The organism is Streptomyces sp. NPDC003300, assembly GCF_040610915.1.
Taxonomy (GTDB): Bacteria; Actinomycetota; Actinomycetes; order Streptomycetales; family Streptomycetaceae; genus Actinacidiphila.
This window is the reverse complement of sequence record NZ_JBEXNE010000030.1, coordinates 1-56,753: the sequence shown is the minus strand read 5'-3', so window position 1 is coordinate 56,753 and position 56,753 is coordinate 1. Positions and strand designations below refer to the sequence as shown.

The following is a 56,753-nucleotide window of genomic DNA, read 5'->3' as shown; positions in this document are numbered from 1 at the left end:
GACGGTGGCCGCGTCACCGTCGTGGACACCGTGGACCAGGCCGTGCGTCCGCCGAGGGGCGGCCCGGCACGGGAAGCGGTCGGCGGCGGAGCGGGGAATCATCCGACTCGCCGCCGGTGAAACGGAGTTCTCGCACAGAAATCGAGCCATCGGGCTCAAAGACACGGGTCGGCGTTCGGTTCGTCGGCCGGAAAGGGAAAGAGACCATGGGTTACATCACCGTCGGCACGGAGAACAGCACGCCGGTCGAGCTCTACTACGAGGACCAGGGTTCCGGGCAGCCGGTCGTCCTGGTCCACGGCTACCCGCTGGACGGGCACAGTTGGGAACGTCAGACGCGCGAACTGCTGGCCCAGGGTTATCGGGTCATCACCTACGACCGCCGAGGCTTCGGCCAGTCCTCGAAGGTGAACTCCGGTTACGACTACGACACCTTCGCCGCCGATCTGAACACGGTCCTCGAGACCCTCGACCTGCGGGACGTCGTCCTTGTCGGTTTCTCGATGGGCACGGGGGAACTCGCCCGCTACGTGAGCCGGCACGGTCATGAGCGTGTCGCGAAGCTCGCCTTCCTCGCCTCGCTGGAGCCGTTCCTCGTCGCCCGCGACGACAACCCCGACGGCGTGCCGCAGGAAGTGTTCGACGGCATCGCGGCGACCGCGAAGGCGGACCGGTACGCCTGGTTCAAGCAGTTCTACGCGGACTTCTACAACCTCGACGAGAACCTCGGCACCCGTATCAGCGAGGAGGCGGTGACCGGTAGCTGGAACGTCGCGGTCCTCAGCGCTCCGGTGGCCGCGTACGCCGCGGTCCCGGCATGGATCGAGGACTTCCGCGCCGATGTCGAGGCGGTCCGTGCGAGCGGCAAGCCCGCGCTGATCCTGCACGGAACGAAGGACAACATCCTCCCGATCGACGCCACTGGCCGCCGATTCCACAAGGCGCTCCCCGAGGCCGACTACGTCGAGGTCGAAGGAGCACCGCACGGCCTGCTCTGGACCCACGCCGACGAGGTCAACACCGCGCTGCGCGACTTCCTCTCGAAGTGACGGTGGCCTGACGGACGCGGCGCGGGAGCCGAGGCGCTGGAAGGCATTGCCAGGAGCCGCGTCTCCCAGACGATGTTGCGTCAACCAGCGCCGCATGGGCCGTCGTCTTTGGTGTCGCGCAGGGAATGGATCATGCTCTGCAGGATTCGGAACGCGCCTGACTGCTCGGTGTCGGTCAGGCCGGCCAGCATTCTCACCTCGACGGAACGGACGGCCACGGTCGCCTTCTCCAGGCTCTGTCGGCCGCGCGGTGTGAGCCGCGTGGGGAGGACCTTCCCGACGGGCGCCGCCGCGGGCCTGGTCACGTAGCCGTCCCGTTCCAGGGTCTGGAGCAGCACGTTCATCGACTGCCGTGTGACGAACGCGCCGCGCGCGACCTCGGCGCCTCGCAGGCGTTCTACGAGCAGTACCTCGGCCTCGTCCGCTCGCAGGCCGGACCTCCGCACGCCGTCGTCTCCGAGACGAAGCCGATCGCGTTCGCACTGCGCGACATCGTTCCCGGCACCGATCTCGCGTCCGTCGCCCAGCCCGGCATCGGTGCCGCGATCTGGCTGCACGCCACCGACGTCCAGGCCGTCCATGACGCTCTCGTCGCCGACGGTCACACCATCGTCTCCGCGCCGGTCGACGGCCCCTTCGGCCGGACGTTCACCTTCGCCGACCCCGACGGCTACCAGATCACGCTCCACGACCGCGCCTGATCGGCCGCTCAACGGCGCACGCCTCAACGGCGGTACGCACAAGGCGATGCCGCCCAGCGTGTCCCACCGCGGGCCGTCGGCCGTCGCCAGGCGGTACGGGTCAGACCGGCGGCAGGACGGCGAGGCGGCGCGGGCTCGGGGCCGGTTCCGGCAGCCGGAGCGGCGCGTCGCCCGGAGTGATCCGGCCCAGTACCCGCGGGGTCGAGGAGCCGGTCGCGCCGGGGACCACACCGGGAATCCCGTGCCAGGTGAGGAAGCCCAGCAGCGCCATCAGATACGCTTCTTTGTCGCCCGCGGGCAGCCCGCGCTCGTCACTGGTGACGAGGACCGCGGGGCTCAGCCGCTCGCGCAGCGCCGCCATCAGCGCCGGATTGCGCACCCCGCCCCCGGAGGCGACGACCTCGGTGAGCCCGTACCGGCGGCAGGCGTCCGCGACGGTCACGGCCGTCAGCTCCGTCAGCGTCGCCATCAGATCCTCGTCCGACACCGGCGGCAGCCCCGCGCACCGCGGCTCGACGTAGTCGGCCCTGAACAGCTCGCGGCCGGTGGACTTCGGCGCCTCCCGCCGGTAGTACGGCTCGTCCAGCAGCCGGGCCAGCAGGTCCGGGCGTACGGTCCCGGCCAGCGCGAGGCGGCCGTCGAGGTCGCTCCCGGCCCGGCCCCCGGTGACGCGGTGGGCGGCGGCGTCGAGCAGGCAGTTGGCCGGACCGGTGTCGAAGGCGACGACCGGCTCGTCCCGGCCGCCGACCACCGTCACATTGGCGATGCCGCCGAGGTTCAGCGCGGCCCGGCGGGTCGGTACGGTCCCGGCACCGGCCGACGTGTCGTCCGCGAGCCACAGCGTGTCCAGCGTGCTGGCGAGCGGCGCGCCCTGGCCGCCCGCCGCGATGTCGCGGGCCCGTACGTCCGAGACGACAGGGAGTCCGGTCGCCTCGGTGATCCACGCGGGCTGGCCGAGTTGCAGGGTGCCGAGGGCGCGGCCGTCGGTGATCCAGTGGAACACCGTCTGGCCGTGCGAGGCCACGAGGTCGGCCCGGCCGCCCGAGAACCGCTCGATCGCCCTGACGACCGCCGCCGCGGACGCCTGCCCCACCAGCGTGTCCACCTCGCACACCTCGGCGAGCCCGACAGCGGACGGCGGCAGCAACCCGAGCAGCCGCTCCCGCGTCTCGGGCGGCCACGGGTACTCCTCGGCCCCGAGCGGCCGCAGCGTCAGCACCTCCCCGTCGAACCCGAACTCACCGACGGCGACATCCAGGCCGTCCATCGAGGTGCCCGACATGAGACCGACGACGATCACGTGACTTCTCCAGGAGTGCGGGGTCTGCGGTCGCCCCAGTATGAGCGGACGTGTCCTCCCCGCTCACCCGGGGCTCCGCGCCGTCACGCGGCCGACGCACGCGGCGGCGTCGCCGTATCGCGGCCTGAACGGTGCGTCTGCTGACCGGACGGGCGTCAACTCCCTTACGCGCTGAGCCCGTCAGCGATTCGGAACCGGCCGCACGGCCTCGACCGGGTCCACGTCGGTGCCGCCCGTCGCCTCCGCGGCGACCTCGGCGCCGAGCTTCGCGCCCTCGACGTCGATGTCCGGGAACGCCCGGTCCTGTCGGCGCGGCAGGTACCAGGCCCTGTCGCCCAGCAGGGACAGGACGGCGGGCACGATCGCCATGCGGACGACGAAGGCGTCGAACAGCGGCCGCGCTGCGGCTTCTCGACGACACCCAGGACCAGGCGAAGGAGGCACTGGCCGAACTGCGGCACGTCGTTCGAGGGCATCCACCCGCCGATCCTCACCGACCGGCCGGTGGCACGGCGCTGGAGCCCGAGGTGGTGACCGAACTCCTCACCCGGCGAAGGGACTCGCCGCTGGACGCGCTGACCCGGCGCGAACGCGAAGTCCTCGCACTGATGGCGGAGGGCCACGACAACACCACCATCGCCAAAGCCCTCATGGTCACCGAGCGTTCGGTCAGCAAGCACATCGGCAATGTCTTCCTGAAGCTCGGAGTGCCGCGGAGCGACAGCGGCCACCGCCGGGTGCTCGCCGTACTGGCCTATCTCGAAGGGCGGGCGGAGGGCTCTTCGGCCCGGCCGCCGCGGTGGGCAGCGGACGTCGAGGATGCTGACGGGCCCTGCGGTCAGGCCGCCCGGCCGACGTCGGCCTCGTCAAACCGCTGACTCCGGTCGTAGCGAGGCGGCCCTGTGCGGGAACTAGCCGGTGAGGGCCTGGGTGATCTGGCGGGTGGTCTGTGCGGCGACTCGCGGATCGTCGGCGGCGTAGGACACGTAGGCGTTCAGGCCGGTGGCCAGTGCCCAGCCGCGACCGCGTGTCCAGGTGGCGTCGTCCACGCCGAGCGTGGCGCGGAAGGCGGCCCGGCTCCCGGCCGACATCAAGGTGAAGGCGACCATCAGATCGCAGGCCGGGTCACCGAGGGCGAGGCCGCCGAAGTCGATGACCGCGCTGAGGCGGCCGTCGACGGTCAGCAGATTGCCGGTGTGGAAGTCGCCGTGCACCCAGACCGGCGGCCGGCCCCACGCGGGGGCGCGCAGCGCCGCGTCCCACAGGCCGGCCATCGCCGCCGCGTCGAAGGTGTCGCCGACCCTCGCGACGGCGGCCCGGGTCGCGCGGTCCCGCGCGGCCAACGGGCTCGCCGCAAGGCCCGTTGGCCCGTCCGCGACCGAGTCCGGCGGTGCGAATCGCTGAAGGGCCAGCAGGAACTCCGCCAACTCGACCGCCGCGCCCACCGATTCGCCGAGCCGCTCGACGGTGGCCACCTCGCCGTCCAGCCACCGGGTGACCGCCCACGGCCACGGATAGCCGAGGTCGGGCCGTCCGACAGCTACGGGTACGGGGACGGCCAGCGGCAGGTGCGCGGCGAGCCGGGGCAGCCACCGCGCCTCCTTCGCGGCCTGGCCGATGGCGCCGCGGTGGCGGGGGAGGCGGACGGACAACTCCCGGCCCAGCCGGTGGATCACATGATCGGAACCGGCCGCGCCGAGCGGTTCCAGGGGAAGTCCGGCCCACCGCGGGAACTGTCTGTCGACCAGCCGTCGTACCAGCGCGGTGTCGATCGCGGGGCGGAAGTCCGCGGTGTCCGGGGTGTGCTGCGTGGTCAGGACGGCTCCTTGAGGCGGTGCGATCGATGTGGCTGGCGATCTCGGACGACCGCGACTGTTCGAGCGGGCGACGCGCGGTCCGCCGACCGGATTTTCCGCGCGGGCCCGGTGACGACCCGCCCGGCCCCGCCGAGGCGGCGGTTCACCTCAGGGCGCGAGCCGTGCGACGGCTCCCACCTCCAGGGCCGCCCAGACAGCGCCGTCCGGACCCACGGTGATGCCGTGCGGCTCCGATGTAGCGGTCGGCAGGTCGTACGCGGTGATCTCGCCGCTCGCCGCGCGGTGACCGATGCGGTTGGCTCCCCATTCGGTGAACCAGCAGTCCCCGACGCCGGCCGCGACGACGGCGTGCGGCTTGGCCGTACGGTCGGGGAGCGGGAACTCCTCGATCCGCCCGTCCGTCGTGATCCTGCCGATCTGCCCCGCCGCGATCTCGACGAACCACAAGGCGGCGCCGTCACTGGCGATGCCGACCGGCGCGGCACCCGGAGTCGGCAGGGGGTACAGGTCGACCGCGCCCTCGACGGTGACGCGGCCGATCGCGTTCGCCTGGTTGAGGGTGAACCACAGCGCCCCGTCCGGGCCTTCGGTGATCGCCGAGGGACAGCCGCCCTGTACGGGAAGGGCGTACTCGGTGATCTCTCCCTCGACGGTGATCCGGCCGATCCGGTCGGTGTTCATCTGCGTGAACCACAGCGCGCCGTCGGGGCCGGTGGTGATGCCGAAGGGGCCGTTGTCGGGCGTCGGCAGCCGGTAGGAGCGCAGTGCGCCGTCGGTGCCGACGCGGCCGATCGCGCTCGCCAGATGGAGGGTGAACCACAGCGCGCCGTCCGGGCCCGCAGTGATGACCGTGGGGCGGCTCTCGGGCGAGTCCAGCGGGAATTCGCTGAATTCGCCGTCGAGGGTGAGGCGCGCCACGCTGCCGTTCTGCGCGAGGGTGAGCCACAGGGCGCCGTCAGGTCCTGCCGCGATGCCGTAGGGGCCGGCGTCCTTGCCCGCCACGGGGATCTCCGTGACGGCCGGGCTTTCAGAACGCTGCACGGCGAATCCTCCTGCGGAAGCGAATGCGGGTAGCGCATACGGTTGGCGGATACGGAGGGGACGCCGATACGGTCGCGGCTCGACCGACGTCCGTGGCCGGTGCGGTCCCCGTTCCGATCACCCCCGCACCCTGCTGACACGAGGCCACCGGGCGCAACTGATTTCCCGTACGGGCCCGGCGCGGGAACGGCCGGGCAGCGCGCTCAGCGGCCGGTGACCACCGCGTGCCGCCGCGCCCACGCGGTGATCGCGTCCGCGATGGCCAGCGGCTGGTCCTCCGGGGCGTGGTGCCCGGCGGGACCGCAGTGCCGGGTCTCCAGGGCCGCGATGTTCGCCGCGCACCAGTTCGCCGTCTCCGGGCCGATCAGCAAGGTGGGCGAGGAGTCGAAGGTGAGCAGCAGTTTGGGGACCTGATCGCTGCTCGCGAGCCACTTGTCGTACTGCTCGACGCGCTCGGTGACATCGGCCGGCTCGCCGTCCAGCGGCAGTGAGCGGGCCCACGCGAGGATCGGGCGGCGGCTCTCGGGCGTCGGGTACGGCGCCCGGTAGGCCCGCAGGTCGTCCTCGCCCACCGGGTGCAGCACCCCGCCGGTGAAGGCCGACTCCAGGAAGACGTTCCGGTCGAGCACCAGGGCTTCGCCCTGCGGCCCGCGCATGGTCTCGGCGCGCGAGCGCGGTCCCTCGCCCAGTTCGCTCCAGGACATCGGCCGCACGATGGTCTCGAAGAAGGCCACACCCAGGACCCGGTCGGGGTGGCGGGCCGCCCAGTCGAAGGCGAGGGCCCCGCCCCAGTCGTGGCCGACGAGCACCACCTTGTCCAGGTCCAGCCGGTCGAACCACGTGTCCACGTAGCGCGCGTGGTCGGCGAACCGGTACGGCACGTCGGGCTTGCCCGAGCGGCCCATGCCGATCAGGTCGGGCGCGAGCAGGCGGGCGGGCAGGTCGATCGCGGGCAGCACCTTGCGCCACAGGTGGGACGAGCCGGGATTGCCGTGCAGGAAGACGACGGGAGTGCCGCTGCCCGTCTCCTCGTAAAACATCGTCGAATCGAGCACCTTCGTCACGGGCATGACTCTTCTCCGCATCGCTAGTCACACTAACGGTTATCTCGTGTCGAAGATAATCCGTTAGTGGCACTAACGCAAAGGGTATGATCACGGCATGAGCAACGGCGCACGTGACACGGCACCCCCGACCGCACCGCAGGCCACCGTCGCGGCCACTCCGGCGCGGCTGCGGAATCTGCGGACCCGGCTCCTGTCGCTCGCCGCGATCCGTTCGGACCGCCTGGTGAACGAGGAGCTGACGCGGGAGGGCGCCCGCAAATGGCACTACGCGGTGCTCGCCACCCTGGAGGAGTTCGGGCCCGCCAGCCAGGCCGAACTGAGCGGCCGTACGGGCATCTACCGCAGCGACATGGTCGCGGTCGTCAACGAACTGGCCGAGAGCGGGCTGCTCGAACGCTCGCCCAACCCCGCCGACCGTCGGCAGAACATCATCGCGCTCACCGGGCCGGGCCGCCGCCGGCTCCTGAAGCTCGACGGACTGCTGACCGAGGTGGAGGACCAGGTGCTCGCCCCGCTGTCCCAACCGGAACGCGCCGAGCTGGCCCGGCTCCTCACCGCCGTCGTGGACCACCACGGGCAGCACATGTGAAACCGGCCCGTGCCCGCGCCCTCAAGCGGCCCCTGGCTACGGCTTCCAGTCCTCGGCCAGGAGCCCGAGCAGGACCTCGTCAAGGAACTCGCCCATCACCCACGCCGACGAGCGCAGCACGCCCTCGCGGACGAAGCCGTTCCGCTCGGCGGAGCGCAGCATCGCGTCATTGTCCGCCAGCGTCTCGATCTGCAACCGGTGCAGGCCGCGCACGACGAAGCCGTACTGGCACAGGGCCGCGACCACGTCCGTCCCGTAGCCCTTCCCGCGAGCGGACGGCAACAGGCCCAATCCGATGTGCGCCGACCGGTTGTGGGTGTCGATACCCCAGAGCGTCGCGGTGCCGACCAGGGCGCCGCCGTCCAACTCCACGACGGAGAAGGCGACGTGCCCCTCCTCCTTGTCGTCCACGAACAGCCGCGGATCCTTCGACTCGGGCGAGACCGGCCGCCACGGGCCGCCCTCCGCTCGCGCGGCGTTGACCACGTCGTTGTAGAGCTCGGTCCGCAGGACCGGGATGTCATCCGCGTGCCGAGCCCTCAGCCCGACCTTGTTCCCCTTGAGCATGCACGTTTCCTATCCGAGCCCGTCGGCCGACGGCAAACCGAATACCGGCGTCATCGACCGAAGGCGACGCGTCGCGCGCGAGGCCGACTCCGGTTGCCCGGTTGCCCGGTTGTACGGGGGTACGCGGGCGAGCCGCGGCCTGGACCGCGAGGCGGTTCACCGCACCGATAAGCTGCCTGATCATGATGCGTGCGTGGTTCCTGCCGATGCTGCTGGTCCTCTGCGGCGTGGCCGCCGCGACCGGGCTGATCCTCGGCGGGAGCCCCGGCCGGGCCGCGACCTTCCTGCTGGCCTTCGTGCTGCTCGCGGGGCTGAACTCGCCTCTGGTCTTCCCCCGGTCGATCGGCGCGTCCGAGGCGCAGCGCCTCAGCGCCGCCGACGGCCGGCCGATCGTCTACTGGCGGCCGGGCTGCAAATTCTGCCTGCGCCTGCGCTTCCGACTCGGCCGCAGGGCCCGCCGGTTGCACTGGGTCAACATCTGGCGTGACCCGGCCGCGGCGGAGGCGGTGAGGGCGGTCAACGAGGGCAATGAGACCGTCCCGACCGTCGTCGTCGCGGGCCGGCCGTACACCAACCCCGATCCCGCGTGGGTGCGCGAACAGCTCTCCCCGTCCGCTACGGCGTGAGGGCGCGGCGGTACGTCAGGCCGGGGCGGCCGGAGAACTGGTGCTCGCCGACGACGGTGAAGCCCGTACGGGCCAGTACGGCTCGGGAGGCCGCGTTGTCGAGGGTGGTTCCGGCGCGCAGGACGGTCAGCCCGTACTCGGTGGCGGCCGTGCGGCACAGTTCCCGTACCGCCCAGGTGGCCAGGCCCCGGCCCGCGGCGCGTTCGGCGATCCGGTAACCGAGGTCGGCTCCGCCGTCGGCGACGTCGACGAGATTGATCCGGCCGAGGACGTCGCCCTCGGTACCGGTTACGACGTGGAAGTAGCAGGCGCCGGTCTCCTGCTCGGCCAGCCGGTCACGGAGGTGGTCGTCGAAGCGGGCGAAGAAGTCGTCGCCCCGGTCGGGGATCGTCGCGGCGAAGTAGGCCCGGTTCTCCCGCTCGAAGGCGAGCAGCGCGGGGGAGTGGTCCGGGTGGAGCAGTTCGATCTGGGGCATGGCCAGGAATATAGGCAGTTGGGCCGCCGCGCGGCCTGTGGTTTTCCGCCGGCCGAGGCGCGCGGGGCCATCGGGGTCGGTCACGGCTCACGCCGCGGGCCCCGCAGACAGGTCGCCACGAGGCGGCGGCAGGTGCCGTCCCAGCCCGGCTCGGACGGCCGGAGCATGTGCGCTCCGGCTGGGCGAGACGAGTTCTTCGCCCTCGTCGGTGGGCCGGTCGCGACCAGGACGCAGCCGCCGCAGCCGCTCGACGCGGCGGCCGAGGCCGCTCTCCTCGCCCCGACCCTGATCGGCGCCGGCCATCTGCTGTTCGCCGACCGCGACGGACCGCCGCCGACACCCGCCGCGATCCGCAAGGTCGTCGCGGCCGTCCTCCCCGGCGCCTGAGGGGACGGCTCACCGCGGGCTCCGGCCGGTCGCGGTGCGGGCTCGCTCGCCTCGCGGGCGCGGTTCAGGCCGCGGCCACCATGTGCTGCCGCGCCCACTCCTCGAAGCCGGTGAGCGGGATGCCGAGGTCCCGCGCGTACTGCGGGCGGCCCGGCTGGTCGACCGCGTTGAGCCATTCATGCGAGGCGCCCATGGCCGGCATTCCGGCGGCGAGCGCCTCCTGCTCTGTCATGTCCGGCGCGGGCAGGTGCGTGCCCAGGGCCCGCGAGAGGACGTCGGCGATCTGAGTCATCGACAGATAGTCGCCCGCCAGCTCCAGTTCGACCCGGTCGAACCGCTCCGGATCGGCGAAGGCCGCCGCGGCGGCGCGGCCGATGTCGTCCACCGCGATCAGCGACAGATGGGTGTCCGGCCTGAGGACGCTCACCAGGCCGCCCTCGATGCCGCGCGGGAACAGGAACGCCATGGACGGAAGGAAGTTCTCCATGAAGAAGCCGGGCTTGAGCAGCGTCCAGTGGGGGAAACCCGCCGCGCGGACCGCGTCCTGGATCGCGCTCTTGGCGCCCAGGACGGGTTCCATGTAATGCCAGCGGCCCTCGGCCCAGCCGGGCGCCTCGGTGTGCTGACCGGCGCCGGTCACGGAGGTGTGCACGAACTGCGGCACTCCTGCGGCCTTCGCGCCCTCGACGAGGTTGACGCCTTGCGTCACCTCTCCCTCGAAGTCGAAGCTCTCCGCCGTCATCTCGGGCATCTGTACGGAGAAGACGGCGCGGACTCCCTCGGCGGCCCGGACCACGGAGCCGCGGTCGCGCAGGTCGCCGGTGACCAGTTCGGCGCCGAGCGCCTCGACAGCCTTGGCCCGGTCGGCGGCCGGATCGCGGACCAGGGCGCGGACGGGGACGCCGGACGCGAGCAGGGCGCGGGCGGTGGCGCCGCCCTGCCGGCCGGTGGCGCCGGTGACCAGGACCGGTGCGGGGCGTGCGGACATGATGCTCCTCGGGTGCTCGTGCGGGGAGACGCTAAACGGCGGGGCCCGCCGTTTCTCTTCCGGGTACGATATGGCGGACCCCGCCACTTGGCAACCATGGAGGTAGGCCATGCCGGATGGCCAGCGCGCAGACGCCCGGCGCAACTACACGCGCATCCTCGCCGTGGCCCAGCAGGAAGTCGCCGCCCACGGCGCCGACGCCTCGCTGGAACAGATCGCCCGCACGGCGGGAGTCGGCTCCGCGACCGTGCGGCGGCACTTCCCCACCCGCCAAGCGCTGCTGGAGGCGGTCTCCCGGGAGCGAATCGAGGCCCTGCGCGTCCGGGCGCAAGAACTGACCGGCGAAGGCGAGAGCCGCGGCGCGCTGCTGGAGTGGCTCGGCGACGTCCTCACCTACTGCGTCTCCGCCCGCGGCCTGGCCACCGCGCTGTCCTACAACGCCGCCGGAGTCGACCCGGTGCACAACAACAGTTGCTCGGCCACGCTCGAAGAAGCAGCGGGCCCGCTGCTCCGCCGCGCCGCGCGGGACGGCGCGGTGGCCAAGGACGTCACCGCCCTCGACCTGATCACCCTGCTGGTCGGCATCGCCTTGGCCACGGAGCATGCCCCCGACCCGGCCGCCCGCGCCCGCCAACTCTTCGACCTGTCGGTGGCGGGCCTGAGCCCCCAGCGCTGAGCAACGGCGCCTGTCGCCGTCGTCCGGACAGGCCCTAGTCGGGAGATGGCCCGTCGGCGAGCCGGTTGTTGCGGTCGATCTCCGGCATGTGGGTCTCGGCCCAGTCGCGCAGGGCGGCGAGGGGGTGTTCGAGGGACAGGCCGAGGTCGGTGAGGCGGTAGTGGACGGCGGGCGGCACCGTCGGTTCCACGCGGCGCGTGACCAGGCCGTCGCGGACCAGGCTCTGCAAGGTGGCGGACAGCATCTTCTGCGAGATGCCGGGGATGCGGCGCCGCAGTTCGGCGAAGCGGACCTCGCCCGGAGCCTGCTCGGCCAGCGTCTTGACCGCCATCGACGTCCACTTGGTGCCGATGCGGTCGAGCAGCTGGCGGGTCGGGCAGCGCGGATCCAGCAGGTTGCCGCGGTCGCCGGGCCGCGGCCCGTACGTGCCCGGTGCGTCGGGCCCGGACGTGGTCACCTGTGGCTCACCACCTGAGGGGAAAGTGCCGTCTTGGGCGGACCAGGTTAGTTCCCTAGCGTGATCTTGTCACCATTGGTTACCACTCCTGGAGTCCCGTCATGCCCGAACTGCGCCGCGTGCCCGTCAACGGTGTCGAACTGAACGTCGCCCTCGCCGGATCGGGTCCCGCCGTCCTGCTGCTGCACGGCTTCCCGCACACCTGGGAGGTGTGGACGGACGTCATGACCGATCTGACCGGCCGCTACCGCGTCATCGCGCCCGACCTGCGCGGCTTCGGCGCGAGTGGTCGTGCCCCGTCCGGGTACGACGCGGGCACCCTGGCCGAGGACGCCGCCGCGCTCCTCGCCGCGCTCGGCGTGTCGTCCGCCGCGGTGGTGGGCATCGACGCGGGCGCCCCCGCGGCCTTCCTCCTCGCCCTGCGCCACCCCGGCCTCGTCCGCCGCCTGGTCGTCATGGAATCCCTGCTGGGCGCGCTGCCCGGCGCCGAGGACTTCCTCGCCGCCGGACCGCCGTGGTGGTTCGGCTTCCACCGTGCGGCGCCCGGCCTCGCCGAGACCGTGCTGGAGGGTCACGAAGCCGAGTACGTCGACTGGTTCCTGCGCTCCGGCACGCTCGGCGAGGGAGTGCGCCCCGCACTTCGGGACGCGTTCGTGCGCGCGTACACCGGCCGCGAGGCGTTGAGCCGCGCGTTCTCGTACTACCGCGCCCTGCCCGAGAGCGCGGCGCGGATCGGTGAGGCGGTCGCCGCCCACCGCCTGACGGTGCCGACGATGGCCCTGGGCGCCCAGCCGGTCGGCGACGTGCTCGCACGCCAACTGCGCCCGCTGGCCGACGATCTCACCGCACACCTCATCGAGGACTGCGGCCACATCATCCCGCTGCACCGGCCGCGCGCCCTGCTCGCGCTCCTGCGCCCGTTCCTGGCCCGCGACGACGCGGGCAGGGCGTGACCGGGGCAGGGCGTGAGCGGGGCGGGCGTGAGCGGGGGCAGGGATGACCGCGGACGAGGCGTGACCTGGGCGGCGCACCACGGATCCCACGCCTCCCGCTCGCCCCACTCGAATCGTTCACTGTGTGAATCCGGTGCATGTGCTTGACGGCTCGCCATGGCCACTTGACACTGCCTTACGGATTCGGGATTACCGCCATCCGCAGATTGAGAGCGTTTTCAAGAGACTGAATCAAAGGGCCAAGGCGGGACCTTGGCTCTGAATGTGCAGTGCCGAGCGCGATCCACCCCCACATCTCCGCGCTGACCCTGGTGTTCACTTCGCGAACCCAGGCGAAAGGACCCCCACACATGCGCAGATCCATCCTCCCGGCCCGTACCGAGGGCACGCCGCGTCGGCAGCGACGCGTGGTCGCCCTGCTCGGGGCCCTCGTCCTCGTTCTGGCCGGGATCATCGGCCTCACCCAGACCGTCGGAACCGCCTCGGCGGACGCGTCCGACTACACGCAGAGCGTCGCCCAACTGAACTCCACGCAGGCGCAGATCACGTTCAAGCCCACCACGGCCGCCGCCTACGTCGACGTCCACTACCTGGTCAACGGCGCGAATCAGCAGAACGTCCGGATGACCAACAACGCGGGCGTCTGGACCCAGACCGTCAGCTCGCTGACCACCGGCACCGTGCTCGACTACTGGTTCACGTACGAGAAGAGCGGCCCGCAGTACGACACGCCGCACTTCTCGTACACCCAGGGCAGCGGGAGTACGACCGGGGGCGGCACCGGCGGCACCGGAACGACCGTCGCCACGCCGACCTTCAGCCCGGCGGGCGGCACCTTCAGCTCGGCGCAGAGCGTGACGATATCCGACGCCACTTCGGGCGCGAGCATCCGCTACACGCTGGACGGCTCCACGCCGACCGCCTCCTCCACGCTCTACAGCGCGCCGCTGAACATCTCGGCGAGCACCACGGTCAAGGCGATCGGCATCAAGTCCGGGTCCACCAACTCGGCCGTGGCCACCGCCAGTTACACCATCGGCTCGACCTCGGCGAGCTGCCCGACGCAGTCGGACACTCCCAACTTCGGGTCGAACGTCCACATTTACGACCCGTCGATGTCCAGCGCCACCATCCAGGCGCAGCTCGACGCGCAGTTCGCGCAGCAGAAGGACACCCAGACCGCGCAGTTCAGCAACAACCGGGTCGCGCAGCTCTTCAAGCCGGGCACGTACAACGTGTCCGACAACGTCGGCTTCTACACCTCGGTTGCCGGTCTCGGCCAGAACCCCGACGACGTCACGATCAACGGTGACGTCACCGTGGACGCCTTCAACGCCTCCGACGCGGGCAACGCGACCCAGAACTTCTGGCGGTCCGCGGAGAATCTGGCGATCAACCCCTCCAGCGGCACCGACCGTTGGGCCGTCGCGCAGGCCGCGCCCTTCCGCCGGATCGACGTGCACGGCGGGCTCGCGCTCTACCCGGCCAGCTACGGCTACGCCAGCGGCGGCTACATCGCCGACACCAAGGTCAGCGGCCAGGCCGCGTCCGTCTCGCAGCAGCAGTGGTACACCCGCGACAGCAACCTCGGGAGCTGGGCGGGCGGCGTGTGGAACATGGTCTTCTCCGGCGTCAACGGCGCCCCGGCCAACACCTTCCCGAACCCGCCGGAGACCACGCTGGCCACCACCCCGGTCTCCCGTGACGTGCCGTACCTGTACGTCGACAGCGCGGGCAAGTACCGGGTCTTCCTGCCGTCGCTGCGCACCAACGCGTCCGGACCGAGCTGGGCCAACGGCAGCACCCCCGGCACCTCGCTGCCGATGAGCCAGTTCTACGTGGTCAAGGCCGGGGACACGGCCGCGACCATCAATACCGCCCTGTCCCAGGGCTGCAACCTCTTCGTCACCCCCGGCGTCTACCACCTCAACCAGACGCTCAACGTGACCAAGGCCAACACCACCATCCTCGGCATCGGCTACCCGACGTTCGTGCCCGACAACGGCGTCAACGCCATGCAGGTCGCCGACGTGGACGGCGTACGCCTCAAGGGTCTGCTCTTCGACGCGGGCACCACCAACTCCGCCGCGCTGCTGACCGTCGGCCCCTCCGGCTCCACCGCGAGCCACGCCGCCAACCCGACCACCATCCAGGACGTCTTCTTCCGGATCGGCGGCCAGGTCGCGGGCAAGGCCACCACCAGCCTCATCGTGAACAGCGCCAACACGATCATCGACCACATCTGGGCCTGGCGCGCCGACCACGGCAGCGGCGTCGGCTGGACGTCCAACACCGCCGACACCGGTCTGATCGTCAACGGCGCCAATGTGCTCGCGACCGGCCTGTTCGTCGAGCACTACCAGAAGTACGAGGTCGTCTGGAACGGCCAGGGCGGCAAGACGATCTTCTTCCAGAACGAGATGCCGTACGACCCGCCGAACCAGGCCGCCTGGGTCAACCCCAACGGGCAGAACGGATACGCCGCCTACAAGGTCGGCGCGAACGTCACCACCCATGAGGCGTGGGGGCTCGGCAGCTACTGCTACTTCAACGTCAACCCGGCGGTGAACAGCTACCACGCGTTCGAGGTGCCCAACACCTCCGGCGTGAAATTCCACAGCGCGCTGACCGTCTCGCTCGGCGGCGTGGGCACCATCACCCACGTCATCAACGACACCGGAGCGGTCACCGCGTCCAACACCACCCCCAGCAATGTCGTGTCCTATCCGTGACCCGCTGATCCCCTCACCGTGAACCCACGGTGACGGCGGCCCGGTGCTCCCGCGCAGGCGGGAGCACCGGGCCGCCCCCGCGAACGGGTGAAGCAAGGCCCGTGACCCCCACCCGCGTGTGCGTCGGTGCCGCGCGCCGCCTACGCTGCGCCAGGGGAGTTACGTCACGGGAGGCCGACCCTGCTGGTGCTGTGTGTGTTCTTCGCGTTGCTCGGTGCGGCCAGCAACGCGGTGGGAACCGTCCTCCAGCGCAAGGCCGCGCTCGCCGTGCCGCCCAACGACGCGATGCGCCCGCGTCAGATGCTCGCGATGATCCGGCAGCCGGTGTGGCTGCTCGGCATCTGCGGAGTGGCGGGCGCCGCGGCCTTCCAGGCCCTCGCCCTGGTGGCGGGACCCCTGGCCCTCGCGCAGCCCGTCTTCATCCTGGAACTGCCGCTCGCCCTGCTCTTCAGCGTGCCGCTGCTCGGGCGCGCCCTGCCGCGCGCGGGCTGGAGCGGCGTCGCCTGCATGGTCGCGGGTCTGGCGCTCGCCCTGGGCGCCGCGGCGCCGGGCGGCGGCGGCGCCCAGGCGTCCATGGCGCACTGGGTGCCCGCCGTCCTGCTCTGCGTGGGCGCCATCGGCTGGGCGGTCGTCATCGCCCGCCACCGGCCCTCCGGCGCGCCGAGGGCCGCCCTGCTGGGCGCCGCGTCCGCGGTGGCCAACGCGCTCACCGCGGCGCTGATGAAGTCCGCCGCCGACACCTTCTCCGCGCACGGCGGCGTCGCCTTCCTGACCGCGTGGCAGACCTACGGCTTCGCGCTGTGCGGCGTCACCGCGATCTTCCTGCTGGAGAGCGCCCTCCAGTCCGGGCCGATCATCGCCTCGCAGCCCGCCCTCACCCTCGGCGACGCCACCGTCAGCCTGGCGCTGGGCATCACCGTCTACGGCGAGCACATCCGTACCGGCTGGTGGGTCGTGCCGCAGTTGGCGGCCGTCGGCCTGATCGCGTACGGCACCGTCCGGCTCTCCCGCGCGGTCCCGCTGATCAGGGAATTGGCGGGCTGACGCACGAGCCGCCCGGTCTCGGCCCGGCACCGACCTGACATCCGCCCGGCACCGGCTCGACAACGGCGCGGCACCGGCCCGGCCCTGGCGCGGACCGCGAAGGGGAGCTTAAGGGAACCGGTAGCCGCTTCGGCTTCATCCCCGGAGCGGTTCGCCCAAGCATGGGGCCGTGACCGAACGATTCCTGCACCTCAACGTCAACGCCAACGGGCTGGCGAAACCGCCGAACAGCTGGCGGCACAGCTCTCCGCCCACCTGGTTCCTCGACGTCGCCTCCTGGGAGAAGCTCGGGCGGATCGCCGAGCGCGGCCTGCTGGACGCGGTCTTCCTCGCCGACCACCTCGGCGCCACCGACTTCAGCAAGCCGTGGCACGCCTTCGACCCGTTCATGCTCCAGACGGCGGTGGCCCGCGCCACCCGCCACATCGGTCTGGTGACGACCCTGTCCGCGACCTTCTACCAGCCGTGGGACATCGCGCGCCGCGCCGCGACGCTCGACATCGCCTCCGGCGGCCGGGCGGCGGTCAACATCGTCACCTCCGGCGAGGACGCGGCCGCGGCCCTGTACGGGCGGGGACCGCTTCCCGCACGCGAGGTCAGGTACGGGCGCGCCGAAGAGGTGCTGAACGCCGTCAAGCGGCTGTGGGACTCCTGGGACCCGGACGCCCTGGTCGCCGACCCCACGACGGGCGAACTGGTGGACGACGGCCGGGTCCCGACGGTGGACTTCGACGGCGAACACGTGGGCTTCAGGGGGCGGTTCCAGTTCCCGCGCTCCGTGCAGGGGCGGCCGGTCATCGTCCAGGCCGGAGCGTCGCCCTTGGGCATCGAACTGGCCGCGCAGCACGCGGACGCCGTGTTCTGCGCCTCCAACACCCTGTCGACCGGGCAGGAGTTCTACCGCGGGCTGAAGGCCCGCGCCGCCGCCCACGGGCGTGACCCGGACGAACTCCTGGTCCTTCCCGGCCTCAACATCACCCTCGGCGGCACCGAGGCCGAGGCGATCCGGCGCCGCGCCGAACTGGTCGGCCCCGTGGAGGCGGACGACGCCGCAGTGCGCGCGCTGGCCGTCCAACTCGGCGTCCCCGTCGACCTGCTGAGCCTGGACAAGGCCCTGCCCTGGGACTACATCAACTCGCCGCGGTGGAGCCCGCGCAGCGTTGGCGCCGCCAACGGCGTGCTGTCCGTGGCACGCCAGGGCGACCTCACCGTGCGCGAGGTCCTCGAACGCCGCGCGAACGCGCAGAACGCGATCGTCGGCACGCCCGAGCAGGTCGCCGACGAGATCGAGAGCTGGTTCACCCAACGCGCCGCCGACGGCTTCAACATCAACTTCGACATCTTCCCGTCCGGCCTGGAGCAGGTCGTCGACCACCTGGTGCCGGAGCTCCAGCGGCGCGGGATCTTCCGCAGGGAGTACGAGTCCACCACGCTGCGCGGCCACTACGGGCTTCCGCCCCTGGTGACCGACGCGAGCCGCGCCACCGCGCGCACGGCCTGATCAGGAGACCGCCACCAGTGAGCACACGCCGACTGCACTTGAACGTCAACGCCAACGCGCTGGGCCGAGCACCGGGGGGCTGGCGCCTGCGCGACGACCCGCTCGGCTTCCTCGACATCGACGAATGGGAGAACCTCGGCCGGACCGCGGAACGCGGCCTGCTGGACGCGGTGTTCCTCGCCGAGACCCTCGGATTCTCCCAGCAGGACTTCACCAGGCCGTGGAACGCGATCGACCCGTTCGTCGTGCTGACCGCGATCGCCCGCGCCACCACGCACGTCGGCCTGGTGGCGACCGTGTCGTCCACCTACCGCCACCCGTACCACATCGCCCGGCTGGGCTCCTCGCTCGACCTGGTCTCGGGCGGCCGGGCCGCCGTCAACGTCGTCACCACGCAGTCGCCGCGCGCCGGGGCCCAGTTCGGCCTCGACGCGCACCCCGACCGGGACGCCCGCTACGGCCGCGCGGACGAGGCGATCGCGGTGATCAGGGCGCTGTGGGAGTCATGGGACCCCGACGCGCTCGTCGGTGACAAGGCGTCAGGTGAGCTGACCGACCTGACGAAGGTGCGGGAGGTCGACCACGTCGGCGAGCACCTGCGGGTCAAGACCTGGTACCAGGTGCCGCGTTCGCCGCAGGGCCACCCCGTCGTCCTGCAAGCGGGCGCGTCGGAGCAGGGCATCGACCTGGCCGCGAAGTACGCCGACGCGGTCTTCTGCGCCGCGCACAACCTCCAGCAGGGCAAGGACTTCGCCGCCAAGGTGAAGGCCCGGGCCCGCGACGTTCACGGCCGCGACCCCGACGACGTCCTGATCCTGCCCGGACTGTGGCCGGTCATCGGCAGCACCGAGGCCGAGGCGCGCGAGCGCCGCGACCTGCTGGCCGGTTTGAGCACCGACACCACCGACGCCCTGACGTCGCTGGCGGCGCAGCTCGGCCTGCCGGTGGACAGCCTGGAGCTCGACCGGCAGCCGCCCTGGGACCTGATCAACTCGCCGGAGTGGAAGCCGAGCAGCTATGGCTTCGCCAACTCCGTGCTCCAGTCCGCCCGCAACGAGAACCTGACGGTGCGCGACCTGCTCGACCGGCACATCGCCGGCGGCGGTCACCGCATGGTGGTGGGCACCCCGGAGCAGATCGCCGACGAGATGGAGGCGTACTTCACCGAGGGCGCCGCGGACGGGTTCAACCTGAACCACGACCTCTACCCCGACGGCCTCGACCTCATCGTCGACCACCTGGTGCCGGAGCTCCAGCGCCGCGGGATCTTCCGCAAGGAGTACGAGGCGAGCACGCTGCGCGGCAACCTCGGCCTGCCCGTCCCGGCGGCCACCCCGGTCTGAGGCCGCACGGCCGCACGGCGCGACGGAGCCGCCCGGCGTACCGACCCCCATCCCACGGGGCCGGTACGCCGGGCGGCTCTTCGGGCTGCCGCCGGATCAGGAACCGGCGGCGTCCGGCAGGCGCGCCTCGGCCCCGATGGCGCCGGGCCGCAGCGCCCTGTCGCCCTCGACCCGCTCGGCGATGCCGGCCAGCCGCGCGGCCTGCTCCGGTGTGAGCGTGACGTCGAACGCGCCGACGTTCTCCCGCAGATACGCGGCGTGCCGGGTGCCGGGGATCGGCACGACGTCCTCACCCCGCGAGAGCACCCAGGCGAGGGCCACCTGACCGGGCTCGGCGCCGAGTTCGGCCGCGACGGCGACGACCTCGTCGGCCAGCTTCACATTCGTGTCGAAGACCTCCTCGGCGAACCGCGGGTGCTCCAGCCGACGGCCCGTCAGATCCGCACGGCTGCGCAGCCGACCGGTCAGCCACCCGCGGCCCAGCGGCGAGAACGGCACGATGCCGATGCCCAACTCCCGCGCGATGGACAGCGTTTCGGCCTCGATGTCGCGGGTGAAGAGCGACCACTCGTTCTGGATCGCGGTGACCGGATGTGTGGCATGGGCGCGGCGCAGAGTCCGCGGACCCGGCTCCGACAGACCGATCCAGCGGACCTTGCCCGCCTCGACCAGCTCCTTCAGCGCGCCGACCGTCTCCTCGATCGGCACCGTCGGATCGACCCGGTGCTGGTAGTAGAGGTCGATGTGGTCGACGCCCAGGCGCCGCAACGAGCCCTCCACCGCCGACCGTACGTACTCCGGACGGCCGTCGATGGGGCGGGCGTCGGGGTTGGTGGCCCGGTCGAGCGGGTTGCCGAATTTGGTGGCGATGACCAGGCCGTCACCGCGGCCCTTGACCGCCTGCCCGAGCAGCGTCTCACTGATGGCCGGGCCGTAGATGTCGGCGGTGTCGAAGAAGTCGATGCCGAGGTCGATCGCCTCGCCCACCAACGCCGACGCGCTGTGCCGCTCGTCGGCGTCGGTGGACCGCGCGAAGCTCATGAAGCCCAGGCCGAGGGCCGAGACCTCCAGCCCCTCGGTGCCGAGCCTGCGTCGAGTGATGTCGGTCAATGGTTACTCCTCAGCCGGTGGTTCGGGAGCGGCGCCGTGTCAGCCGGTCGTCACGTCGTCCAGCGCCGTGGTGTAGTTGAACCCGAGCTTGGACGTGACATTGGTCTTCAGCCCGCCGTACTTGTACGCGGCCTCGACGGTCGCCTGCTGGATCCGCAGGAACTCCGGGTCACCGATCTTGTAGAAGGTCGAGTGCCGGGCGTTCTCCCAGTTGACCTTGGCCACGTCGGGCGTCTGGCTGAGGACCTGCTGCTCGACCTTCTCGTACGCGGTCTCGTGACCGGGGATCCACTGCTCGTAGAAGGTCCGCAGCCGGCCGTAGAAGTCCTTGAGTGCCGCCAGCTTGGCCGGGTCGTCGAGCACCTCGGTCCTGGCGATCCAGCCGCTGCCGCCGAGGATGCCGAGCGTCGCGTTGTCGGCGATCTTGATCGCCTTTCCGGCGTCGACGGGCTTCTTCACGTTGCTGTAGCTGGTCACCACCGCGTCCAGGCGCCCGGCGTTGAAGGCGTTGGCCGCGGCCTGGTTGCTCGGGAACTGCACACCGTGGACGTCCTTGGGGCCGAAGCCGCCCTTCTCCAGCGCGACGACGTAGGCGGCGTAGATGTTGCCGCCGTAGTTGTAGCCGATCTTCTTGCCCTTCAGCTCGGCGAGCGTCGTGATGCCGGAGCTCTTCGTCACGTACACGGCGGCCGGGTAGGGCGCGTCGGGCGTCCAGGTCACCGCGAAGCCCTGGATCGGGGCGCCGGTCTTCGTCCAGTCGGCCGAGGCGTTGGCGGCCTCGAAGGCGGCGGTGTTCTCACCGACCTGGCCGACGTCGATCTGCTTGCCGTACAGCGCCGCCAGTTGGTTCGCCGGGCCCGCGATGATCGGGACCTTGTACTTGTACGGAGTGTCCTCGAACAGGCCCGACTCCTTCAGCAGCGCGGGGAAGTCGGCGGTCTGGTAACTGATCGTGAGATTGACGCCGGACAGGTCGACCGCGGCGGCGGAGGAGGAACCGCCCGTCGAGCCGCCGTTCGACCCGGAACCCGCGTTCTTCGCGGAGGTCGAGGCGCCGCCGGAACCGCCGCAGGCGGTGGCGACCATGGCGAGGGCGACGGCCGCGAAGGCGGTGAACGTGCGCTGGACGAAGGGGGAGTGCTTGCCGGTGCTGTACATGTGCGATGACTTCCTCGGGATGTGTCGGGTGAAGACGGTTCGTGGTGCGCTGATCTGACGGGTCGTCAATGGTCGGCGGCCACCTCCTCGTCGCCGCCGCCGACGGTGCGGGCCACGCCGAGCTGGTCGAGCAGCGCCGCCCGCAGTTCGAGGAACCGCGGATCGTCGCGGTGGCGGGGCTTGTCGATCTCGACCCGCTGGTCCAGGGCGATCGAACCGCGCGAGAGGACCAGGACACGGTCGGCGAGCAGGATCGCCTCGTCCACGTCATGGGTGACCAGGACGACGGCGGGCTCGTGCTTGGCGCACAGCGCCGCCAGCAGGTCGTGCATCTTGATCCGGGTCAGCGCGTCCAGGGCCGCGAAGGGCTCGTCGAGCAGCAGCAGATCGGGCTCGGTGACCAGCGCGCGGGCGAGTGCGACACGCTGCGCCTCACCGCCGGACAGCGTCCGGGGCCAGGCTTTGGCGTGGCTCTCGATACCGACCTCGGCCAGCGCGTCGAGCGCTCTGCCGTACGCGGCTCGCGGACGCCGCGCGCCGAGCACGACATTGCGCCACACCTTCTGCGCGGGAACCAGCCGCGGCTCCTGGAAGACGGTCGACCGCACGCGGGGCACGACGACATTCCCCTCGTCGGCGGTGTCGAGTCCGCCGACGATACGGAGCAACGTCGTCTTACCGGTGCCGGACGCTCCGAGCAGCGCGACGAACTCCCCCTTCCGCAGCCGGAGATCGACCCCGTCGAGCACCGCACGGCCGTCGAAGACCCGTCGGACCCCCAGCGCGGTGACGGCGTATCCCGCGCTGTCCGCGGCGAGGTCGCCCGGCGATTCAGTTGATACCGACACGGGCCCTCCAAGGCAGGACGAGACGCTCGACGCCGCGCATGACGAAGTCGATGAGGATGCCCAGCACGGCGTAGATCCAGATGCCGGCGATGACGATGTCCGGGCGCTGGTTGTTCTGGGCGTTGATGATCAGATAGCCGATCCCGGCGGTGGAGTTGACCTGCTCGGCCAGCACCAGCGACAGCAGCGAGAAGGAGCAGGCGAAGCGCAGACCGGTGAGGATGCCGGGCAGCGCCGTCGGGAAGATGATCCGGCGGGCGATCCGGAAGCCGCTGAGCCCGAAGGTCCTGCCCGCCTCGATGAGCTTTTGGTCGACGCCCTTCACGGCGTGGAACGTGTTCAGGTAGAGCGGGAACAGCGCCGCGGCGGTGATGAGGGCGAGCTTGGACGGCTCGTCGATGCCGAACCAGGTGACGAACAGCGGGACCAGCGCGATGAACGGCACCGTCCGCAGCATCTGGAGGGTGGCGTCGAAGATCTCCTCGCCGATCTTCCACAGACCGGCGAAGATCCCGAGCACCAGCCCCGCGCTGCCGCCGAGCAGCAGCCCCTCACCGGCCCGCCGCAGCGACACCGGTACGGCGGCCTGGAGCGAGCCGTTGTTCCACAGGTACTGGTACGCCTCGACGATGGTCTTCGGCGAGGGCAGCACGTCCTCGGTGGTCCAGCCCCAGGTCAACGCGAGCTGCCAGAGGGCGATCAGTGCGACGGGCACGCCGACGCGCAGGGTCCAGCCGCTCCAGAAGCGGACCCGCTTGCGCACGCTCTCGCGCCCGCGGTTGCGCGGGCTGAGGTCGATGAGCCCCGCCGCGCCCCGCGGAGTCCTCGTGGCGGTCGGCGCACCCGGCGCGGGCGCGGTGTCGGTGACGGAAGCGGCGCCGGTCAACGCGTCACCTCGGCGGCGGTGTCGACCGGCCGGGTGGTGAGGGGCCTGGCGATGGCGGTCATGAGCGTGTCCTCACAGGGGGTCAGTGCCTCAGGCGAACTTCTTGAACGGAACGGTGTCGTCCTGCGCCAACTCGGCGACCAGGCCGAGCTCCCAGGACAGATAGCGGCGGAATCCGGCCTTGCGGTCCTCGGGGTCGCTCTCGCGCCAGCCGGAGGCGACGACGTCCTCCGGGGCGTGCAGCCACTCGGCCCGGTCGGTCTCCACGGGCAGACCGGCCGCGCGCCACGCCGCCGTGCCGCCGTCGAGCACCCGCACCGGACGGTCGGTGGCCGCCGCGAGGTCGGCGGCGGCGTAGCGCGCGAGCACCCCGTCGGAGGAGGTCAGCACGACCGGCCCGGTGCCGGGCAGCTCGGCGGCCGACGCGGCGAGCCGGGCGCGGATGGCGAACCGGGCGCCGGGGACGTGGCCGGTGCGGTACTCCGGGCTGGGCGCCACGTCGAGCACGAGCCGGGTGTCGGCCGGGGCGCCGTCCAGTTCCTGCGCGGTGACCGTCTCGAAGCCGCCGGACGGCGGGTCGAGGAGGGGCCGCGGCACCGGGCCGGTCTCCAGGTCGACGCCTTCCAGGGCCCGGTCGAGGACGAACACCTGCGCCCAGCCGATCTGGGCGATCCAGGAGGCGGCGACCGCGGCCCGTACGCCGTCGTTGTCGACGAGGACCACACGGGAATGGTGCGTGCCGACGTGCCGGAACACCCACGGCGCGACATCCCAGCTCGGCGCCGACAGGGAGCCGGGCAGGTGACCGGCCTCGAACTCCTCGGGCGTGCGCACGTCCAGGACGTACAGCGAACGCGTGTCGTCCTTGCCGAACGCCGCGAGCGCCGCCGCGTCGATGTGCTCGATCCCGAAGCGCTCGCCGAAGCGGACCGCGCTCTCCCGCGCCGCCTCCAGCGCCGCGCCGGTCGGCGGCGCCACCGAGGACGTCTCGCCGTGGTCGAGTTCGTGCCCCTCCAGCACCCAGGACTGGGTGCCGCCCTCCAGCGACACCACCCGGTTCGGCAGGCCCGCGTTGATGAGCACCTGGGCGCCGAGGATGCTCCGCGTGCGCCCGGCGCAGTTGACCACGACGAGGGTGTCGGGCGAGGACACCGCCTCGGCCGCGCGGTAGACGAGTTCGGCGCCCGGTATCGACGTCCCGCCGGGCAGGCTGTGGTCGCGGAACTCGCCGATGGGGCGGCTGTCCAGCAGCACGATGTCCTCACCGGCCGCGCGGCGGCTCAGGAAGTCCGGCACGCTGATGTGCGGCGTCTGGTAGACCTCCTCGATCCACTCGCCGAAGGCCTGCCCGATGACGTGATCGCCGCCGCTGTGGACCTTGTGCCCGGCTGCGGCCCACGCGGCGAGGCCGCCGTCGAGCACCCGGACGTCGGTGTAGCCGAGCGCGCGCAGCCGGGCCGCGCCGCGCCCCGCCAGCTCCGCGTCGCCGCCGTCGTAGACGACGACCGGCGTGTCACGGCGGGGGACCAGCGCCCCCACCTTCAGCTCCAGGACGCTGAGCGGGATCGAGACGGCGAGCAGGATCGACCCCTGCGCCGCCGTGACGCCGGACTCACGGACGTCGACGAGCGCGTACTCCTGGCCGCCGTCGAGCAGCGCGCGCAACTCGTCGACGGCGATGGCGGGGGCCACGGATTCGGTCATCAGAACTCTCCTGGACTCTGGTCGGATCAGTAGTGGATGGCGCCGGGCACGCCGCCGCCGGCGTAGACGCCGTCGCCGACGACGGCCACGCTGCGCGGCGAGGCGAGGAAGGCGACCACCCACGCCACCTCGTGCGGCTCGATCACCCGGCCGATGACGTTGCCCGGCGCGGCGGGCGCCGCGCCGTCGGCCGCGCCGCCGCTCTGAAGCTCGACGTACCGCTCGGTGCGGGTGGGACCGGGGTGGACGACGGTGACGTTGACGCCGTGCGGGCCGAGTTCGTCGGCGACGTTCTTGGTCAGCGCGATCACCGAGGCGTTGCGGACCGAGCCGATCACCGAGACGGTCGAACGGGCCCCGGTGCCGCTGATGTTGATGACACGGCCCCAGCCGTTCTCGATCAGCAGCGGCGCGACGGCCTTGATGGTGCGCAGATAGCCGATCACCTTGACGTTGAGCTGCCGTTGGAACCAGGCGTCGTCGGCGTCCTGGAAGCTCGGCCCCTTCTGCGCGGGCTGCTCGGCGGCGTTGTTGACGAGGATGTCGAGACCGCCGAAGGCCGTTCTCACGGTGTCGACCAGCTCGCGCACCGAGTCGTCGTCACCGGTGTCGGCCCGCACGGCGAGCACGTCGGCGCCGGTCGACTCCCTGATCCGTACGACCGCGTCGTCCAGGACGTCCCCCCGCCGTCCGGTGATCGCCACCCGCACGCCCTCGCGCGCCAGTTCCTCGGCGATGGCGTAACCGATGCCCGTGCCGCCCCCGGTGACGACGGCGCGTTTTCCTTCGAGTTCGAGACCCATGGACTTCCCCGATCGAGTGCCCGACGGCGACGCCGAGCTGCGAATAGGGCCTCAGCCTGCGGGGACGGGAAGGGGCGAACAAGAAGATCTGGCTACAGCAATAGCCGGGACCTGGCTTAACAGTGGGGTGGGCGGGGGAGGCCGGGGCGGCACTGTGCGAATCGACACGATCTAGGACGTGGTGGGAATCGGGGTGGGTGTGCGATCCTCGGTGCGTGACCGGGACGGACCTCTTCGCGCGACGCCATGTCGATCTCATGCGCGTCTGCGTCGCCGCCTGTCGTCGTTGATCCGCACCACGCCGTTGGTGCCGAAGCGCGGCCTGCCCTCCTAGGAGCGCCGCCGCTCGTCAGAATCGAACCCAGACCGCCGCCGCCGGTACCGGCCGCGCCGCGCCTGGGTGTCGTGGGGGTCAACTCGACAACATCTGAGGTCAACCATGAGCATGCTCGACCTGCGTCGCATGATGCTGCTACGCGATCTCGCCGATCTCGGCACGGTCACCGCCGTCGCCGAACGGCGCAACATCACCAACTCCGCCGTCTCACAGCAACTCCGGGTCCTGGAGGTCGAGACCGGCTCGATCCTGTTCCGCAGGGACGGGCGCACCCTGGGCCTCACCCGCAGTGGCCGGATCCTCGTGGACCACGTACGCGTCGTGCTCGGCGCCGTCGACGACGCGATGAGCGCGCTCGCGGCCACCCGCGACCAGGTCTCGGGACAGATCGCGATGGTCTCCTACAACCTGGGCATACCCGTCCTGGCGGCGCCGCTGATCCACCTGCTGAGCGCCGAGGAGCCGCACTTGCAGATCCACCTCCAGCAGGCCGAGGCCGATGACGCGCTGCGCCTGCTGCGCCAGGGCGAGGTCGACGTGGCCGTCACCTACCGGTGCGACTTCGAGGCGCAGGACCTGCTCAACGGGCTGAGCCGGGAGGTGCTGCTGGTCGAGCCGTTCGTGCTCCTTGCGCCGACCGGGCTGCACGCCCGGGTCCGCAGCCTGGGGCTCGCCGCGCTCGCCGAACAGGTGTGGGTCACCGGTCTGGCCAACTCCACCCTGGACACCGCGCTGCTGCGGGCCGCCGAGCGGGCCGGGTTCACCCCGCGGATCACGCACCGGCTGGTGACCGCCCAGATCGTCTGCGACCTGGCCGCCACCGAGGTCGTCTCGGCGATCGTGCCCCGGCTGTCCGTACCGGCGCACCTGGAACACCTCATCGTCGAGGGCGTGCCGATCGGCTACCGCACGATCAGTTCGGTCACGCGCACCACCCGCAGGAACGACCCGAACATCGCGCTCGTCCTGCGCACGCTGCGCTCGATCGGTGAACAGGCGCTGCACAGACGGGTCCTGCGGGTCGCCTCCTGACCGCGCCGCCAGGACCGCGTACCGCGCCGCGCACCCGCGCGGTCCGGGACCGGGACCGCGCCGCGGTGACGAGCGCACCTCGGCCCGACAGTTAAGCGCAGCCGCAACGACACCGTAGCCGAACCTTGTTGATCGGCCACGTCGCCGGATCGACGCTGAGGTGCCACAGGAACCCGGGCGCCACAGTGAGCAGGGGAGCACGCATGACGGAAACAGCCGAGGCCACGAGCGGTGTCACCTTCGGCTCGGCGCGACTGCGGGAGCTGATCGAGCACATCGGCGACGGCGCGATCGGGCGGGACGAGCGCGACGAACTGCCGTACGCGGCCGTCGAGGCGGCGAAAAGGGCAGGGCTCGGCGCCCTGCGGGTGCCGGCCGAACGGGGCGGGGGCGGCGCGAGCCTCACCCAGCTCTTCGAGGTGTTCATCGACCTGGGCGCCGCGGACTCCAATGTGGCGCACATCCTGCGCAGCCACTTCGGTGTGGTGGAGGGGCTGCTGCGCGGCGCCCGCCCCGAGGACGCGGTCTGGCTCGACCGTGTCGCGCGCGGTGAGCTGATCGGCTCCGCCTCCACCGAACTGGGCGCGAAGGCGGGGGCCACCGACTTCCCGTACCGGACCACCGTCAGCCGCACGGACGGTGGCCTGCGGCTGAACGGCACGAAGCACTACACCACGGGCAGCCTGTACATGGACTGGCTGGTCGTCGGCGTCACCGACGTGGACGGCGGGAGGGCCCAGGTCATCGTCCCCACCGACCGCCCCGGCGTGCTGCGCCCCAACGACTGGGACGGCTTCGGCCAGCGCTTCACGGGCAGCGGCACGGTGACCTTCGACGATGTCGCCATCACACCCGAGGACTACTTCGTCCGGGCGACCGACGCCCGCGAATCCGTCCCGTACCCCGCGACGTTCTTCCACATCCAGCTCAACGCGATGATCGCGGGCATCCTGCGCCGGGTGGCGGCCGACGCCGTCGCACACGTCCGCGCCAAGAAGCGGGCTTTCTACCACGCGCCCGCCGACGCGCCGACCGAGGACCCGATCGTGCAGTACAGCGTGGGGCTGCTGCACAGCCAGGCGTTCGCCGCGCAGGCCCTGGTCCTGACCGCCGGACGCGCGCTGGAGGACGCCTACGCGGCGCACGGCACCTCCGAGGAGGCCGAGCTGTCCGCGCGCGCGTCGCTGCTCAACGCCAAGGCCAAGGTCGTCGTGGACGAACTCGCCAACCGCGCCGCGTCCGAGCTCTTCGACATCGGCGGCGGCTCGCTGGTCCGCCGCGGCGCCCACCTCGACCGGCACTGGCGCAACATCCGTACGATCGCCGCCCACAATCCGAAGACGCTCAAAGCGGTCGCGGTGGGCCGCTACGAACTCAACGGAACGCCGCTGCCGAACCAGGGCTTCTTCTAGGAACCGCCCCGACACGTCCGGGGCCGCGGCGCTTGCGCTGGAGTCCACTCCAGCTCCTAGCGTGTGAGGCATGACAACGACTCAGCACGCGATCGGCTCGGGATTCGGCGCACGGACCACCGCGCGGGAGGTGCTGGAGGGGATCGACCTGACCGGCAGGCTCGCCCTCGTCACCGGCGGCTACTCCGGCATCGGCCTGGAGACCACCCGCGCGCTGGCCGCGGCGGGCGCCCACGTCGTCGTACCGGCCAGGCGGCCCACGACCGCCAAGGACGCGCTCGACGGCATCGACGGCGTGGAGGTCGACGAGCTCGACCTGGCCGACCTCGACAGCGTCCGCGGTTTCGCCGAGCGCTTCCTGGCCACCGGGCGCGGCATCGACATCGTCATCAACAGCGCCGCCGTCATGGCCTGCCCCGAGACGCGGGTAGGACCCGGCTGGGAGGCGCAGTTCGCCACCAACCACCTCGGGCACTACGCGCTGGTGAACCGGCTGTGGCCGGCGATCGAGGACGGCGGCGCGCGCGTCGTCGCGGTCTCCTCGGCCGGTCACCACTACTCCGCCATCCGCTGGGACGACCCGCAGTTCGCGCGCGGCGGCTACGAGAAGTGGCAGGCGTACGGCCAGGCCAAGACGGCCAACGTGCTGTTCGCGGTGCACCTCGACCAGCTCGCCGCGCGGCGCGGGGTGCGGGCCTTCGCGCTGCACCCCGGCGGCATCCTCACCCCGCTCCAGCGCCACCTGCCCCAGTCGGAGCTGATCGAGCGCGGCCTGATCGACGAGAACGGCGAACCGCTGGAGTCCGCCGGGCTCAAGAGCACCGAGCAGGGCGCCGCCACCCAGGTCTGGGCCGCCACCTCGTCCATGCTCGACGGCAAGGGCGGCGTCTACCTGGCGGACTGCGAGATCGCCGAGCCCGCGCCCGCGGACGGCACCAGGATCGGTGTGAAGGACTACGCGATCGACCCGGACCAGGCCGCCCGGTTGTGGACGCTGTCCGCCGAACTGACCGGCGTGGACGCCGTCACGCCCCGGTAGGCCGCCCGCTCACGCCCCGCCCGCACCCGCGACCCCGCACCCCCCAGCAGCCGGTAGGGGGTCGCGGCACCGGGCGGCGTAATGTTGCCCAAGGCAAACAGAGCAGCATTACGGGAGAGGAAGCAGCACCATGAGTGCTCAGGCAGACGCCGCGCCGGCCGGCACCGCGGCGCCCCCGACGGAGTACACACACCGGCAGATCATGGTCATCCTCTCGGGGCTGCTGCTCGGCATGTTCCTGGCGGCACTGGACCAGACGGTGGTCTCCACGGCCATCTACAAGATCGGTGAGAGCCTCAACGGCCTGACCGCCCAGGCGTGGGTGACCACCGCCTTCCTGATCACCTCGACGATCAGCACACCGCTGTACGGCAAGCTCTCCGACCAGTACGGGCGCAAGCCGTTCTTCCTCTTCGCCATCGCGATATTCATCGTCGGCTCGGCGCTGTGCATGCTGTCGACGTCGATGTACATGCTCGCGGGCTTCCGCGCCCTCCAGGGCATCGGCGCGGGCGGGCTGTTCTCGCTCGCGCTCGCCATCGTCGGCGACATCATCCCGCCGCGCCAACGAGCCAAGTACCAGGGCTACTTCATGGCCGTCTTCGGCACGTCCAGCGTGCTCGGACCGGTCATCGGCGGCGCGCTGGCCGGGCAGGACTCGCTGCTCGGCATCGACGGCTGGCGCTGGATCTTCCTGATCAACGTCCCCATCGGCATCCTCGCCCTGTTCGTGGTCGCCAGGGTCCTGCACGTGCGCCAGGAACGACGGCCGCACCGGATCGACTACCTCGGGGCGACCGCGCTGATCGTCGCCCTCGTACCGCTGCTGATCGTGGCCGAACAGGGCCGCGAGTGGGGCTGGGGCGCCGCGTCCTCGCTGTCCTGCTACGTCATCGGCGCGGTCGGCATCGTCGCCTTCCTGCTGGCCGAGCGCCGGGCGGGCGAGGAGGCGCTGCTGCCGCTGCGGCTCTTCCGCAACGGCGTCTTCGCGGTCGGCTCCGCGCAGTCCGCGATCATCGGCATCGGCATGTTCGGCGGCATCACGCTGCTGCCGCTCTACCTCCAGCTCGTCAAGGGCAACTCGCCGACCAAGGCCGGTCTGCTCACCCTGCCGCTGGTGCTCGGCATCATGATCTTCTCGATGGTGTCCGGCCAGATCACCTCGCGCACCGGCCGCTACAAGATCTTCCCCATCATCGGCTGCGCCTTGCTGGTGGGCGGCATGCTGATGCTGTGGCAGATGTCGGCCGACAGCAGCCTGTTCTACGTGGACGTGTCGATGTTCGTCGTCGGCGCCGGACTCGGCCTGAACATGCAGACGATCGTGCTGGCCATGCAGAACGCGGTGCCGCCGCGCGACATCGGTGTCGCCACCTCCTCGACGACCTTCTTCCGGCAGATGGGCGGCACGCTCGGCGTCGCCGTCTTCCTGTCGATCGTCTACTCCGTCGTGGGCGGCAAGATCGGCTCCGCCTTCGCCGCCGCCAAGGGAGGAGAAGCGTTCCAGCAGGCCGCCGCCGCGCACCCGGACCAGCTCAAGACGCTCACCTCGGCGTCCTCGGGCAGCACCGGCACGCTCAACGACACGTCGTTCCTCAGCCATGTCGACCCGGCGCTCGCCCACCCCTTCAAGACCGGCTTCACCGACGCGATCAACGTCGCCTTTCTCGTCGGCGCGGGCGTCCTGGTGATCGCCTTCGTGCTGTCGCTGCTCATCAAGGAGGTCCCGCTGCGCACCACGGCGGGGGACTTCTCGCAGGAGGAGAAGGTGGAGGCGGCGACCTCCTGAGTCAGGGCGTGTCCCTCGGCTCGCCGCACAGCCGGTACAGCAGCGCGTAGGCCGTCTTGACGATGCGGCAGCCGCGGTCGTGCCGGGTGGCGCATCCGGCCACCGCCGTACCGGTGGCCGGGTGGAAGCCGAGGAACGTCTGCTGCCCGAAGGTGGCCCCCGCGTGGAAGAGCAGTGGGCCACCCGGCGCCGGATGGTGGTACCAGGTCAGCGTGTGCGTGTTCCGGTGACCGAGCCCCCGGCGCAGTTGCGGGACCTGGACGTCGCGCAGCGCCGCCTCCAACGCCGTGCCGCCGGGCCGCAGGTGCGCCTCGGCGTAGCGGAGCAGGTCGGTCGGTGTGGACCGGACCCCGCCCGCCGCCGTGAAGGCCGCCATGTCGGTCGGCGGCAGCGGCGTACGCCCGTCGGTCCGGTAGCCGACCGCCGCGAGGACACTGCCCGGCCCCGTCGTGGTGCCGTGCAGCCCCAGGGGCGTCAGCACCCGACCCGCCAGCAGCGTGCCGTAGTCCGTTCCCGTGGCGTGTTCCATCGCGGGTCCGAGCAGCGCGATGCCGAGGTTGGAGTAGTGCCAGCGGCTGCCGGGGGCGTGGCGGGTACGGGTGTCCGCGAAGACCCGCAGCAGCCGTCCGGTGTCGTAGCGGGCGTAGCTGTTGGTGTACGGCCGCAGCACCGCGCCCGCCACCAGGTCACGCGGCACGCGCGGCAGCCCCGAGGTGTGGGTCGCCAGGTGCCGCAGCGTGATCCGCCGCGCGTACGGGTGGGGGAGCGGCAGGTCCGGCAGGTGCGCGGCGAGCGGGTCGTCGAGAGCGAGTACGCCGTCGCGGGCGAGTGCCGCCAGCAGCAGCACGGTGAACGTCTTGGAGAGCGAGCCGAGTTCGTACCGCGCCTCCTCGCGCGCCGCCCGCGGCGGCGCGCTGCCGCCGCCCACCAGCGTCCGCCGTCCCGCGCGGGAGACGGCCAGCACGACATCGGGCGCCCTGACCTCGGTGACCGCCCGCTCCAGCAGGTCGCGGACCGGCGCGCCGTCGGCCGTACGGTCCTCGGCCTCGTCCGGCGCGAGGCGGTCCACCGCTGTGGCGCTCACGCGACGGCGTCCGTGTCCGCCGACAGCGCGCGGGAGGTGGCCATCGCGGAGGCGAAGGCGGCGACCAGCGTCGGGTGGTGCACCTGGTCGAAGACCTCGGCCGCGTCCCCGTCCGGCATCCCGTTGCGCACCGGCATCGCACCGCTGTCGGACTGCGCGGCGGCGTACCGCTCCCACACCTCGCCGTCGAGCGCCGGGCGCGGCAGACAGGCGTCCACGACCAGCAGCTCGCCGAGCAGGTCCCAGTGGGCGAGGTCGGCCCAGTCCTCGGTCCAGGCCGGGAGATACCGCGTCAGGTAGTCGACGATCGCGGGCGGGATGCGGTCCGGCGCCTCGCCCCAGTTGGTGAGGTGGAAGACGGTGTGCGTGAGGTCGTACGCGATGTGGAACTGCACCGTCCAGGGCTCCGGCGTCTGGCCCAGCCAGGTGCGCTCCACGGCCAGGTCGAAGTCGCCGCTGGGCACCAGGCCCAGCTTGCGCTCGGCGTTGAGCAGGCCCAGGCGCCGGTTGGGCACCATCTCCAGGGCCCGCCAGGACGCCGTGCGGCGCGAGAGGGCGACCGCGTCCTCCACACCGGGGTGCCGGTGGCCCAGTTCGTAGAAGGTCGCGTAGATCTCCAGCGGCACGGGGGAGAGCGGTTCGTCGCGCTGGAGCGCCGCCAGCACGTTGCCGCCGTCCAGCAACTCGCGCCAGGCGAAGTCCAGCAGCCGCAGCGACCGGTCGCGCTGCCGTGACCCGGCCACGCCCTCGCGCGAGAGCACCCGCATGTTGATCGCCAACTCGCCGATGGGCTTGAGGCGTTCGATGACCGCGCCGCTGGTGGCGCGGTCGTCGTCGGTGAGCCGGAAGTGCTCCCGGTTCGCGTCGAGCCAGGCCAGCGCGCGCTCGCCCACCTGGTGCAGGAGCGCGGGGGATGCGGCCGTCGTCATCACGATGCTGCCTCGCTTTCCAGGACCGGGCGCCGTACGCCCGCGGTCGGGCCCGCCGGCCGCGTCGGGCCGATCCGGGCCAGGGTGGCCGCGAAGGCGGTCACCAACGTGGAGTGGTAACAGGCGGTGAACGCCTCGGCGGCGGCCGTGCCCGGCGGCGGCGCGGCGCCGATCTCGGGCACCGCGCCGTCCGCGCCCTGCGCCCCGGCCAGCAGCCGCCAGGCCGCCGCGTCCGGGACGGGCGCGGGCAGGCAGGCCGCCACGGCGAGCAGTTCGCCGACCAGATCCCACAGCTCCTCCTCCAGCCAGCTCTCCAGCCAGGACGGGATCCACAGCCGCAGATACTCGGCGCGGTCGGCGGGCATCCGGTGCGGGGCGCGGCCCCAGTCGGTGAGGTGGAAGACGTCGTGCGTCACGCCGTAGGCCGCCTTGCGGTCCAGCGTCCACGGCTCGACCGCCCGGCCGAGTCCCGTCATGGCCAGCACCGCGTCGAAGTCGGCGTGGTGGCGCAGCCCGATCCGCCGCTCGGCGTTGAGCACACCGAGGGTACGGGTGTGGTCCTCGCGCGCCACCCGCCAGCCGCGCAGCCCGGTCATGGTGCGCACCAGTTCCTCGACGCCCGGATGGCTCAGCCCGGTCTGCGCGAAGACCCCGTACAGCTCGACCGGGTAGGTCGCGCGCGGCTCGCCGCGGATCAGGTCGCCGAACAGCTCACCGTCGCGCGTCTCACGCCAGGCGAAGCGGAAGAGGCCGTCCGCGAGGTCGCGGACGGCGGGCAGCGGGTGGTGCGTACGGATGAGGTGACTGAGTTCGGCCAGCTCGCCGAGGGGTTTGAGCGTGGTGTTGGGATCGGCGTCGGTCGTCACGTCCGGGGGCAGCCGGAAGCACGGGCGCATGCCGTCCAGCCAGGTGAGCGCCGAGACGGCCATGCGGTCCAGCGGCTCCGGGCCGGCGCCCGCCGCGGGGACCCGGCCGCCGGTCACGAACCGCGCCCGTGGAAACGCGCCGCCGCGGTGATGTGCAGCGCCACGCGGGGGTCGTCGCCGCTCATCTGACGGACGAACACCAGGCCGCTGTCCAGACCGAGCGAGTCCGGAACGTCCGGCAGGCCCGCCAGCCAGCGGCCGATCCCGGCCGCTTGGAGCCAGTCGCGACGGCGGACCGCGCGGACGAAGCCGCGGGCCAGGTCGTCGGTGCGCTCCGCCAGGCACCCGGCCAGCGGGGTGTCGAGCCCCGGCAGCGACAGCGAGGCCAACTGCGAGGCCCGGTGGGCCAGTCGCGGCCACGCGTCGGTGGCGGCCCACCGCGTCGCGGCGGGCGGCTCCGGCGGCCGGCCGTCGGCGTCCGCGGGCAGGAAGGCGCGCGCCGCCGCCGCGAGCCCCCGGTAGCTCCACACCGACACCTCGGAGGCGTCGGCCCCCGGCGGATAGGCGGCGAGCGCGGCGCGGACGAGGGCCTGGTCGGCCGTGCCCGCCGCGCCGCCCGTGTCATGGGCGGGGTCGCGGTCCAGTGCGTACGGCGCCAGTACGTCGGCGCCCAGTACCCGGATCGCGGCCGATGCCACCGCTTCGCCCTGCGGGAGTACGCGCGACAGCGCATAGGAGCCGCCCCCGCCCCGAAGGGCGAGGGCGACTGCCTGTGCGACGTCGGCGACCACAGCGCTCAGCGGGGATGTCCCCTGCGCCTGCTCTGCCAACGTGACCCCTCAGTTCAGGACGCGTCCGTCTTCGTCGGACGGGGGGTCGGGGGCGAGATCAGCAGAAGTCCTGCGAGGAGCAGACCGCCGCCGCACTCGCGCGTGTCGCGGTAGATGCCCTCGGGTTCCGCGGAGTCCAGCAGTCCTTCGACCTCAGCGGCGAGGACCGCCGACTCGACCGGGGCTGTGAGATCCGAGTTCATGGAATCATCTCCTTGTTCGGCTGGATCTCCTTCAGCATGGCCGAGGTTCCAAAGTGCCGCAAACGGAACAAATCGCCCAGGCGGTGACCCGTATCGCGGCCCGCGCGACACCGGCGCGTACGGCCCGGTCCGCGCCCCGGACACCGCGGCTCTTTCCTCGCCCGCGCGGCATCCGTCGTGGCCCGACGCTCCCGTACGACCGCGCGGGGAAGGGGAGTTCACGGCCATGAATATTGTCTGACAAGTGAGGTCGGGTGCCCGGCGCTGCCCGACGCGGGACCTCTGACCTGCGCCGGGACGCCGTCATGCGGCGCGCGTACGGCGGTATCCGGGGCGTCCGCGCGGGGCGCGGAGGTGGGGGCGGGTAGGACACGGGTCGGTCACGGGATATCTTGATGTCGAGCAATGTTGCAGACCTGGACGGAGTGACCGGTGGCTGACTCGACCATCATCTACACGCATACCGACGAGGCTCCGGCCCTGGCGACGTACTCGCTGCTGCCGGTGATCGAGGCGTACGCCTCCACCGCCGGTGTCACCGTCGAGACCCGCGACATCTCGCTGTCGGGGCGGATCATCGCCGTCTTCCCCGAGTACCTGCGCGAGGACCAGCGGATCGACGACGCGCTCGCCGAGCTGGGTGAACTGGCCAAGACGCCCGCCGCGAACATCATCAAGCTGCCGAACGTCTCGGCGTCGATCCCGCAGCTCAAGGCCGCCATCGCCGAGCTGCGCGAGCAGGGCTACGCGCTGCCCGACTACCCGGACGACCCGAAGTCCGACCAGGACAAGGACGTCCGCGCCCGCTACGACAAGGTCAAGGGCAGCGCCGTCAACCCGGTGCTGCGCGAGGGCAACTCCGACCGCCGCGCCCCCGCCTCGGTGAAGAACTACGCCAAGGCGCACCCGCACCGCATGGGCGCCTGGACGCCGGAGTCCAAGACGAACGTCGCGCACATGGACGGCGACGACTTCCGTTCGACCGAGAAGTCCGCGGTCGTCTCCGAGGCCGGATCGCTCCGCATCGAGCTGGCCGGGGACGACGGCAGCACCACCGTGCTGCGCGAGTCCGTACCCGTACTGGCCGGTGAGGTCGTGGACGCCGCCGTCCTGCGGGTCGCGGCGCTGCGTGAATTCCTCACCGCCCAGATCGCCCGCGCCAAGGCCGAGGGCGTGCTGTTCTCGGTGCACCTCAAGGCCACCATGATGAAGGTCTCCGACCCGATCATCTTCGGCCACGTCGTGCGCGCCTTCTTCCCCAAGACCTTCGCCGAGCACGGTGCCACGCTCGCCGCGGCCGGTCTCACCCCGAACGACGGCCTCGGCGGCATTCTCAAGGGTCTGGAGTCGCTGCCCGAGGGCGCCGCGATCAAGGCGTCCTTCGACGCCGAGCTCGCCGAGGGTCCCGAGCTGGCCATGGTCGACTCCGACCGCGGCATCACCAACCTGCACGTGCCCAGCGACGTCATCGTGGACGCGTCCATGCCCGCCATGATCCGCACCTCGGGTCACATGTGGGGGCCTGACGGCCAGGAGGCCGACACCCTCGCGGTCATCCCGGACCGCAGCTACGCGGGCATCTACCAGGTCACCATCGACGACTGCCGCGCGCACGGCGCCTTCGACCCGGCCACCATGGGCTCGGTGCCCAACGTCGGCCTGATGGCCCAGGCCGCCGAGGAGTACGGCAGCCACGACAAGACCTTCGAGATCCCCGTCACCGGTACGGTGCGCGTGGTCGACGGAGCCGGCCGGGCCGTGCTGGAGCAGGCCGTCAGCGCGGGCGACATCTTCCGCATGTGCCAGACCAAGGACGTGCCGATCCAGGACTGGGTCAAGCTCGCCGTCACCCGCGCCCGCGCCACCGGCACCCCCGCGGTGTTCTGGCTGGACGAGGACCGCGCGCACGACGCCAACCTGATCGCCAAGGTCGAGCGGTACCTGCCCGAGCACGACACCGACGGCCTCGACATCCGGATCCTGCCGCCGGTCGACGCCATTGCCTTCTCGCTGGAGCGGATCCGCCGCGGCGAGGACACCATCTCCGTGACCGGCAACGTGCTGCGCGACTACCTGACCGACCTCTTCCCGATCCTCGAACTCGGCACGAGCGCCAAGATGCTCTCGGTCGTCCCGCTGATCAACGGCGGCGGACTGTTCGAGACCGGCGCCGGCGGCTCCGCGCCCAAGCACGTGCAGCAGCTCGTCAAGGAGAATTACCTGCGCTGGGACAGCCTCGGTGAGTTCCTCGCCCTCGCGGTGAGCTTCGAGCACCTCGCGCAGAGCACGGACAACCCGCGCGCCCAGATCCTCGCGGACACCCTCGACCGGGCGACCGGCACCTTCCTCAACGAGGACAAGTCGCCCAGCCGCCGCCTCGGCGGCATCGACAACCGCGGCAGCCACTTCTACCTGGCCCTCTACTGGGCCCAGGAGCTGGCCGCGCAGACCGACGACATCAAGCTCGCGGAGGCGTTCGGCGCGCTCGCCACGACGCTGGCCGAGCAGGAGCAGGCCATCGTCGGCGAGCTGATCGCGGTCCAGGGCTCGCCGGTCGACCTCGGCGGCTACTACCGGCCCGACGCGGCCAAGGCCGCGGCCGTCATGCGGCCGTCGCAGACGCTGAACCAGGCGCTGTCGACCCTGGGCTGACGCCGCGGCCACCGGGCTGACCTGTACGGATCGACCCCGGCGGACATCACCGCATCGCACATCCCCGCGCCCCGACCGGCATGTCCGGTCGGGGCGCGGGCACGAGTCCCGGTGCTTTGCGATAGTTGAGATGTCCCGCTTGTACGCGGACCCCTTCCGATCCACGGGGTCCCTGTCCGATCCGAGCCTGGTGAGGAACGCATTGACGACACAGGAGAGCGGCGTGCCCGCGGCACCGTCCCCGGCGGCGGAACCGCAGGCGGTGCTGAGCCCGCTGACCACCGCGGCGACCTTCCTGGTGGTGACCGTCGACCCCGGCGGCGAGGCCGTGGCGCGCGACCTGCTGGCCGACCTCGCGGGCTTGCAGCGGTCGATCGGCTTCGGCAGCCCCGAGGGCAGGCTGAGCTGTGTCGCGGGCATCGGCTCCACGGCGTGGGACCGGCTCTTCGCCGGACCGCGCCCCGCCGGGCTGCACCCCTTCGAGGAACTGCGCGGCGCCCGGCACCGGGCCGTCTCCACCCCCGGCGACCTGCTCTTCCACATCAGGGCCACCCGGATGGACCTGTGCTTCTCGCTCGCCACCGAGATCATGAACCGGCTGCGCGGCTCGGTCACCCTCCGCGACGAGACCCAGGGCTTCGTCTACCGCGACGCCCGCGACCTGCTCGGCTTCGTCGACGGCAGCGAGAATCCGGTCGGCCCGGCCGCCCACCGGGCCGTGCTCATCGGTGACGAGGACGCCGACTTCGCGGGCGGCAGCTACGTCATCGTGCAGAAGTATCTGCACGATCTCGACGCCTGGAACGCGCTGCCCGTCGAGGAGCAGGAAAGGATCATCGGCCGCCGCAAGCTGAGCAATGTGGAGCTGGACGAGGACGCCTCGCACGTCGCGCTCAACACCATCACCGAGGCCGACGGCACCGAGCGCAAGATCCTGCGCGACAACATGCCCTTCGGCAGTCCGGGCAGGGGCGAATTCGGCACCTACTTCATCGGTTACGCGCGCACCCCCGACGTCACCGAGCAGATGCTGCGGAACATGTTCCTCGGCCTGCCGCCCGCCACCCACGACCGCATCCTGGACTTCTCCACGGCCGTCACCGGGACCCTGTTCCACGCCCCGGCCGCCGGTTTCCTGGACGACCTCCCCGACCCGCCCGCCCGCGCGTCCGCGTCGGGCACCGCGACCCCGGCCGCACCCGCCCCCGTCACGGTCCCCGTCGACTCCGCCACCGTCGAATCCGCCCCCGCCGTACCCGACGACTCGCTGGGTATCGGCGACCTGAAGAGGAGCACCACGCCGTGAACAACCTGCATCGTGAACTGGCCCCCATCTCCGCCGCCGCCTGGGCCGATCTGGAGGACGAGGCGCGACGCACGTTCAAGCGCAACGTGGCGGGGCGCCGGATCGTGGACGTACCGGAACCGGCCGGATCCGAGCTGTCCGCCGTCGCCACCGGACACCTCGACGCCATCGAGTCGCCCGCCGACGGCGTCGCCGCGCACGTACGGCGCTCGCAGCCGGTGGTCGAACTGCGGCTGCCCTTCAGCGTCGACCGCCGCCAGGTGGACGACGTCGAGCGCGGCGCGAAGGACGCGGACTGGCAGCCCGTCAAGGACGCCGCCCGGCAGCTCGCCTTCGCCGAGGACCGGGTGATCTTCGAGGGCTACCCGGCCGCCGGTATCGACGGCATCCGCGCCGCCTCCTCCAACCAGGCGATCACCCTGCCCGACGACGTACGCGACTACCCGAACGCCGTCAGCCAGGCGATCACCGCGCTGCGCCTCGCGGGCGTCGACGGCACCTACCACCTGGCGCTCAGCGCCGACGCGTACACCGCGGTCAACGAGACCTCGGACCACGGCTACCCGATCCACCAGCACCTGGCCCGGCTCCTGGACGGCGACATCATCTGGGCGCCCGCCATCGACGGCGCCTTCCTGATCGCCGGCCGCGGCGGCGACTTCGAACTGCGCCTCGGCCAGGACCTGTCCATCGGCTACCTGTCCCACGACGACACCAGCGTGCGGCTCTACTTCCAGGAGACCCTGACCTTCCTCGTCCACACCGCGGAAGCCGCCGTCTCCCTGAAGTCCGCCCCGCGCGCCATCGCGGTCTGAGTCAGGGCGACCGGGTCCGGTCGGGTTCCAGGAACGCCAACGCCTCCCGGAGGTTGTGCTCGACGACGCCCAGCATGAAGTCGCGGTCGGGGAAGTCGCCGTCGAGCAGGCGCAGCGGCCCGGCGACGAGCGACAGCCGCATGGCGAGCGCGTAAAACCGCAGCCGCCGCCCGTCCAATTCCGCCCCGCCCCGGTCCGGACCTCGGCCGGGCGCCGGGCGGCCGGGCAGCAGCCGGGCGTAGTGGTCGCCGAAGCGGATGCGCAGGAAGGCGTGCTCCCACTCGACGTCGAAGTACATCAGCCCCTCGACGTCGATCAGGACCGGCCTGCCTCGGGCGTCCACGAGTACGTGGTCGGGACCGAGTTCGCCGTGCACGACGGCGAACCGCTCGCGCGCGGGCACCGCGGCGTACGCCGTCCGCACGACGTCCTCCAGCCCGTCGCGGACGACGGCGATACGGGTGTCGCGCCGGGCGGCCTCGTACAGGTCGTCGAGGGCGCGGTCCAGGACGGCCCCCTCGCACGAACCGCCTTTCGACACACCGCCGTTGTCGACCAGCGCGACCTTGCCGAAGCCCGGAGCGGTGTGGTCCGCCATCAGGCCGAGCGCTTCGGCGAGGCGGTCCATGACCGGGGCCGCGCTCCGGGGGTCGGCGCGCAGCATCTCCTCAAGGGTCGGGCCCCGCACGTCCTCGACCACCGCGATGTCGGCGGGGTAGTGCGCCTTGCTGGTATCGGTCAGACGGATCCGCGGTGAGCGGACGCCGAGGGCGTGAAGGCGCCCGTGCGCGGCCTCGAAGAGGTCGATGCCGGAGGCGTGCGAGAACGGGTCGGTGTGGTCAGCGTCCGTGCCGTCGCTCGGCCAGTAGTCCTCGGTGTCGTCCCAGATGTAGACGATGACCGTCGAGTCGTCGTCGAGCGTCAGCCGGTAGACGCCCTTCTTGCTGCCGCCGCGCAGTCGGTCGACCCGTGCGATGCGGCGGCCGGGTCCGAGGGCGGCCCGTGCCACCCCTTCCAGCCGCTCGCGGTCCGGAAATCCGCGTTCCGTGTGCATGCCCCACCCCTCGCGATCGACCGTGCAGTCTCCCACGGGCGGCGGTGACGATGTGTATCCCTTGTCCCCGTACTCCCGTTCCGCGTCGCGGAGACCTGGCCCATCCCGGATAGCCGGCCGTGCGCGGGGGCATACGCCGAACACAGGAGCGACGAGGACGGCGTACGGGGAACGGTGACAACGACCGCACAGGGCTGAACTCCGGCTGAGGAGGGGGACGATGGTGGATCTGCGCCGGGTCTGGGAAGGCTCGGCGGCCGGACGCGTGTGGCGCAAGGGCGCCGAACTGGAGCTGCTGCAACGCTCGATGGGCTTCGCCGCGCTCGGCCTGGTCACGTTGATGCCGCTGCTGATCGTGGTCGCCGCCGCGGCGCCCTTCCAACGCACCGGCTTCGCCCAGTGGGTGGTCGACGGCATGGGCCTGTCCCCGCACCCGGCCGAGTCCGTGCAGCGCCTGTTCGCCACACCACGGCGGGTGTTGAGCACCACCAGCGCGCTCAGCCTGGCCTCGCTCGCGATCTTCGGACTGTCCTTCGCGGCCAGCGTCGAGACCGGCTACCGCAAGGTCTGGGAGCTGCCCGCCAGCCCCTGGCACAGCGTGTGGCGGCGCGCGGTGTGGCTCGCGGGCCTGACGGCGTATCTCTTCGCCGAGGCCCAGAGCGGCGCCTTCCTCAGCCACGGCTGGCGGCAGGCCGTCGTGCGCATCACCCTCACCCTCGTCTTCGGCGTCCTCTTCTTCTGGTGGGGCCAGCGCTTCCTCCTCGGCGGCCTCATCACCTGGCGCGCGGCCCTGCCCGGCGCCGTCCTCACCATGGCGGGCCTCGTCGGCCTGCGGGGCTTCTCCTGGCTGGTCTTCTCGCCGCTCATCGTCACCAACGCCGTCACCTACGGCTCGGTCGGCACCGTCTTGATGGTGCAGTGCTGGCTGATCGGCGTCGGCTTCGTCTTCTTCGGCGGCCCCCTCATCGGCTGCGAGATCCAGCAGACCCGCGTCCGCCGGGAGGCCGGCCCTCAGCAGACGGGGACGGATGCGGAGACAGCGACGGAAGCGGAGGCGGCGACGGAAGGAGAGGCGGTGGCGGACGGGGAGGGCCGCGTCGCCGGGTGGCGGCGCGGCCCGTAGGCGTCGGACGGTTCAGCCCCAGGGCTGGGAGACGACCCAGCTCGTGTCGTCGCTCCAGGACGTGGCGCTGTCCCAGGCGTTGGAGCCGCCGTTGCCGCCGATGTAGACGGTGTTGTTGTAGTGGCGGATGTCCTTGTCGGTGTAGTTGACGGACTGGAAGGTGTTGCCCTGGCCGTTGTTGCCCGGCTGCGGGCAGAAGGTGGCGTCCTGGGCGTAGAGGGAACCGCCGTCATTGGCATTGAGCTTGAGCTGGAAGTTGGAGTGGCGCAGGTACTGCCCCGAGGTGTTGGCGGACTCGAAGGAGACGCAGGCGCTGTTGGCCAGACCCGTCCGTACGATCCAGGTCGCGTCGGCCTTGTCGGTCGCCGAACTGGACGCGGACACCGGGGAGATGACCACATTGGCGTCGCTGTCGTCGTGCCGGATGTAGTCGGTGGTGCAGCACGAGGTCGTGGCCCGCAGCGAGATCCGCGAGCCGGGGGTCAGCGAACCGGAGCCCGACGACTGGGTCGTGTACCCGACGGAGGCGATGTTGGTCTGCACCGCGTTCTCGGTGGCGTCGGAGGGGTAGCCGGACGTCATCACGCCCTCGTAGAACGTACCGGCGGAGCCCTTGCTGTTGTCGCCGCCGATGCCGAGGATGATCGCGCCCTCCTTGTGCATCGGGTTGTAGCCCGAGACGTTGGGGCGTACGCCGCTGTAGTACGTCGACAGGCCGCCCGACTGCGCGTTGCCGCCGCGGATCGCCCACTGGTTCGGGCCGCCCTTGACCATGGCGGTCAGGTAGCGGAAATTCACCGTCGGGTCGTTGGCGTTGTAGTGCTGGTTCACGCCGGAGAACAGGCCGTTCTCCAGGTCGGCCATGACCCAGGGGCCGTTGCCCGCGCCATAGCCCCAGACCTTGATGTTCCCGAAGTAGATGGCCTCCATGTGGCCGTTGCCGGTGTCGTTGTTACTGGTTTCGGCGTTACCGTAGTCGAAGCAGCAGCCGCCGTTGTAGTGCGTGCCGTCGAGGATCGCGTACATCCCCTCCGGCTGGTCGCCGGTCGCGATCCCGCTGGTGTGGTCGTTGCGGTAGCCGGTGCCGGGCGCCACGTAGACGCCGTACGCCTTGTGGCCGCCCACCGTGGTCGGCGCCGCGGTCGCGTTCGCCAGATTGTCGGGTCCGCCCGCGGCCCCGCCGCCGGGCGCCTGGGTGAGGTTGTTGCCGCGTCCCGACTGGTCGTAGATGACCGTGATCACGCAGGTCGTCCCGGAGCAGAACGAGTCCTGTGCGGCGGCGTTGGCGTATCCGCCCGTGCTCAGCACGCCGATGTTCTGTGTGGCGTTGTCGGAGGCGCGCCTGACCTGGTAGAGCGAGCCGTTGTACGTGGAGTACAGCGCCCGTGTGGTGCTGTGGGCGGCCACGCAGGGGGTGCCGCCCGCGCTGTACGCGTCGCAGGGGAGCGAACCCGCCGCGTGGGAGGTGCCCGTGCCGCCGATCAGGAGACCCGCGACGAGGGTCGCCGCGGCGGCGAGGCAGAGCGCCCATTTCCTGAAGCGGCCCGCTAAGGGATTCGTTGCGGTCAGGGACATGAATGTCCTCCTCGATGTGAGTGGGGGGACCGCCGCCCGGCAGCGGGCGGCGGCGCATCGCACCTGGCCGCACGGCGTCTCCGTGACGGTTGCGGTGAGCTTGAATTGTGATCGCTAACAACGCGACATGGTCCAGTGCTGCGGCAAAGCGAAGGCGGCACGCGGCCGGTGTCGCACGCCGAGGCGCGCCGACCGTGCGTGAACGGTCCTGGCCCGCGCCGTCCCTGGCGGCGGCGGGATACCGGAGGGCCGTTCGCCCCGCCGACGCGCTCCCGACTCCTGGGCCCGTCCGTGGCGGCTCGGCCTGGACGCAGAGCGCGAGAGCGCGTCACGCGGGGGTCTGATCCTCTATCACTTGGCCGTTATTGTTAGCGCTCACTGTGGCGGCGTCAAGGCGTTGCGCAGAAGAAATCCCGCCCTGGGCGCCCCGGCCTCCGTTCGTCGGGCGCCTCGGGGGACGGGGGCGGCGGCGCATGGGAGACGTCAAGATCCCGCCCCGGAGTCGGCCGGGCCGCACAGTCCGGGGCGCGGGGGAGGACCATGGAGGGGAGGGCGGCTTTTGTCGCGATTTGCGCGGTGCGCGGTGGGCGGGGGCTGGAGGGTGCGATGAACGGATCGGTGCGGTTGGGCCGGATCGCCGGTGTGCCGCTGCGGATGCACTGGAGCGCGCCCCTGCTGATCGTCTTCGTCAGCGTCGCCCTGGGCGGCGGCGTCCTGTCCGCCTGGGCGCCGGGCCACTCGGCGGCCGCCTACCGCACCGGGGCGCTGATCGGCGCACTGGCGCTCGCCGTGAGCCTGGTCGCGCACGAGGCGGCCCACGCCCTGGCGGCGCGCCGCGCGAAGATCGAGGTCAAGGACGTGACGGTCTTCGCGCTCGGCGGCGTCACGCGGATGGGGTCGGCGACCACGCCCCGCGACGAGGGCTGGGTGGCGGCGATCGGACCGCTGACCAACCTGGTGCTCGGCGGGCTGTTCCTGGCCGCCGCCGTGGCGGTCGACGACACGCTGCACTGGGCCGTGGCCGCGGCCGTACTCGCCTGGGTCGCGTGGGCCAACGGACTCCTCGGCGTCTTCAACCTGCTGCCCGCCGCCCCGCTCGACGGCGGCCGGGTCCTGCAAGCGGTGATCTGGCGGATCCGCGGCGACCGCGAGCGCGCGGCCAGGATCGCCGGGCGCTGCGGCCAGGTGTTCGGCGTCGCGCTGCTCGCCGGCGGCTGGCTCGAAGTCCTCATGGGCCAGGCCGCGGGGCTGTGGCTGGTCCTGCTCGGCGCCTTCATCTCCTTCACCGCCTACGCGGAGGTCCGCCGCTCGGTGCTGTACGAGACCCTGCGCGGCGTCCGTGTCACCCAGGCGATGCACCCGGCGGTCGCGGGCCAGGACTGGCACACCGTGGACGAATTGCTGGCCACCTCGGCTTCCGGCGTCGGCGTCCGTACGGTGATTCCGCTGACCGACCTCGATGGCCGGCCGAGCGGCGTCGTCACCGCGTCCGCGCTCTTGTCCGTCCCGACGGTGCGCAGGCGGGACACCCGGGTACGGGACGTCGCATTGCCGTTGGACCGCTGCCTGCTGGTCGACCCCGACGACCGGGTCACCGACGTCTTCGACCGTCTCGCCACCACCTCGGGCAGCCCCGTTCTCGTCCTGCACGACAACCGCGTCGTCGGCGTGGTCACCGCCGAGGACATCGCCGGGCTGACCCGGCGCCACCCGCACCCGCCGGCCCGGCCCCCTGCCACCCACGGAGCGGGCCACACCACCTGACCGAAGGCCGCACCCACGCGGCGGCACGGGGGAGAGGCGACGGAAAGAAGGACTTCTGCCATGGATCCTGAACGCATCGAGCGCATGGTGACCGCCCTGCGCGCACGAGGCGTCATGGCCCACCGAGCCGACGCGGGCGTCTACGAATTCGGCATCGGCGTGGCGCTGGGGGACGGCAGCGAGGCCCAGTGGAACCTCGGCGGAGCCGCCGGGCTGGACGCGGTGGTGACGCGCGACGGCGTCCTCATCGGCTTCCTCCCGCACGTCCTCGGCGGCGCCGCCTTCACCGACGACCAGATCGTCGACGCCATCGCCACCGCCCGCTACCCGGAGGAGGGCCTCTACCCGGTCCAGGACGCCGGCCCGCGGCCCGACGCGCCGACGCCGCCCGACGCGCCTTCGCCGCCCGGCCCGCCCGTGCCGCCCGCGACCTCCCGGCCATCCACCGCGGACCGCCGAACCTCCACCCGGCCCGCGAATCCCCAGCCACCCCCCGCGGACCCTCGGCCGTCCCCCGCGGACCCTCGGCCGTCCCCCGAGAAGAACGTGCCGACCGCACGGCACCGCACGCTCCTGGCCAGGCTCCGCCGCCTGCGGCGCGTACAGCGGCTCCGCCGGGCCTCGCGCTGACGACGACCGCTGACCGGCCGCTGACCGGCCACTGACCGACCACCGACCGACCGCTCACGAACGCTGTCGCCCGCTGACGGCGCCCACGACGGACATCGAGGGCGCGCACGCGTGCGACGGGGCACCGCCGTGGTGGCGGTGCCCCGTCAGGCGCGGGTGGTGCGGGGCTCACACGAGCCAACGGTGGCGGGCGACGAGAGGGACGCGGGCCCAGGCCCGGCCGAGGCCCCAGGTGGTGCCCGCCGCGGCGAAGGCGAAGAGGATCATCGCCAGGGCGTAGATGAGGTGGTAGTCCACGAACGGGTTGGAGGACATGCTCGGCGCGCCGGTGGACAGGTGCTGCGCGGGCGGCCATTCGGCGGCCCACATCATGGCCATCAAGACGGTGCCCGCGGCGGCGGTCAGACGCAGGGCGACGCCGCTCATGAGGGCGACGCCGATGCCGAGCAGGCCGAGCATGAACAGCCAGTCGGTCCAGCCCTTGCCCGCGATGTCGTGGAAGAACGACTCCAGCGGACCGGCGGAGACACCCGACAGGAACCCCTTGGTGGGCGACCCGCCGTCGATCCAGCCCTTGCCGGAGCCGGTCGCGTAGTGCCAGCCGAAGGTCTTGTCGAGGAAGGCCCACAGGAAGACGAAACCGGTCGCGATCCGTACGGTGGCGAGCGACTTGGCGACGAGCGCGGAGTCGGTGCCGACGGCCGTCGCGTCGCCGCCGCGGTCGGCGGACGCCTTGTTCCGAGCGGGGAGGCGGAACCCTGCGTGCTGCCGGGTGTGGTCGTGGACTGCCATGACGGCTCCCAGTTCAATGGGGGTTGACGTTCGGTCAGACACCACTGTGCCGCGCGGTGTTGGCCGCACGCTGGGGGCTCACGGCCCGACCCGCAGGGCCGAACGGCTCTGCCCGGCGGCCCGGTTGGGCCGAGAGCCCCGAGGCGTCACGTGCCGAGGCGTCGAGGCTTCGAGGCGGCAGGCGTCCCACGGCGGGCCCGGCGGCCACCGTCCGCCGCTGATGCCTTCCGGCGCGCCCCGACAGACCTCACCCGTCCGGCCGTCCCGCGACCATTCACCGTGTGCTCATGACCGCTCCGTTTCGGTGACGGGTGGCCGAAGCGCTCATCCGGTCCGGCCGCGGAGCCCGGCGGCGTCCCACGCGGTCCGGTCCACCCACCCGACAGGGCCGTTCGGCCCTCCGCAGACGGCGCGGGAGGCGGGAGCGTGGAGACACGGGGTCAGTCGGCCCCCGTCGTGTCGCTCGACGAGGAGGGACCGACCATGGAACGCGGAATCTGGCTGTGGCGTCTGCGGAAGAATCCGCTGCGCCGACGTTCGTACGCCGTGGAGGCGTGGGCCTTCCTCGCGGCGGCCCTGGCCGCGCTGGTGGTCGCGGTGCTGGTCGGAGTCTCGACCGCGCACGGTCTCCAGCGCGAGTACGCGCAGCAGCGTCTCGACCGGCACAGCACCAGCGCGGTCCTGACCCAGAAGGCCCCGGACGGCTACCGGCTGTCCCGGGTGGACGTACCGGCGCAGTGGAAGGCGCCCGACGGCACCGTGCTCACCGGCATCGTCACCGCCAGTCCCGGCACCTCCCGCGGCGCCGTCGTTCCGGTGTGGACCAACAGCCAGGGTGTCGAGGTCGCGCAGCCGCTGTCCCCCTCCTCCGGGGAATTCCAGGCCGATGTGATCGGCGCGGGAGCGGCCTTCGCCATCTGCGTCGGCGTCCTGATCGGCTGCGGGATCACCACCAAACTCCTCGACCACCGCCGGTGTGCCCGCTGGGACGCCGAGTGGACGGACGCCGACTCGCGCTGGGGCCACCACAGCGTGTGACCGACGGTGCTGGCCCGGCCACGGTCCCGCCAGTACGGTGAGTGACCCGCCGGTCCTTCCGTCTGCCAGGAGACCCCGCCTGTGAGCTTCGCGACGCTGGCCGTCCTGTCCCTGGCCGCCCTGCTGGGCCCGCTGCTGGCCCTGCCGAAACAGTGGCACCTGCCCGTCGTCCTGGGCGAGCTGGCCGCCGGCGTCCTGCTCGGACCCACCGTGATCGGCTACCTGCACGCCGACGATCCGACGTTCGCCTTCCTCGCGGACATCGGCTTCGCCCTGATCATGTTCGTCGCCGGCGCACGGGTACCGGTGCGTGACCCGCAGTTGCGCGCGGGACTGGGCAGCGGGGCCGGGCGCGCCCTGGCCGTCGGCGTCCTGGCGGCGGTCCCCGCATTCCTCCTGGCGCGGGGCTTCGACACCGGGCACACCGCTCTCTATACGGTGCTGATGGCGTCGTCGTCCGCCGCGCTGATCCTGCCGATCGTCGACTCGCTGTCGCTCGGCGGCCCGCAGATCCTGCGCATGCTGCCCCAGGTCGCGGTCGCCGACACGGCCTGCATCGTCGCCCTGCCCCTGGTGATCGACCCGCGCCACGCCGCCCGCGCGGCGCTCGGCGCGTGCGCGGTCATCGCCTGCGCGGCGGCGCTGTTCCTGGTCCTGCGCCGGTTCGAGCGCGACGGCCTGCGGCGCAGAATGCACCGGCTCTCCGAGGAGCGGCGTTTCGCCCTGGAACTGCGGATCAGCCTGGTCATCCTGTTCGCACTGGCCGCGCTCGCCGTGCGGACCCATGTCTCGATCATGCTGGCGGGCTTCTCCTTCGGCCTGGTCGTCTCCGCGATCGGCGAACCCCGCCGCCTGGCGAAACAGCTCTTCGCCCTGACCGAGGGCTTCCTCGGCCCGCTGTTCTTCCTGTGGCTGGGGGCGTCCCTCGATCTGCGCGCCCTGGCCGGTCACCCCTCCTTCGCGGTGCTCGGCGTGGCGCTCGGGCTGGGCGCGGTCGCGGTGCACGCCGCGCTGCGGGTCACCGGCCAGCCCTTCGCCGTGGGCGTCCTCGCCTCCGCCCAGCTCGGCGTCCCGGTGGCCGCCGCGACCCTGGGCACCCAACTGCGCCTGCTCGAACCCGGTGAGGCCGCGGCCCTCATGCTCGGCGCCCTGGTGACCATCGCCGCCGCCACCCTCGCGACCTCCCTCACCGGCCCGAGCACCCCGAAGGACCACGGCCTCGCGGCACCGGCCGCCCCTTGACCGCGAGCCCCGCGCAGCGACGGCGGGCCTCCCGGAATCCGGAAGGCCCGCCGTTCCCACCTCTAATCGTTCCCGGCCCTCAGCCGGTCCAGGACCAGTCGGCGACCTCGGGGAGGTCGACGCCGTGTTCGCGGATCCAGTCGTGGTGGCGCAGCCGGGTGTCCTCCATCTTCTGACGGACGGGCGCCGCCGCCACCGCGAGGCCGGGGACGCGGTCGATGACGTCCATGACCAGCCGGTAGCGGTCGAGGTCGTTGCGGACCACCATGTCGAACGGCGTGGTGGTGGTGCCGTTCTCCTTGTAGCCGCGCACATGCATATGCGCGTGACCGGTGCGGCGGTAGGTGAGCCGGTGGATGAGCCACGGGTAGCCGTGGTACGCGAAGATCACCGGCTTGTCGGGGGTGAACAGCGCGTCGTACTCGGCGTCGGGCATGCCGTGCGGGTGTTCGTCCTTGGGCAGCAGCCGCGCCAGATCGACCACGTTGACGACCCGTACCGACAGGTCGGGAAGGTGCTCGCGCAGCAGGGACACGGCGGCGATGGTCTCCTGTGTGGGGACGTCACCGGCGCAGGCCAGGACCACATCGGGTTCCGCGCCGTCCTCGGAGCTCGCCCATTCCCAGATGCCGGCGCCGCGTGCGCAGTGCGCGCGGGCGGCCTCCAGATCGAGCCAGTCGAAGCAGGGCTGCTTCCCGGCGACCACGACGTTCACGTAGTCCTTGGAACGCAGCACGTGATCGGCCACGGAGAGCAGGGTGTTGGCGTCCGGCGGCAGGTAGACCCGCACGACCTCGGGGGACTTGTTGAGGACGTGGTCCACGAAGCCGGGGTCCTGGTGCGAGAAGCCGTTGTGGTCCTGCCGCCAGACATGCGACGTCAGCAGGTAGTTGAGCGACGCGATGGGCCGCCGCCACGGCAGCGGCCGTGAGGTGCGCAGCCACTTGATGTGCTGGTTGGCCATCGAGTCGACGATGTGCACGAACGCCTCATAGCACGAGAACAGGCCGTGACGGCCCGTCAGGAGATAGCCCTCCAGCCACCCTTGGCAGGTGTGCTCGGACAGGATCTCCATCACCCGGCCGCCGCGCTCCAGGTGCTCGTCGGTGTCGAGTACCTCGGCCTCCCACGCCTTCCCGCTCACGTCGTAGACGGCTTCGAGCCGGTTGGAGGCGGTCTCGTCCGGGCCGACCAGCCGGAAGTCCCGGTGCTCCGCGGTGTCGGCCATGATCTGCTTGAGCAGCCCGCCGAGCACCCGCGTGGGCTCGTGCAGATTCACCCCCGGCTTGTCGACCGCCACCGCGAAGTCCTCCAGCGGCGGCACCGGCAGGTCGCGCCGGAGCAGACCGCCGTTGGCGTGCGGGTTCAGGCCCAGCCGCCGCTCGCCGTCCGGTGTGCAGCTCAGCACCTGGGCGCTCGGGCGGCCGTCCCGGTCGAAGAGCTCCTCGGGGCGGTACGAGCGCAGCCACTGCTCCAACTGGCGCAGGTGCTCCGGGTTGTCACGGACCCCGGCCAGCGGCACCTGGTGCGCCCGCCAGGTGCCCTCCACCGGCAGCCCGTCGACCTCGGCGGGTCCCGTCCAGCCCTTCGGCGTACGGAGCACGATCATCGGCCACCGGGCCCGCTCGCCGTCGTCGCCCGCACGCGCCGCGTCCTGGATGGCGGCGATACGGTCCAGCGCGGTGTCCATGGCCGCGGCCATCGCCCGGTGCACGTCGTGCGGGTCGTCGCCCGTCACGTGGATCGGGTCGTGGCCGTAGCCGCGCAGCAGTTCGTCCAGCTCGTGCTCGGGGAGCCGGGCCAGCACCGCAGGGTTGGCGATCTTGTAGCCGTTGAGGTGCAGGATCGGCAGGACGGCGCCGTCGTGCACCGGGTCGAGGAATTTGTTGGAGTGCCAGGAAGTGGCCAGCGGACCGGTCTCCGCCTCGCCGTCGCCCACGACACACGCCACCAGCAGGTCCGGGTTGTCGAAGGCCGCGCCGTACGCGTGGGACAGCGAATATCCCAGCTCGCCGCCCTCGTGGATCGAGCCCGGCGTCTCGGGCGCGACGTGGCTGGGGATGCCGCCGGGGAAGGAGAACTGCCGGAACAGCCGGGCCATGCCGTCCGCGTCCCGCCCGATGTCGGGATAGGTCGCGGAGTAACTGCCGTCGAGCCAGGAGTTGGCCACCACCGCGGGGCCGCCGTGTCCGGGGCCCCACACGCAGAGCGCGTCCAGCCCGCGGGTCCTGATCACCCGGTTGAGGTGGGTGTGCACGAGGTTGAGGCCGGGGGAGGTCCCCCAGTGGCCGAGCAGCCGCGGCTTGATGTGCTCGGGGCGTAGCGGCTCCTCGAGCAGGGGATTGGCGAGCAGGTAGATCTGGCCGACGGACAGGTAGTTGGCCGCCTTCCAGTGGGCGACCAGGGCGGCCAGTTCGGTGTCGTCAAGAGCGCTGCCCGGCTGGGCCGGGGGTGCCTGAGACATGTCTTCCTCCGCGGAGTCGAAGTCGTCGTCCCAGACTCGGAGGTCTCGCCCGCGGTCCGACAGAGCCGACCGGGCAGCGATCGGGGGCCGTTCGGGCCAGCGCCCCCGGGTCGGGACACGGCGTTCCTCGCGCGAGTCTGCCACGAGGTGCCGGTCGGCCGGGGTAACCGCCCGAGGCGTGTGGCGCGATCCGGACGGAGACGCCTTCCGTATCGCTCACGGAGCAACCGCCCCGGCCGCGTGGTGCCGACGCCCCGTCGGGCGGAGCGCCGCGCGTGACTCAGCCGTCCTGCCTGGCCTGGTGGCCGCGGAGCAGTCGGCCGTGGGCGGCACGGGAATGGGTGACGACGCATACGTCGATGTCGTCGCCCGAGCCCTCGACGATGATCTCGCCGACACCCCGGCTGAACAGCCTCTGGAGGCGGGTGCGCCGGGTCGCGCCGATCAGGATCTGGCTGGCGCTGACCCGCCGGGCGAAGTCGAGGACGGCGCGGGCCGGGTCGCCGCTGGTGAGCGTGTGGTACGTGCCGCCGAGCTCTTCCACCAGCGCGCGCTGGCTGGTCGGCAGGTGAGCGGAAGGGGACGTCGACGCGTCGTCGGGCTCGACGTGGACGGCGAGGAATTCGCCTCCCGCGCCGCGGGACGCGGTGCGCTTGGCGCGCCGGATGAGTGTGTCGCCCTCCGCGCCGCCGGAGAGGGCGACCAGCACCCGCTCGCGCGCGGACCAGGGCTGCTGGATGCCGTGGCCCTCGCGGTAGCGCTGAAGAGCCTCCTCGACCCGGTCGGCTGCCCACAGCAGGGCGATCTCGCGCAGGGCGGTGAGGTTTCCGGCGCGGAAGTAGTTGACCAGTGCCAGCTCGGCCCGCTCCGGCGGATAGATGTCGCCGTCGGCCATCCGCTGCCTCAGCGCCTCGGCGGACATGTCCACGAGCTCGATCTGGTCCGCGCCGCGGACCACGTCGTCCGGAACGGTCTCGCGCTGTTTGGCTCCGGTGATGTGCTCCACCACGTCGTTGAGCGATTCGAGATGCTGGATGTTGACGGTGGAGATCACGTTGATGCCCGCGTCGAGCAATTCGTGGACGTCCTGCCAGCGCTTCTTGTTCCGTGCGCCGGGGATGTTGGTGTGGGCCATCTCGTCGACCAGCGCGAGCTGCGGGCGGCGGGCGAGGACGGCGTCGAGGTCCATCTCCGTGAAGGCGCAGTCGCGGTATCCGACGGTCCGGCGCGGCACCTGCTCCAGGCCCTCCGCCATCCGGTGGGTCAGCGGCCTGCCGTAGTCCTCCACGAAGGCGATGACCACGTCGGTGCCCTGGTCGGCACGCAGGTGGCCCTCGCCGAGCATCGCGTACGTCTTGCCCACCCCTGGGGCCGCCCCGAGATACACCCGCAGGCTTCCGCACGCCATGGCCGTTCCCTTCTCGCCGCCGAGGCCGAACCGGCCCGCACATCGACCGGACGCCCCGAGATCTCACCGTTTTACTCTTTATCTCTCCATTCTCCTGGTTATACATATAAAAGGGGGTTTCGCCGCGGGCTCCGTGCCGGTACCTGGCCGACGTGGAGCGGAACCGGGCGGCGGCGCGAGCCGGCCCACCGGCCCCGGCGCCGGGACCTCGCGAGGGCCGGTCGGCCGGGGCGGCCACCCCTTGTGGCCCTGGAACACGGAGTGCGCGCGCCGCACCGTGAAGGGAGAGGGCGGCAGGCGAGCGCGTCCGCGGAGGAGTGGGTCATGAAGCAGCGTGAGGTCGGGATCGTGATGACGAGTGACGTCGTCAGCGTCCGCCCCGCGACACCGTTCAAGGACATCGCCGGGCTGCTCGGGAAGCACCGGGTGAGCGGTGTGCCGGTGGTGGACGACGACGAGAAGGTGATCGGGGTGATCTCCGCGACCGACCTGATGTTCCGCCAGGCGGAGCAGGCGTGGAACGTCCCCGCGCGGCGCATGTCCTTGAACCGTGCCGCGTACCGGAAGGCGGCCAAGGCCCGCGCCCGCACCGCGGGTGAGCTGATGTCGGCCCCGGCCGTCACCGTCCAGGCGTACGAGTCGGTCGTCGGCGCCGCGCGCACCATGCTGGAGCACGGGGTGGAGCGGCTGCCCGTCCTCGACGAGGAGAGCCGCCTGGTCGGCATCGTGACCCGGCGCGACCTGCTGCGGGTCTTCCTCCGCCCGGACGACGAGATCCGCGCCGAGGTGATCGACGAGGTCTTCGTCAAGACCTTCTGGGCGCCGTCGGACGCGGTGGGGGTCACGGTCTCCGGCGGCGTGGTCACCCTGGAGGGCCGGCTGGAGCGGGCGGACCAGGTGCCGGTGGCCGGCTGGATGACCGGACGGATCGACGGGGTCGTCGGCGTCGTCAACAGACTCACCTCACGCTTCGACGACTCCCTCGCCGAAGCGAAGCGACCGGAAGGGGCACGGTGATGAGAACCGCTACCACTGGCCTGTTCAGCTCGCTTCCGTCCCCCGGACGGCAGCGGCTGGAGAGCCTTGCCCGAGAGGTGTCGTTCCCCGCGGGCACCCGGATCTACGAGGAGGGCGAGCGGGCCGACCGGTTCTGGGTCGTGCGCACCGGCGCCGTCACCCTCGACCTCCGGCGGCCCGGACGCCCGGCCCCCGAGGTGGAGATGCTGGGCCCCGGAGACCTGCTCGGCTGGTCCTGGCTGTTCCCGCCGTACGTCTGGCAGATGGGCGCCCAGGCCCAAAGCCCCGTGCGGGCACAGGAGTTCGACGCCACCGTGGTACGGGCGCTGGCCGAAGCGGATCCGGTGTTCGGACGAGCCCTGGCGATGAAGGTCGGCGAGGTCGTCGCCCACAGGTTGCAGAGCACCCGGGCCAGACTGCTCGAGCGGTGAGCAGCCCGTGAGCCGCGGAGAACGCGGAAGCGAAGGAGGCTGAGCGGCCTCCCGGCCGTGGGCCCGCGATGGGCGACAACTGCGCTCCAGACCCTGCCCCGACGTCCGATACCGGCCAAGGGACCGTTCGGCCCTAGCAACGGGTCCGTACGACCGTTCATGATCGGAGGACCGGGCGCGGCACACGACAGGGCGAAGGATCGGCGCACATGACCGAAGTACGGCAGTTCTCACCGCAGGCGCCGATCAGGGTCTTCCTGCTCGACGACCACGAGGTCGTCCGGCGCGGCGTCCACGACCTGCTCGACTCGGAACCCGACATCGAGGTGGTCGGCGAGGCCGCGACCGCCGCGCAGGCCGAGGCCCGCGGACCGGCCCTGCGGCCGGACGTCGCCGTCCTGGACGTCAGGCTGCCCGACGGCGACGGCATCACCGTCTGCCGCGAGCTGCGGTCGCGGATGCCCGGTCTCGCCTGCCTGATGCTGACGTCCTTCGACGACGACGACGCGCTGCTCGACGCGATCATGGCGGGCGCGGCGGGCTATGTGCTCAAGCAGATCAAGGGCTCCGACCTGGTCGCCGCCGTGCGGACCGTCGCCTCGGGGCAGTCGATGCTCGACCCGGCCACCACCTCCCGGCTGATGAGCAATCTGCGCGGCGGCGGCCCGACAGCGACGGCGGAACCCGAGGTCGAGGCGCTCGCCTCGCTGTCACCGCGCGAGCGCGAGATCCTCCAACTCGTCGGTGAGGGACTCACCAACGGCCAGATCGGCAAGCGCCTGTACCTGTCGGAGAAGACGGTCAAGAACAACGTCTCGCGGCTGCTGGCCAAGCTCGGCGTGGAGCGCCGCATCCAGGCGGCCGTCATGGCCACGCACGACACCGCCCAGCACTCCGGGCCGGAGCACGGCCGCCGCTGAACACGGGGCCGACCGGCCCTCCGGCCGGGAACCAAACGGCCCCTCCCGCCGCCCGTCGTGCTCCGTCAGCCTGGAAGCAGGACGGCCGGGAGGAGAACACGATGCGGACCGCACCACTGGACGCGGAGACCCTGGAGAAGCTGATCTCCGCGGCGGGCGCGGCGCCTTCGATCCACAACACTCAGCCGTGGCGGTTCCGGCTCGACCCCGACACCAGCACGCTGGAGGTACGGGCGGCCGTCGACCGCGGGCTGCGGCACGTCGACCCGATGGGACGCGCCGTCCACCTGTCGGTCGGCGCCGCCCTGTTCAACCTCCGGGTCGCGGTCGCCCACTTCGGCTGGGACCCGGTGCCGCGGCTGCTGCCCGACCCGGCCGAGCCCGATCTGCTGGCCTCCGTACGCCTGGCCGGACCGCTGCCGACCGGTGCCCGCCGCGACCGGCAGGACCTGTACGACGCGATCTGGCGGCGGCACAGCAGCCGCCTGCCGTTCTCCGAGCAGGCGCTTCCCGCCCAGGTGCTGACCGAACTGGCCGAGGCCGCGGACGCCGAGGGCGCCCGGCTGGTACGGCCCGCCGCGGAGGAGACGGCCCGCCTGCTGGAGTTCACCACGGAGGCCGAGCGGCGCGGCATGAGCGATTCCGACCGCCGGGCCGAGAGCCGGAGCTGGATCCGTGAGGGGAGCGCGGACGGCCTGCCGGGCCGGGCGCTCGGCCCCCAGGACAGCGCGGGCCGACTGCCGCTGCGGGACTTCTCCGCGCTGCGCCCGGAGAACTACCAGCCTTCCGCGGCCTTCGAGCGGCACCCGGTGATCGCGGTCCTGTCCACCTGCCACGACCGCCCCGCCGACTGGCTGCGCGCCGGTCAGGCGCTGGAGCACGTCCTGCTCGTCGCGACCGCTCACACTGTCCGCGCGTCACTGCTCCATCAGGCGCTGGAATGGGACGACCTGCGGTGGCTGCTGCGCGACCCGCGCGGCGGCATGGAACACGTACAAATGCTGATCCGCCTCGGCTACGGACCGGAGGGCCCGGCCACACCCCGGCGCCCCGTCGCCGACGTCACCGATGCCGGAACGCACACGCCCGAGGGCCTGTCCGGCGGATCACGAACGGCCCCTTCGACCCCTGGCACGCACGCCCGCCGCGTTGCCGGAATACCCGAATAGCTCCGCTATG

Annotated in this window: 51 protein-coding genes and 4 pseudogenes (1 of these 55 running past the window's edge); 29 read left to right on the top strand and 26 right to left on the bottom strand. The window is 71.9% G+C overall.

All coding sequences use genetic code 11. The features are described 5' to 3' along the window. Together ABZX65_RS31275 and ABZX65_RS31270 are read left to right on the top strand one after the other, a co-directional pair. Nucleotides 1–120: the end of a glutaminase gene (locus tag ABZX65_RS31275; protein ID WP_355347570.1), read on the top strand. The gene continues 666 nt to the left of window position 1, outside the view; 120 of the gene's 786 nt are visible here — the last part of the coding sequence; the start codon falls outside the window, past its left edge; its stop codon occupies nt 118–120. Nucleotides 121–206: 86 nt separating this feature from the next. After that, the gene (locus tag ABZX65_RS31270; protein WP_355347567.1) at nt 207–1,049 is read left to right on the top strand and encodes an alpha/beta hydrolase; all 843 of its coding nucleotides are present in this window, start codon (nt 207–209) and stop codon (nt 1,047–1,049) included. Between the two features lie 80 nt (nt 1,050–1,129). On the opposite strand, the pseudogene ABZX65_RS31265 reads toward ABZX65_RS31270, so the two are convergent. Then, nucleotides 1,130–1,432 (bottom strand): annotated as a pseudogene (locus ABZX65_RS31265) (MarR family transcriptional regulator); the annotation flags it as partial. Here ABZX65_RS31265 and ABZX65_RS31260 point away from each other — a divergent pair. Further along, the gene (locus ABZX65_RS31260) at nt 1,397–1,750 is read left to right on the top strand and encodes a VOC family protein (RefSeq protein ID WP_355347652.1); all 354 of its coding nucleotides are present in this window, start codon (nt 1,397–1,399) and stop codon (nt 1,748–1,750) included. The pseudogene ABZX65_RS31265 and the gene ABZX65_RS31260 sit on opposite strands and share 36 nt — an antisense overlap. Before the next feature lie 100 nt (nt 1,751–1,850). Here the strand turns inward: ABZX65_RS31260 and ABZX65_RS31255 are convergent, their stop codons facing one another. Further along, nucleotides 1,851–3,050 (bottom strand): anhydro-N-acetylmuramic acid kinase, encoded by a 1,200-nt coding sequence (locus tag ABZX65_RS31255; protein WP_355347564.1) that lies wholly within the window; start codon nt 3,048–3,050, stop codon nt 1,851–1,853. 180 nt (nt 3,051–3,230) lie between these two features. Beyond that, nucleotides 3,231–3,443: pseudogene (locus ABZX65_RS31250) on the bottom strand (hypothetical protein); the annotation flags it as partial. A gap of 107 nt (nt 3,444–3,550) precedes the next feature. Between ABZX65_RS31250 and ABZX65_RS31245 the strand changes: the two are divergent. Next, a pseudogene (locus ABZX65_RS31245) lies at nt 3,551–3,928 on the top strand (LuxR C-terminal-related transcriptional regulator); the annotation flags it as partial. A 33-nt stretch (nt 3,929–3,961) separates the two neighbouring features. On the opposite strand, the gene ABZX65_RS31240 reads toward ABZX65_RS31245, so the two are convergent. The 3 genes from ABZX65_RS31240 to ABZX65_RS31230 form a co-directional block, all read right to left on the bottom strand. Next, entirely contained in the window at nt 3,962–4,867 is a 906-nt protein-coding gene (locus ABZX65_RS31240; RefSeq protein WP_355347649.1) for an aminoglycoside phosphotransferase family protein, read from the bottom strand. Between the two features lie 147 nt (nt 4,868–5,014). Then, the gene (locus ABZX65_RS31235) at nt 5,015–5,908 is read right to left on the bottom strand and encodes a virginiamycin B lyase (RefSeq protein WP_355347561.1); all 894 of its coding nucleotides are present in this window, start codon (nt 5,906–5,908) and stop codon (nt 5,015–5,017) included. Between the two features lie 203 nt (nt 5,909–6,111). After that, on the bottom strand, nt 6,112–6,978 hold the full coding sequence (locus tag ABZX65_RS31230; protein WP_355347558.1) for a haloalkane dehalogenase: 867 nt from the start codon (nt 6,976–6,978) through the stop codon (nt 6,112–6,114). Between the two features lie 91 nt (nt 6,979–7,069). Here ABZX65_RS31230 and ABZX65_RS31225 point away from each other — a divergent pair, with 91 nt between their 5' ends. Continuing rightward, a complete protein-coding gene (locus ABZX65_RS31225; protein WP_355347555.1) occupies nt 7,070–7,564 on the top strand; it encodes a MarR family transcriptional regulator in 495 nt (164 codons plus the stop codon). Between the two features lie 36 nt (nt 7,565–7,600). Here the strand turns inward: ABZX65_RS31225 and ABZX65_RS31220 are convergent, their stop codons facing one another. Beyond that, entirely contained in the window at nt 7,601–8,131 is a 531-nt protein-coding gene (locus ABZX65_RS31220; protein ID WP_355347552.1) for a GNAT family protein, read from the bottom strand. A 182-nt stretch (nt 8,132–8,313) separates the two neighbouring features. Between ABZX65_RS31220 and ABZX65_RS31215 the strand changes: the two genes are divergently transcribed. After that, nucleotides 8,314–8,757 (top strand): glutaredoxin domain-containing protein, encoded by a 444-nt coding sequence (locus tag ABZX65_RS31215; RefSeq protein ID WP_355347549.1) that lies wholly within the window; start codon nt 8,314–8,316, stop codon nt 8,755–8,757. Here the strand turns inward: ABZX65_RS31215 and ABZX65_RS31210 are convergent. Continuing rightward, on the bottom strand, nt 8,747–9,232 hold the full coding sequence (locus ABZX65_RS31210; protein ID WP_355347546.1) for a GNAT family N-acetyltransferase: 486 nt from the start codon (nt 9,230–9,232) through the stop codon (nt 8,747–8,749). The two genes, ABZX65_RS31215 and ABZX65_RS31210, sit on opposite strands and share 11 nt — an antisense overlap. Nucleotides 9,233–9,505: 273 nt before the next feature. On the opposite strand from ABZX65_RS31210, the pseudogene ABZX65_RS31205 reads away from it, so the two are divergent. After that, nucleotides 9,506–9,619 (top strand): annotated as a pseudogene (locus ABZX65_RS31205) (TetR/AcrR family transcriptional regulator); the annotation flags it as partial. A 64-nt stretch (nt 9,620–9,683) separates the two neighbouring features. Here ABZX65_RS31205 and ABZX65_RS31200 read toward each other — a convergent pair. Continuing rightward, the gene (locus ABZX65_RS31200) at nt 9,684–10,607 is read right to left on the bottom strand and encodes an NmrA/HSCARG family protein (RefSeq protein ID WP_355347543.1); all 924 of its coding nucleotides are present in this window, start codon (nt 10,605–10,607) and stop codon (nt 9,684–9,686) included. A 109-nt stretch (nt 10,608–10,716) separates the two neighbouring features. Between ABZX65_RS31200 and ABZX65_RS31195 the strand changes: the two genes are divergently transcribed. Continuing rightward, nucleotides 10,717–11,283 carry a helix-turn-helix domain-containing protein gene (locus tag ABZX65_RS31195; protein WP_355347540.1) on the top strand — a complete coding sequence of 189 codons (567 nt, stop codon included), beginning with the start codon at nt 10,717–10,719 and terminating at the stop codon, nt 11,281–11,283. A gap of 34 nt (nt 11,284–11,317) precedes the next feature. Here ABZX65_RS31195 and ABZX65_RS31190 read toward each other — a convergent pair whose 3' ends face one another. Next, complete coding sequence (locus ABZX65_RS31190) at nt 11,318–11,740, bottom strand: helix-turn-helix domain-containing protein (RefSeq protein ID WP_355347537.1); 423 nt, start codon at nt 11,738–11,740, stop codon at nt 11,318–11,320. 101 nt (nt 11,741–11,841) lie between these two features. Here ABZX65_RS31190 and ABZX65_RS31185 point away from each other — a divergent pair, with 101 nt between their 5' ends. From ABZX65_RS31185 to ABZX65_RS31165, 5 genes are all read left to right on the top strand, one after another. Beyond that, nucleotides 11,842–12,693, top strand: a complete 852-nt coding sequence (locus ABZX65_RS31185) for an alpha/beta fold hydrolase (protein ID WP_355347534.1) — start codon at nt 11,842–11,844, stop codon at nt 12,691–12,693. Nucleotides 12,694–13,043: 350 nt separating this feature from the next. Further along, nucleotides 13,044–15,425 (top strand): chitobiase/beta-hexosaminidase C-terminal domain-containing protein, encoded by a 2,382-nt coding sequence (locus tag ABZX65_RS31180; RefSeq protein ID WP_355347531.1) that lies wholly within the window; start codon nt 13,044–13,046, stop codon nt 15,423–15,425. Between the two features lie 180 nt (nt 15,426–15,605). Next, entirely contained in the window at nt 15,606–16,469 is an 864-nt protein-coding gene (locus ABZX65_RS31175) for a DMT family transporter (protein ID WP_355347646.1), read from the top strand. 169 nt (nt 16,470–16,638) lie between these two features. Next, a complete protein-coding gene (locus ABZX65_RS31170; RefSeq protein WP_355347528.1) occupies nt 16,639–17,970 on the top strand; it encodes an NtaA/DmoA family FMN-dependent monooxygenase in 1,332 nt (443 codons plus the stop codon). Between the two features lie 17 nt (nt 17,971–17,987). Continuing rightward, on the top strand, nt 17,988–19,313 hold the full coding sequence (locus tag ABZX65_RS31165; RefSeq protein WP_355347525.1) for an NtaA/DmoA family FMN-dependent monooxygenase: 1,326 nt from the start codon (nt 17,988–17,990) through the stop codon (nt 19,311–19,313). A gap of 96 nt (nt 19,314–19,409) precedes the next feature. Here the strand turns inward: ABZX65_RS31165 and ABZX65_RS31160 are convergent, their stop codons facing one another. The 6 genes from ABZX65_RS31160 to ABZX65_RS31135 all read right to left on the bottom strand — a co-directional run bounded on the left by ABZX65_RS31160 (nt 19,410) and on the right by ABZX65_RS31135 (nt 25,822). After that, the gene (locus ABZX65_RS31160; RefSeq protein ID WP_355347522.1) at nt 19,410–20,423 is read right to left on the bottom strand and encodes an aldo/keto reductase; all 1,014 of its coding nucleotides are present in this window, start codon (nt 20,421–20,423) and stop codon (nt 19,410–19,412) included. A gap of 39 nt (nt 20,424–20,462) precedes the next feature. Then, nucleotides 20,463–21,581 (bottom strand): ABC transporter substrate-binding protein, encoded by a 1,119-nt coding sequence (locus tag ABZX65_RS31155; protein ID WP_355347519.1) that lies wholly within the window; start codon nt 21,579–21,581, stop codon nt 20,463–20,465. A 65-nt stretch (nt 21,582–21,646) separates the two neighbouring features. Beyond that, nucleotides 21,647–22,363, bottom strand: coding sequence for an ABC transporter ATP-binding protein (locus tag ABZX65_RS31150; protein WP_355347643.1), 717 nt, complete (start codon nt 22,361–22,363; stop codon nt 21,647–21,649). Between the two features lie 49 nt (nt 22,364–22,412). Beyond that, entirely contained in the window at nt 22,413–23,315 is a 903-nt protein-coding gene (locus ABZX65_RS31145) for an ABC transporter permease (RefSeq protein ID WP_355347516.1), read from the bottom strand. 90 nt (nt 23,316–23,405) lie between these two features. Next, nucleotides 23,406–25,019: a rhodanese-like domain-containing protein gene (locus tag ABZX65_RS31140; RefSeq protein ID WP_355347513.1), complete on the bottom strand. Its 1,614-nt coding sequence runs from the start codon at nt 25,017–25,019 to the stop codon at nt 23,406–23,408. A 26-nt stretch (nt 25,020–25,045) separates the two neighbouring features. Then, nucleotides 25,046–25,822 (bottom strand): SDR family oxidoreductase, encoded by a 777-nt coding sequence (locus ABZX65_RS31135; protein ID WP_355347510.1) that lies wholly within the window; start codon nt 25,820–25,822, stop codon nt 25,046–25,048. A 439-nt stretch (nt 25,823–26,261) separates the two neighbouring features. Between ABZX65_RS31135 and ABZX65_RS31130 the strand changes: the two genes are divergently transcribed. The 4 genes from ABZX65_RS31130 to ABZX65_RS31115 all read left to right on the top strand — a co-directional run bounded on the left by ABZX65_RS31130 (nt 26,262) and on the right by ABZX65_RS31115 (nt 31,431). After that, nucleotides 26,262–27,191: a LysR family transcriptional regulator gene (locus ABZX65_RS31130; RefSeq protein ID WP_355347507.1), complete on the top strand. Its 930-nt coding sequence runs from the start codon at nt 26,262–26,264 to the stop codon at nt 27,189–27,191. A 203-nt stretch (nt 27,192–27,394) separates the two neighbouring features. Beyond that, the gene (locus ABZX65_RS31125; protein ID WP_355347504.1) at nt 27,395–28,603 is read left to right on the top strand and encodes an acyl-CoA dehydrogenase family protein; all 1,209 of its coding nucleotides are present in this window, start codon (nt 27,395–27,397) and stop codon (nt 28,601–28,603) included. 70 nt (nt 28,604–28,673) lie between these two features. After that, nucleotides 28,674–29,642: an SDR family NAD(P)-dependent oxidoreductase gene (locus tag ABZX65_RS31120; protein WP_355347501.1), complete on the top strand. Its 969-nt coding sequence runs from the start codon at nt 28,674–28,676 to the stop codon at nt 29,640–29,642. 130 nt (nt 29,643–29,772) lie between these two features. Next, nucleotides 29,773–31,431, top strand: a complete 1,659-nt coding sequence (locus ABZX65_RS31115) for an MDR family MFS transporter (RefSeq protein WP_355347498.1) — start codon at nt 29,773–29,775, stop codon at nt 31,429–31,431. A 1-nt stretch (nt 31,432) separates the two neighbouring features. Here the strand turns inward: ABZX65_RS31115 and ABZX65_RS31110 are convergent, their stop codons facing one another. Genes ABZX65_RS31110 through ABZX65_RS31090 form a run of 5 tightly spaced genes read right to left on the bottom strand, consistent with a single transcriptional unit; the run spans nt 31,433 to nt 35,343 of the window. Next, entirely contained in the window at nt 31,433–32,515 is a 1,083-nt protein-coding gene (locus ABZX65_RS31110; protein WP_355347495.1) for a serine hydrolase domain-containing protein, read from the bottom strand. After that, nucleotides 32,512–33,447, bottom strand: a complete 936-nt coding sequence (locus tag ABZX65_RS31105) for a hypothetical protein (RefSeq protein WP_355347492.1) — start codon at nt 33,445–33,447, stop codon at nt 32,512–32,514. The genes ABZX65_RS31110 and ABZX65_RS31105 overlap by 4 nt, the downstream gene beginning before the upstream one ends. After that, entirely contained in the window at nt 33,444–34,427 is a 984-nt protein-coding gene (locus ABZX65_RS31100; RefSeq protein ID WP_355347490.1) for a hypothetical protein, read from the bottom strand. Before ABZX65_RS31100 ends, ABZX65_RS31105 begins: the two co-directional genes overlap by 4 nt. Further along, a complete protein-coding gene (locus tag ABZX65_RS31095) occupies nt 34,424–35,140 on the bottom strand; it encodes a hypothetical protein (protein WP_355347487.1) in 717 nt (238 codons plus the stop codon). The genes ABZX65_RS31100 and ABZX65_RS31095 overlap by 4 nt, the downstream gene beginning before the upstream one ends. Nucleotides 35,141–35,154: 14 nt before the next feature. Further along, complete coding sequence (locus ABZX65_RS31090; RefSeq protein ID WP_188280008.1) at nt 35,155–35,343, bottom strand: hypothetical protein; 189 nt, start codon at nt 35,341–35,343, stop codon at nt 35,155–35,157. A gap of 432 nt (nt 35,344–35,775) precedes the next feature. On the opposite strand from ABZX65_RS31090, the gene ABZX65_RS31085 reads away from it, so the two are divergent. The 3 genes from ABZX65_RS31085 (at nt 35,776) to ABZX65_RS31075 (ending at nt 40,116) form a co-directional block, all read left to right on the top strand. Continuing rightward, nucleotides 35,776–37,995 carry an NADP-dependent isocitrate dehydrogenase gene (locus tag ABZX65_RS31085; RefSeq protein ID WP_355347483.1) on the top strand — a complete coding sequence of 740 codons (2,220 nt, stop codon included), beginning with the start codon at nt 35,776–35,778 and terminating at the stop codon, nt 37,993–37,995. Between the two features lie 223 nt (nt 37,996–38,218). Beyond that, entirely contained in the window at nt 38,219–39,301 is a 1,083-nt protein-coding gene (locus ABZX65_RS31080) for a Dyp-type peroxidase (protein ID WP_355347480.1), read from the top strand. Further along, a complete protein-coding gene (locus ABZX65_RS31075; protein ID WP_355347477.1) occupies nt 39,298–40,116 on the top strand; it encodes a family 1 encapsulin nanocompartment shell protein in 819 nt (272 codons plus the stop codon). Before ABZX65_RS31080 ends, ABZX65_RS31075 begins: the two co-directional genes overlap by 4 nt. A gap of 1 nt (nt 40,117) precedes the next feature. Here the strand turns inward: ABZX65_RS31075 and ABZX65_RS31070 are convergent, their stop codons facing one another. Next, the gene (locus ABZX65_RS31070) at nt 40,118–41,170 is read right to left on the bottom strand and encodes a phosphotransferase (RefSeq protein ID WP_355347474.1); all 1,053 of its coding nucleotides are present in this window, start codon (nt 41,168–41,170) and stop codon (nt 40,118–40,120) included. Between the two features lie 220 nt (nt 41,171–41,390). Here ABZX65_RS31070 and ABZX65_RS31065 point away from each other — a divergent pair, with 220 nt between their 5' ends. Next, entirely contained in the window at nt 41,391–42,293 is a 903-nt protein-coding gene (locus ABZX65_RS31065) for a ribonuclease BN (RefSeq protein ID WP_355347471.1), read from the top strand. Nucleotides 42,294–42,305: 12 nt separating this feature from the next. On the opposite strand, the gene ABZX65_RS31060 is transcribed toward ABZX65_RS31065, so the two are convergent. Then, entirely contained in the window at nt 42,306–43,868 is a 1,563-nt protein-coding gene (locus ABZX65_RS31060) for an alpha-L-arabinofuranosidase B (protein ID WP_355347468.1), read from the bottom strand. A 606-nt stretch (nt 43,869–44,474) separates the two neighbouring features. Here ABZX65_RS31060 and ABZX65_RS31055 point away from each other — a divergent pair. Together ABZX65_RS31055 and ABZX65_RS31050 are read left to right on the top strand one after the other, a co-directional pair. After that, entirely contained in the window at nt 44,475–45,632 is a 1,158-nt protein-coding gene (locus ABZX65_RS31055; protein WP_355347465.1) for a site-2 protease family protein, read from the top strand. Between the two features lie 60 nt (nt 45,633–45,692). Continuing rightward, entirely contained in the window at nt 45,693–46,262 is a 570-nt protein-coding gene (locus ABZX65_RS31050; RefSeq protein ID WP_355347462.1) for a hypothetical protein, read from the top strand. Between the two features lie 168 nt (nt 46,263–46,430). Here the strand turns inward: ABZX65_RS31050 and ABZX65_RS31045 are convergent, their stop codons facing one another. Continuing rightward, entirely contained in the window at nt 46,431–47,054 is a 624-nt protein-coding gene (locus ABZX65_RS31045; protein ID WP_355347459.1) for a hypothetical protein, read from the bottom strand. 483 nt (nt 47,055–47,537) lie between these two features. Here ABZX65_RS31045 and ABZX65_RS31040 point away from each other — a divergent pair, with 483 nt between their 5' ends. Together ABZX65_RS31040 and ABZX65_RS31035 are read left to right on the top strand one after the other, a co-directional pair. Beyond that, nucleotides 47,538–48,092, top strand: a complete 555-nt coding sequence (locus ABZX65_RS31040) for a hypothetical protein (RefSeq protein ID WP_355347456.1) — start codon at nt 47,538–47,540, stop codon at nt 48,090–48,092. A gap of 81 nt (nt 48,093–48,173) precedes the next feature. After that, the gene (locus ABZX65_RS31035; RefSeq protein WP_355347453.1) at nt 48,174–49,334 is read left to right on the top strand and encodes a cation:proton antiporter; all 1,161 of its coding nucleotides are present in this window, start codon (nt 48,174–48,176) and stop codon (nt 49,332–49,334) included. A gap of 79 nt (nt 49,335–49,413) precedes the next feature. Here ABZX65_RS31035 and ABZX65_RS31030 read toward each other — a convergent pair whose 3' ends face one another. Further along, a complete protein-coding gene (locus tag ABZX65_RS31030) occupies nt 49,414–51,798 on the bottom strand; it encodes a phosphoketolase family protein (protein ID WP_355347450.1) in 2,385 nt (794 codons plus the stop codon). Nucleotides 51,799–52,078: 280 nt separating this feature from the next. Further along, a complete protein-coding gene (locus ABZX65_RS31025; protein WP_355347447.1) occupies nt 52,079–53,206 on the bottom strand; it encodes a universal stress protein in 1,128 nt (375 codons plus the stop codon). A 324-nt stretch (nt 53,207–53,530) separates the two neighbouring features. Between ABZX65_RS31025 and ABZX65_RS31020 the strand changes: the two genes are divergently transcribed. The 4 genes from ABZX65_RS31020 (at nt 53,531) to ABZX65_RS31005 (ending at nt 56,743) form a co-directional block, all read left to right on the top strand. Beyond that, nucleotides 53,531–54,223: a CBS domain-containing protein gene (locus tag ABZX65_RS31020; protein WP_355347444.1), complete on the top strand. Its 693-nt coding sequence runs from the start codon at nt 53,531–53,533 to the stop codon at nt 54,221–54,223. Further along, the gene (locus ABZX65_RS31015) at nt 54,223–54,654 is read left to right on the top strand and encodes a cyclic nucleotide-binding domain-containing protein (protein ID WP_355347441.1); all 432 of its coding nucleotides are present in this window, start codon (nt 54,223–54,225) and stop codon (nt 54,652–54,654) included. The genes ABZX65_RS31020 and ABZX65_RS31015 overlap by 1 nt, the downstream gene beginning before the upstream one ends. A gap of 209 nt (nt 54,655–54,863) precedes the next feature. Beyond that, complete coding sequence (locus ABZX65_RS31010; RefSeq protein ID WP_355347438.1) at nt 54,864–55,574, top strand: response regulator transcription factor; 711 nt, start codon at nt 54,864–54,866, stop codon at nt 55,572–55,574. Between the two features lie 101 nt (nt 55,575–55,675). Then, nucleotides 55,676–56,743, top strand: coding sequence for a nitroreductase family protein (locus ABZX65_RS31005; protein ID WP_355347435.1), 1,068 nt, complete (start codon nt 55,676–55,678; stop codon nt 56,741–56,743). The last annotated feature ends 10 nt before the right edge of the window (nt 56,744–56,753 follow it).

Coding starts and splice junctions, on each gene's coding strand:
- ABZX65_RS31185 (WP_355347534.1), top strand. CDS start 11,842: ATGCCCGAACTGCGCCGCGTGCCCGTCAACGGTGTCGAACTGAACGTC.
- ABZX65_RS31030 (WP_355347450.1), bottom strand. CDS start 51,798: ATGTCTCAGGCACCCCCGGCCCAGCCGGGCAGCGCTCTTGACGACACC.
- ABZX65_RS31015 (WP_355347441.1), top strand. CDS start 54,223: ATGAGAACCGCTACCACTGGCCTGTTCAGCTCGCTTCCGTCCCCCGGA.
- ABZX65_RS31195 (WP_355347540.1), top strand. CDS start 10,717: ATGCCGGATGGCCAGCGCGCAGACGCCCGGCGCAACTACACGCGCATC.
- ABZX65_RS31125 (WP_355347504.1), top strand. CDS start 27,395: ATGACGGAAACAGCCGAGGCCACGAGCGGTGTCACCTTCGGCTCGGCG.
- ABZX65_RS31200 (WP_355347543.1), bottom strand. CDS start 10,607: ATGTCCGCACGCCCCGCACCGGTCCTGGTCACCGGCGCCACCGGCCGG.
- ABZX65_RS31225 (WP_355347555.1), top strand. CDS start 7,070: ATGAGCAACGGCGCACGTGACACGGCACCCCCGACCGCACCGCAGGCC.
- ABZX65_RS31155 (WP_355347519.1), bottom strand. CDS start 21,581: ATGTACAGCACCGGCAAGCACTCCCCCTTCGTCCAGCGCACGTTCACC.
- ABZX65_RS31055 (WP_355347465.1), top strand. CDS start 44,475: ATGAACGGATCGGTGCGGTTGGGCCGGATCGCCGGTGTGCCGCTGCGG.
- ABZX65_RS31220 (WP_355347552.1), bottom strand. CDS start 8,131: ATGCTCAAGGGGAACAAGGTCGGGCTGAGGGCTCGGCACGCGGATGAC.
- ABZX65_RS31045 (WP_355347459.1), bottom strand. CDS start 47,054: ATGGCAGTCCACGACCACACCCGGCAGCACGCAGGGTTCCGCCTCCCC.
- ABZX65_RS31180 (WP_355347531.1), top strand. CDS start 13,044: ATGCGCAGATCCATCCTCCCGGCCCGTACCGAGGGCACGCCGCGTCGG.
- ABZX65_RS31005 (WP_355347435.1), top strand. CDS start 55,676: ATGCGGACCGCACCACTGGACGCGGAGACCCTGGAGAAGCTGATCTCC.
- ABZX65_RS31070 (WP_355347474.1), bottom strand. CDS start 41,170: ATGCACACGGAACGCGGATTTCCGGACCGCGAGCGGCTGGAAGGGGTG.
- ABZX65_RS31025 (WP_355347447.1), bottom strand. CDS start 53,206: ATGGCGTGCGGAAGCCTGCGGGTGTATCTCGGGGCGGCCCCAGGGGTG.
- ABZX65_RS31120 (WP_355347501.1), top strand. CDS start 28,674: ATGACAACGACTCAGCACGCGATCGGCTCGGGATTCGGCGCACGGACC.
- ABZX65_RS31130 (WP_355347507.1), top strand. CDS start 26,262: ATGAGCATGCTCGACCTGCGTCGCATGATGCTGCTACGCGATCTCGCC.
- ABZX65_RS31010 (WP_355347438.1), top strand. CDS start 54,864: ATGACCGAAGTACGGCAGTTCTCACCGCAGGCGCCGATCAGGGTCTTC.
- ABZX65_RS31090 (WP_188280008.1), bottom strand. CDS start 35,343: ATGAACTCGGATCTCACAGCCCCGGTCGAGTCGGCGGTCCTCGCCGCT.
- ABZX65_RS31230 (WP_355347558.1), bottom strand. CDS start 6,978: ATGCCCGTGACGAAGGTGCTCGATTCGACGATGTTTTACGAGGAGACG.
- ABZX65_RS31210 (WP_355347546.1), bottom strand. CDS start 9,232: ATGCCCCAGATCGAACTGCTCCACCCGGACCACTCCCCCGCGCTGCTC.
- ABZX65_RS31020 (WP_355347444.1), top strand. CDS start 53,531: ATGAAGCAGCGTGAGGTCGGGATCGTGATGACGAGTGACGTCGTCAGC.
- ABZX65_RS31065 (WP_355347471.1), top strand. CDS start 41,391: ATGGTGGATCTGCGCCGGGTCTGGGAAGGCTCGGCGGCCGGACGCGTG.
- ABZX65_RS31270 (WP_355347567.1), top strand. CDS start 207: ATGGGTTACATCACCGTCGGCACGGAGAACAGCACGCCGGTCGAGCTC.
- ABZX65_RS31040 (WP_355347456.1), top strand. CDS start 47,538: ATGGAACGCGGAATCTGGCTGTGGCGTCTGCGGAAGAATCCGCTGCGC.
- ABZX65_RS31140 (WP_355347513.1), bottom strand. CDS start 25,019: ATGACCGAATCCGTGGCCCCCGCCATCGCCGTCGACGAGTTGCGCGCG.
- ABZX65_RS31215 (WP_355347549.1), top strand. CDS start 8,314: ATGATGCGTGCGTGGTTCCTGCCGATGCTGCTGGTCCTCTGCGGCGTG.
- ABZX65_RS31135 (WP_355347510.1), bottom strand. CDS start 25,822: ATGGGTCTCGAACTCGAAGGAAAACGCGCCGTCGTCACCGGGGGCGGC.
- ABZX65_RS31115 (WP_355347498.1), top strand. CDS start 29,773: ATGAGTGCTCAGGCAGACGCCGCGCCGGCCGGCACCGCGGCGCCCCCG.
- ABZX65_RS31050 (WP_355347462.1), top strand. CDS start 45,693: ATGGATCCTGAACGCATCGAGCGCATGGTGACCGCCCTGCGCGCACGA.
- ABZX65_RS31060 (WP_355347468.1), bottom strand. CDS start 43,868: ATGTCCCTGACCGCAACGAATCCCTTAGCGGGCCGCTTCAGGAAATGG.